At 56.1% G+C, this 55,148-nt stretch carries 63 protein-coding genes, 1 tRNA gene and 1 pseudogene (1 of these 65 running past the window's edge); 41 read left to right on the top strand and 24 right to left on the bottom strand.

Annotated features, from left to right (window positions below; translation table 11 throughout):
* The 19 genes from nuoF to DS906_RS01205 form a co-directional block, all read left to right on the top strand.
* Positions 1-571, top strand: the 3' end of a protein-coding gene (gene nuoF / locus DS906_RS01300) for an NADH-quinone oxidoreductase subunit NuoF (RefSeq protein ID WP_113788486.1). The gene continues 728 nt to the left of window position 1, outside the view; the window shows 571 of its 1,299 coding nt (coding positions 729-1,299); its start codon lies beyond the left edge, outside the window; its stop codon occupies positions 569-571.
* A 57-nt stretch (positions 572-628) separates the two neighbouring features.
* A complete protein-coding gene (locus tag DS906_RS01295) occupies positions 629-1,045 on the top strand; it encodes an MAPEG family protein (RefSeq protein WP_113788457.1) in 417 nt (138 codons plus the stop codon).
* Positions 1,045-1,434 carry a hypothetical protein gene (locus DS906_RS01290; protein ID WP_233494647.1) on the top strand — a complete coding sequence of 130 codons (390 nt, stop codon included), beginning with the start codon at positions 1,045-1,047 and terminating at the stop codon, positions 1,432-1,434. The genes DS906_RS01295 and DS906_RS01290 overlap by 1 nt, the downstream gene beginning before the upstream one ends.
* Positions 1,431-1,937 carry a DUF5333 domain-containing protein gene (locus tag DS906_RS01285; protein WP_369933885.1) on the top strand — a complete coding sequence of 169 codons (507 nt, stop codon included), beginning with the start codon at positions 1,431-1,433 and terminating at the stop codon, positions 1,935-1,937. Before DS906_RS01290 ends, DS906_RS01285 begins: the two co-directional genes overlap by 4 nt.
* A gap of 3 nt (positions 1,938-1,940) precedes the next feature.
* Positions 1,941-3,962, top strand: a complete 2,022-nt coding sequence (gene nuoG, locus DS906_RS01280) for an NADH-quinone oxidoreductase subunit NuoG (protein ID WP_113788455.1) — start codon at positions 1,941-1,943, stop codon at positions 3,960-3,962.
* 68 nt (positions 3,963-4,030) lie between these two features.
* Positions 4,031-4,174, top strand: a complete 144-nt coding sequence (locus DS906_RS22095; protein WP_158541260.1) for a hypothetical protein — start codon at positions 4,031-4,033, stop codon at positions 4,172-4,174.
* Positions 4,167-5,204: an NADH-quinone oxidoreductase subunit NuoH gene (nuoH, locus tag DS906_RS01270; RefSeq protein ID WP_058274400.1), complete on the top strand. Its 1,038-nt coding sequence runs from the start codon at positions 4,167-4,169 to the stop codon at positions 5,202-5,204. Before DS906_RS22095 ends, nuoH begins: the two co-directional genes overlap by 8 nt.
* 101 nt (positions 5,205-5,305) lie before the next feature.
* Positions 5,306-5,857: a hypothetical protein gene (locus DS906_RS01265; protein WP_158541259.1), complete on the top strand. Its 552-nt coding sequence runs from the start codon at positions 5,306-5,308 to the stop codon at positions 5,855-5,857.
* 3 nt (positions 5,858-5,860) lie between these two features.
* Positions 5,861-6,355, top strand: a complete 495-nt coding sequence (gene nuoI / locus DS906_RS01260) for an NADH-quinone oxidoreductase subunit NuoI (protein ID WP_050602762.1) — start codon at positions 5,861-5,863, stop codon at positions 6,353-6,355.
* Positions 6,356-6,599: 244 nt separating this feature from the next.
* Positions 6,600-7,010, top strand: a complete 411-nt coding sequence (locus DS906_RS01250) for a carboxymuconolactone decarboxylase family protein (protein ID WP_113788451.1) — start codon at positions 6,600-6,602, stop codon at positions 7,008-7,010.
* The gene (locus DS906_RS01245; RefSeq protein WP_113788450.1) at positions 7,007-7,609 is read left to right on the top strand and encodes an NADH-quinone oxidoreductase subunit J; all 603 of its coding nucleotides are present in this window, start codon (positions 7,007-7,009) and stop codon (positions 7,607-7,609) included. Before DS906_RS01250 ends, DS906_RS01245 begins: the two co-directional genes overlap by 4 nt.
* A gap of 29 nt (positions 7,610-7,638) precedes the next feature.
* Complete coding sequence (locus DS906_RS01240) at positions 7,639-8,142, top strand: hypothetical protein (protein ID WP_147235135.1); 504 nt, start codon at positions 7,639-7,641, stop codon at positions 8,140-8,142.
* A complete protein-coding gene (nuoK, locus tag DS906_RS01235; RefSeq protein ID WP_005984024.1) occupies positions 8,139-8,444 on the top strand; it encodes an NADH-quinone oxidoreductase subunit NuoK in 306 nt (101 codons plus the stop codon). Before DS906_RS01240 ends, nuoK begins: the two co-directional genes overlap by 4 nt.
* A gap of 6 nt (positions 8,445-8,450) precedes the next feature.
* Positions 8,451-10,589 (top strand): NADH-quinone oxidoreductase subunit L, encoded by a 2,139-nt coding sequence (gene nuoL, locus DS906_RS01230; protein ID WP_113788448.1) that lies wholly within the window; start codon positions 8,451-8,453, stop codon positions 10,587-10,589.
* Complete coding sequence (locus DS906_RS01225) at positions 10,589-12,133, top strand: NADH-quinone oxidoreductase subunit M (protein ID WP_113788447.1); 1,545 nt, start codon at positions 10,589-10,591, stop codon at positions 12,131-12,133. The genes nuoL and DS906_RS01225 overlap by 1 nt, the downstream gene beginning before the upstream one ends.
* A 15-nt stretch (positions 12,134-12,148) precedes the next feature.
* The gene (gene nuoN / locus DS906_RS01220) at positions 12,149-13,591 is read left to right on the top strand and encodes an NADH-quinone oxidoreductase subunit NuoN (RefSeq protein ID WP_058274407.1); all 1,443 of its coding nucleotides are present in this window, start codon (positions 12,149-12,151) and stop codon (positions 13,589-13,591) included.
* Between the two features lie 54 nt (positions 13,592-13,645).
* A complete protein-coding gene (locus tag DS906_RS01215; protein ID WP_113788446.1) occupies positions 13,646-14,395 on the top strand; it encodes a biotin--[acetyl-CoA-carboxylase] ligase in 750 nt (249 codons plus the stop codon).
* Between the two features lie 11 nt (positions 14,396-14,406).
* Positions 14,407-15,186 carry a type III pantothenate kinase gene (locus DS906_RS01210; protein WP_113788445.1) on the top strand — a complete coding sequence of 260 codons (780 nt, stop codon included), beginning with the start codon at positions 14,407-14,409 and terminating at the stop codon, positions 15,184-15,186.
* Positions 15,183-16,850 (top strand): ribonuclease J, encoded by a 1,668-nt coding sequence (locus DS906_RS01205; protein ID WP_113788444.1) that lies wholly within the window; start codon positions 15,183-15,185, stop codon positions 16,848-16,850. Before DS906_RS01210 ends, DS906_RS01205 begins: the two co-directional genes overlap by 4 nt.
* Before the next feature lie 22 nt (positions 16,851-16,872).
* Here the strand turns inward: DS906_RS01205 and DS906_RS01200 are convergent, their stop codons facing one another.
* Together DS906_RS01200 and DS906_RS01195 are read right to left on the bottom strand one after the other, a co-directional pair.
* Positions 16,873-17,574 carry an NUDIX hydrolase gene (locus DS906_RS01200; RefSeq protein ID WP_113788443.1) on the bottom strand — a complete coding sequence of 234 codons (702 nt, stop codon included), beginning with the start codon at positions 17,572-17,574 and terminating at the stop codon, positions 16,873-16,875.
* 25 nt (positions 17,575-17,599) lie between these two features.
* A complete protein-coding gene (locus DS906_RS01195; protein ID WP_113788484.1) occupies positions 17,600-17,998 on the bottom strand; it encodes a DUF983 domain-containing protein in 399 nt (132 codons plus the stop codon).
* A 190-nt stretch (positions 17,999-18,188) separates the two neighbouring features.
* Between DS906_RS01195 and DS906_RS01190 the strand changes: the two genes are divergently transcribed.
* Genes DS906_RS01190 through DS906_RS01175 form a run of 4 tightly spaced genes read left to right on the top strand, consistent with a single transcriptional unit; the run spans position 18,189 to position 20,093 of the window.
* Entirely contained in the window at positions 18,189-18,656 is a 468-nt protein-coding gene (locus tag DS906_RS01190; protein WP_113788442.1) for an EF-hand domain-containing protein, read from the top strand.
* A gap of 6 nt (positions 18,657-18,662) precedes the next feature.
* A complete protein-coding gene (locus DS906_RS01185) occupies positions 18,663-19,277 on the top strand; it encodes an RNA polymerase sigma factor (RefSeq protein ID WP_113788441.1) in 615 nt (204 codons plus the stop codon).
* Positions 19,270-19,623, top strand: coding sequence for a hypothetical protein (locus tag DS906_RS01180; RefSeq protein WP_058274413.1), 354 nt, complete (start codon positions 19,270-19,272; stop codon positions 19,621-19,623). Before DS906_RS01185 ends, DS906_RS01180 begins: the two co-directional genes overlap by 8 nt.
* Complete coding sequence (locus DS906_RS01175; protein ID WP_113788440.1) at positions 19,620-20,093, top strand: periplasmic heavy metal sensor; 474 nt, start codon at positions 19,620-19,622, stop codon at positions 20,091-20,093. Before DS906_RS01180 ends, DS906_RS01175 begins: the two co-directional genes overlap by 4 nt.
* 5 nt (positions 20,094-20,098) lie before the next feature.
* Here the strand turns inward: DS906_RS01175 and DS906_RS01170 are convergent, their stop codons facing one another.
* A complete protein-coding gene (locus tag DS906_RS01170) occupies positions 20,099-21,487 on the bottom strand; it encodes a diguanylate cyclase (RefSeq protein WP_113788483.1) in 1,389 nt (462 codons plus the stop codon).
* 87 nt (positions 21,488-21,574) lie between these two features.
* On the opposite strand from DS906_RS01170, the gene DS906_RS01165 reads away from it, so the two are divergent.
* The 5 genes from DS906_RS01165 (at position 21,575) to DS906_RS01145 (ending at position 25,969) form a co-directional block, all read left to right on the top strand.
* A complete protein-coding gene (locus DS906_RS01165; protein ID WP_058279646.1) occupies positions 21,575-21,856 on the top strand; it encodes a DUF3572 domain-containing protein in 282 nt (93 codons plus the stop codon).
* 25 nt (positions 21,857-21,881) lie between these two features.
* Positions 21,882-22,574 (top strand): HAD family hydrolase, encoded by a 693-nt coding sequence (locus DS906_RS01160; RefSeq protein ID WP_113788439.1) that lies wholly within the window; start codon positions 21,882-21,884, stop codon positions 22,572-22,574.
* 120 nt (positions 22,575-22,694) lie between these two features.
* Entirely contained in the window at positions 22,695-24,254 is a 1,560-nt protein-coding gene (locus tag DS906_RS01155; protein WP_113788438.1) for a trimethylamine methyltransferase family protein, read from the top strand.
* Positions 24,255-24,374: 120 nt separating this feature from the next.
* A complete protein-coding gene (locus tag DS906_RS01150) occupies positions 24,375-24,962 on the top strand; it encodes a heme NO-binding domain-containing protein (protein ID WP_113788437.1) in 588 nt (195 codons plus the stop codon).
* Positions 24,959-25,969, top strand: coding sequence for a GGDEF domain-containing protein (locus tag DS906_RS01145; protein WP_113788436.1), 1,011 nt, complete (start codon positions 24,959-24,961; stop codon positions 25,967-25,969). Before DS906_RS01150 ends, DS906_RS01145 begins: the two co-directional genes overlap by 4 nt.
* A gap of 31 nt (positions 25,970-26,000) precedes the next feature.
* Here DS906_RS01145 and DS906_RS01140 read toward each other — a convergent pair whose 3' ends face one another.
* The 8 genes from DS906_RS01140 to DS906_RS01105 all read right to left on the bottom strand — a co-directional run bounded on the left by DS906_RS01140 (position 26,001) and on the right by DS906_RS01105 (position 33,659).
* The gene (locus tag DS906_RS01140; RefSeq protein WP_113788435.1) at positions 26,001-26,699 is read right to left on the bottom strand and encodes a CbiX/SirB N-terminal domain-containing protein; all 699 of its coding nucleotides are present in this window, start codon (positions 26,697-26,699) and stop codon (positions 26,001-26,003) included.
* Between the two features lie 70 nt (positions 26,700-26,769).
* A complete protein-coding gene (locus DS906_RS01135) occupies positions 26,770-27,702 on the bottom strand; it encodes an AEC family transporter (protein WP_113788434.1) in 933 nt (310 codons plus the stop codon).
* Positions 27,703-27,765: 63 nt separating this feature from the next.
* The gene (locus tag DS906_RS01130; protein WP_113788433.1) at positions 27,766-28,563 is read right to left on the bottom strand and encodes an MBL fold metallo-hydrolase; all 798 of its coding nucleotides are present in this window, start codon (positions 28,561-28,563) and stop codon (positions 27,766-27,768) included.
* Positions 28,560-29,366, bottom strand: a complete 807-nt coding sequence (locus tag DS906_RS01125; protein WP_113788432.1) for a TatD family hydrolase — start codon at positions 29,364-29,366, stop codon at positions 28,560-28,562. Before DS906_RS01125 ends, DS906_RS01130 begins: the two co-directional genes overlap by 4 nt.
* Positions 29,363-30,484 (bottom strand): DNA polymerase III subunit delta', encoded by a 1,122-nt coding sequence (locus DS906_RS01120; protein ID WP_113788431.1) that lies wholly within the window; start codon positions 30,482-30,484, stop codon positions 29,363-29,365. Before DS906_RS01120 ends, DS906_RS01125 begins: the two co-directional genes overlap by 4 nt.
* Positions 30,485-30,491: 7 nt before the next feature.
* Positions 30,492-31,118, bottom strand: coding sequence for a dTMP kinase (tmk, locus tag DS906_RS01115; RefSeq protein WP_113788430.1), 627 nt, complete (start codon positions 31,116-31,118; stop codon positions 30,492-30,494).
* Positions 31,115-32,281, bottom strand: a complete 1,167-nt coding sequence (locus DS906_RS01110) for a D-alanyl-D-alanine carboxypeptidase family protein (RefSeq protein WP_113788429.1) — start codon at positions 32,279-32,281, stop codon at positions 31,115-31,117. The genes tmk and DS906_RS01110 overlap by 4 nt, the downstream gene beginning before the upstream one ends.
* A 16-nt stretch (positions 32,282-32,297) precedes the next feature.
* Entirely contained in the window at positions 32,298-33,659 is a 1,362-nt protein-coding gene (locus DS906_RS01105) for an SPOR domain-containing protein (RefSeq protein ID WP_113788482.1), read from the bottom strand.
* A gap of 202 nt (positions 33,660-33,861) precedes the next feature.
* Here DS906_RS01105 and DS906_RS01100 point away from each other — a divergent pair.
* Positions 33,862-33,951, top strand: a tRNA-Ser gene (locus DS906_RS01100).
* A gap of 81 nt (positions 33,952-34,032) precedes the next feature.
* On the opposite strand, the gene DS906_RS01095 is transcribed toward DS906_RS01100, so the two are convergent.
* From DS906_RS01095 to DS906_RS01060, 7 genes are all read right to left on the bottom strand, one after another.
* Positions 34,033-35,031 (bottom strand): tyrosine-type recombinase/integrase, encoded by a 999-nt coding sequence (locus DS906_RS01095; protein WP_113788428.1) that lies wholly within the window; start codon positions 35,029-35,031, stop codon positions 34,033-34,035.
* 222 nt (positions 35,032-35,253) lie between these two features.
* On the bottom strand, positions 35,254-35,520 hold the full coding sequence (locus DS906_RS01085; protein ID WP_113788426.1) for an HTH domain-containing protein: 267 nt from the start codon (positions 35,518-35,520) through the stop codon (positions 35,254-35,256).
* A complete protein-coding gene (locus DS906_RS01080) occupies positions 35,517-36,176 on the bottom strand; it encodes a hypothetical protein (protein WP_113788425.1) in 660 nt (219 codons plus the stop codon). The genes DS906_RS01085 and DS906_RS01080 overlap by 4 nt, the downstream gene beginning before the upstream one ends.
* Positions 36,173-36,529, bottom strand: a complete 357-nt coding sequence (locus DS906_RS01075) for a hypothetical protein (RefSeq protein ID WP_113788424.1) — start codon at positions 36,527-36,529, stop codon at positions 36,173-36,175. The genes DS906_RS01080 and DS906_RS01075 overlap by 4 nt, the downstream gene beginning before the upstream one ends.
* A 135-nt stretch (positions 36,530-36,664) precedes the next feature.
* Positions 36,665-37,132, bottom strand: a complete 468-nt coding sequence (locus DS906_RS01070; protein ID WP_113788423.1) for a hypothetical protein — start codon at positions 37,130-37,132, stop codon at positions 36,665-36,667.
* The gene (locus DS906_RS01065) at positions 37,129-37,386 is read right to left on the bottom strand and encodes a hypothetical protein (protein WP_113788422.1); all 258 of its coding nucleotides are present in this window, start codon (positions 37,384-37,386) and stop codon (positions 37,129-37,131) included. The genes DS906_RS01070 and DS906_RS01065 overlap by 4 nt, the downstream gene beginning before the upstream one ends.
* Before the next feature lie 92 nt (positions 37,387-37,478).
* Positions 37,479-37,670, bottom strand: coding sequence for a hypothetical protein (locus DS906_RS01060; protein ID WP_113788421.1), 192 nt, complete (start codon positions 37,668-37,670; stop codon positions 37,479-37,481).
* A gap of 138 nt (positions 37,671-37,808) precedes the next feature.
* On the opposite strand from DS906_RS01060, the gene DS906_RS01055 reads away from it, so the two are divergent.
* The 6 genes from DS906_RS01055 (at position 37,809) to DS906_RS01030 (ending at position 42,174) form a co-directional block, all read left to right on the top strand.
* Positions 37,809-38,615: a DUF6694 family lipoprotein gene (locus tag DS906_RS01055; RefSeq protein ID WP_113788420.1), complete on the top strand. Its 807-nt coding sequence runs from the start codon at positions 37,809-37,811 to the stop codon at positions 38,613-38,615.
* A gap of 300 nt (positions 38,616-38,915) precedes the next feature.
* Positions 38,916-39,623: an IS6 family transposase gene (locus DS906_RS01050; RefSeq protein ID WP_113788419.1), complete on the top strand. Its 708-nt coding sequence runs from the start codon at positions 38,916-38,918 to the stop codon at positions 39,621-39,623.
* A 129-nt stretch (positions 39,624-39,752) separates the two neighbouring features.
* Positions 39,753-40,286 (top strand): hypothetical protein, encoded by a 534-nt coding sequence (locus DS906_RS01045; protein ID WP_113788418.1) that lies wholly within the window; start codon positions 39,753-39,755, stop codon positions 40,284-40,286.
* Positions 40,279-40,716, top strand: coding sequence for a phage baseplate assembly protein V (locus tag DS906_RS01040; protein ID WP_233494646.1), 438 nt, complete (start codon positions 40,279-40,281; stop codon positions 40,714-40,716). The genes DS906_RS01045 and DS906_RS01040 overlap by 8 nt, the downstream gene beginning before the upstream one ends.
* 57 nt (positions 40,717-40,773) lie before the next feature.
* Positions 40,774-40,953, top strand: a complete 180-nt coding sequence (locus DS906_RS01035) for a hypothetical protein (RefSeq protein ID WP_113788416.1) — start codon at positions 40,774-40,776, stop codon at positions 40,951-40,953.
* Between the two features lie 129 nt (positions 40,954-41,082).
* On the top strand, positions 41,083-42,174 hold the full coding sequence (locus DS906_RS01030; protein ID WP_158541257.1) for an acyltransferase: 1,092 nt from the start codon (positions 41,083-41,085) through the stop codon (positions 42,172-42,174).
* Between the two features lie 176 nt (positions 42,175-42,350).
* On the opposite strand, the gene DS906_RS01025 is transcribed toward DS906_RS01030, so the two are convergent.
* Complete coding sequence (locus tag DS906_RS01025) at positions 42,351-42,827, bottom strand: DUF2955 domain-containing protein (protein WP_113788414.1); 477 nt, start codon at positions 42,825-42,827, stop codon at positions 42,351-42,353.
* Positions 42,828-42,842: 15 nt separating this feature from the next.
* A complete protein-coding gene (locus DS906_RS01020) occupies positions 42,843-43,937 on the bottom strand; it encodes an HlyD family secretion protein (protein ID WP_113788413.1) in 1,095 nt (364 codons plus the stop codon).
* Positions 43,938-44,215: 278 nt separating this feature from the next.
* Between DS906_RS01020 and DS906_RS01015 the strand changes: the two genes are divergently transcribed.
* From DS906_RS01015 to gltS, 3 genes are all read left to right on the top strand, one after another.
* A complete protein-coding gene (locus DS906_RS01015) occupies positions 44,216-44,641 on the top strand; it encodes an AraC family transcriptional regulator ligand-binding domain-containing protein (RefSeq protein WP_113788412.1) in 426 nt (141 codons plus the stop codon).
* 17 nt (positions 44,642-44,658) lie between these two features.
* Positions 44,659-45,207 (top strand): AraC family transcriptional regulator, encoded by a 549-nt coding sequence (locus DS906_RS01010; protein WP_158541255.1) that lies wholly within the window; start codon positions 44,659-44,661, stop codon positions 45,205-45,207.
* Between the two features lie 89 nt (positions 45,208-45,296).
* Positions 45,297-46,517, top strand: a complete 1,221-nt coding sequence (gltS, locus tag DS906_RS01005) for a sodium/glutamate symporter (RefSeq protein WP_113788410.1) — start codon at positions 45,297-45,299, stop codon at positions 46,515-46,517.
* A gap of 518 nt (positions 46,518-47,035) precedes the next feature.
* On the opposite strand, the gene DS906_RS01000 is transcribed toward gltS, so the two are convergent.
* The 4 genes from DS906_RS01000 to DS906_RS22590 all read right to left on the bottom strand — a co-directional run bounded on the left by DS906_RS01000 (position 47,036) and on the right by DS906_RS22590 (position 52,251).
* Positions 47,036-48,748, bottom strand: a complete 1,713-nt coding sequence (locus tag DS906_RS01000) for an alkaline phosphatase family protein (RefSeq protein WP_158541254.1) — start codon at positions 48,746-48,748, stop codon at positions 47,036-47,038.
* A gap of 78 nt (positions 48,749-48,826) precedes the next feature.
* A complete protein-coding gene (gntH, locus tag DS906_RS00995; protein WP_304576184.1) occupies positions 48,827-50,068 on the bottom strand; it encodes a guanitoxin biosynthesis MBL fold metallo-hydrolase GntH in 1,242 nt (413 codons plus the stop codon).
* Positions 50,069-50,674: 606 nt separating this feature from the next.
* Positions 50,675-51,583, bottom strand: a complete 909-nt coding sequence (locus tag DS906_RS00990; protein WP_113788407.1) for a helix-turn-helix transcriptional regulator — start codon at positions 51,581-51,583, stop codon at positions 50,675-50,677.
* Between the two features lie 539 nt (positions 51,584-52,122).
* Entirely contained in the window at positions 52,123-52,251 is a 129-nt protein-coding gene (locus DS906_RS22590) for a hypothetical protein (protein ID WP_255415355.1), read from the bottom strand.
* A gap of 21 nt (positions 52,252-52,272) precedes the next feature.
* On the opposite strand from DS906_RS22590, the gene DS906_RS22005 reads away from it, so the two are divergent.
* From DS906_RS22005 to DS906_RS00970, 3 genes and pseudogenes are all read left to right on the top strand, one after another.
* Positions 52,273-52,752: a hypothetical protein gene (locus tag DS906_RS22005; protein WP_147235131.1), complete on the top strand. Its 480-nt coding sequence runs from the start codon at positions 52,273-52,275 to the stop codon at positions 52,750-52,752.
* A 65-nt stretch (positions 52,753-52,817) separates the two neighbouring features.
* Positions 52,818-54,560 (top strand): sulfatase-like hydrolase/transferase, encoded by a 1,743-nt coding sequence (locus DS906_RS00975; RefSeq protein WP_113788404.1) that lies wholly within the window; start codon positions 52,818-52,820, stop codon positions 54,558-54,560.
* Positions 54,561-54,773: 213 nt separating this feature from the next.
* Positions 54,774-55,148, top strand: a pseudogene (locus DS906_RS00970) (transposase); the annotation flags it as partial.

The following is a 55,148-nucleotide window of genomic DNA, read 5'->3' as shown; positions in this document are numbered from 1 at the left end:
TGCCATCTCGGGCCACGTCAATAACCCCTGCGTTGTTGAAGAGGCGATGTCTATTCCGTTTGAGCAACTGATCGAAACCCATTGCGGCGGCATTCGTGGCGGTTGGGACAACCTGCTGGCGGTGATCCCCGGTGGTTCTTCGGTGCCTTGTGTGCGCGGTGAAGACATGCGCGACGCCATCATGGATTTCGACCATTTGCGCAATGATCTGGGGTCCGGTCTGGGGACGGCGGCTGTGATCGTAATGGACAAGTCTACCGACATCATCAAAGCGATCTGGCGTCTGTCGAAGTTCTATAAACATGAAAGCTGTGGTCAGTGTACCCCTTGCCGCGAAGGCACCGGCTGGATGATGCGCGTGATGGACCGCCTGGTGCGGGGTGAGGCCGAACTGGAAGAGATCGACATGTTGTTTGATGTGACCAAGCAGGTCGAAGGCCACACGATCTGTGCATTGGGCGATGCGGCAGCCTGGCCGATCCAGGGCCTGATCCGCAACTTCCGAGAGGAAATCGAGGATCGCATCAAGGCCCAGAAATCGGGCCGTATGGGCGCGATGGCCGCGGAGTAATCAAGTTGCGGGATATCGGATCAAACCCAAACCACGTTGAGATCAAGGAGTTGAACTATGGAAACTTTTGCTGAGTATTCACATGCAATCGCATCCCTCGTGGTCTTTACGTTGATCATTCTGGCGCTTGCGCCGTTTTCAGCGCTGGCCAAACAGGGCAAGGGCTTGGCCCCCGGAGCAACGCCGGAACAGGACTATTCCGACAAGGCGTATCGCCTGAACCGGGCTTATCTGAACGGGACCGAGACACTGCCAGCCTATGTCGCGGTCACGGTCGCGGCCATGCTGCTTGGGGTAAACCCGTTCTGGGTGAACCTTTTGGCATCGGTGGCTCTGATTGCGCGCATTGTCATGCTGGTTATTCACATGCGTGGTATTGGACAACCGCACAGCGGCATTCGGTCTGTATCCTACGTTGTCGGATGGGCCTGCATGGTTGTGATGGGCGTCATGGCATTGGTGGCGGCGTTCTGATGCTAAAGAAAGGTACTTATTCGTTGACTGGATCAAATTTCAGGATGGGGCGCGGGGCACTAGTCGCCGCCTTGGGTGCTGCGGTATTTGTCTCGGCCTGCGGCACGTCGTCCAGTGACCGAATTCTCTTTGATGGCAAGGCCTTCCGGGCCAAAGCGAAAGCTGTCGACAAAAGGAACACCCCGACCGAATTCACAGTTGTGGTGAACGGCGCGTCCGCGTCTTTGGATGGCGCGCGCGAAGCGGGACGGCATGAAGGAACCAAATTCTGTATCGACGCCTTTGGGACTTCTAAAATCAACTGGAAAGTCGGACCCGACACCGAACCGCAGAACCTGCGCATCACCGACAATAAACTGACCTTTGAAGGAACCTGCCAGCGACCATGACGCATTTTTTCGCATATCAGGGCGTGACGCAGGGCGTGTTATTGAATAGCGCGCCAGTCCCGGATCGTTTTGGCCTGTCCAAGACGAAAGGATTTGTCATGTCTGGTGTGAAACTGCTTATTGTGTTGTCTGTTCTGGTTATTCCGGCTGCGGTCGAGGCCAAACCGCCCTTGCGCGAAGTCAAAGAAATTGACGACGAACTCTATTACATCGCCATCGCAAACGAGATTTCGGATTACTGCCCGTCGATCAGCGGGCGCAGGTTCAAGGCGATTGGCGTCATGTGGGGGCTCAAGTCCAAAGCGAACAATCTGGGGTATTCGGACGGCGAAATCCGCGCTTACGTGGAATCGGATGCCGAAAAGGACCGGATGCGCGCCAAAGGCGAGGCGTATTTGACCGCGAACGGTGTGTCGTATGACAATCCCAAATCTTTCTGCACGTTGGGGCAGGCAGAGATTGAAAGAAACAGCGCCATTGGCGTGTATTTGAGGGCGAACTAGACCATGTCTGACCTCCGCAAAGTGAATATCGACGGGCAGGAAATCGAAGTCGATGGTGCGATGACGCTGATCCAGGCCTGTGAGCAGGCCGGGGTCGAGGTGCCGCGCTTTTGCTATCACGAGCGTCTGTCGATTGCCGGGAATTGCCGGATGTGTCTGGTCGAAGTTGTTGGCGGCCCGCCCAAGCCTGCAGCGTCGTGTGCGATGCAGGTGCGTGATCTGCGTCCGGGACCGGAAGGCCAGCCGCCTCAGGTCAAGACAAACTCGCCCATGGTCAAGAAGGCCCGTGAAGGGGTGATGGAGTTCCTGCTTATCAACCACCCGCTGGATTGCCCGATTTGTGATCAAGGCGGAGAGTGCGACCTGCAGGATCAGGCGATGGCGTATGGCATGTCGGGTTCGCGCTTTAAGGAAGCCAAACGTGCCGTGGACGATCTGGATCTGGGGCCGCTGGTCGGCACCGCGATGACCCGCTGCATCAGCTGCACCCGCTGCGTGCGGTTCACCACCGAGGTCGCCGGGATCACGCAGATGGGGCAGACCGGGCGTGGCGAAGATGCCGAGATCACGTCCTATCTGAACGAGACGCTGAATTCGAACTTGCAGGGCAATATCATCGACCTGTGCCCGGTTGGGGCGCTGACGTCGAAGCCTTACGCCTTTACCGCCCGCCCGTGGGAGCTGACCAAGACCGAGAGCATCGACGTCATGGATGCGCTGGGGTCCAATATCCGCGTGGACACCAAGGGGCGCGAAGTCATGCGTTTCCTGCCGCGCAATCATGACGACGTGAACGAAGAATGGATCAGTGATAAGACCCGTTTTGTCTGGGATGGCCTGCGTCGTCAGCGTTTGGACAAACCTTACGTGCGCGAAAACGGCAAGCTACGCGCGGCCTCGTGGCCCGAGGCGCTGACCAAAGCTGCCGAGGCACTGAAAGGGGCCGAAAAGCCGGCGGGTATCGTTGGTGATCTCGCTCCGGTCGAGGCCGCGTTCGCGCTGAAGCAATTGATCGAAGGGCAAGGCGGTGTTGTTGAATGCCGAACCGATGGAGCCAAGCTGCCTGCGGGGAATCGCGGCGCCTATGCCGGGACGGCAGCGATCGAGGATATCGACACAGCCGAGCGTATTCTGCTGATCGGAACGAACCCGCGTGACGAAGCTCCGGTTTTGAACGCGCGTATCCGCAAGGCCTGGGCACATGGGACCGAGGTGGCCTTGGTTGGGCCAGCGGTCGATTTGACCTTCGCGTATCACCATATGGGCGACGACCGCGCGGCGTTGCAAAAGGTCGTCGATATGGGCGGCGATGATGAAATCAAGGGCAAAGCCTCGCTGGTCATCGTCGGGCAGGGTGCGCTGCTTGAGGCTGACGGCGCAGCTGTGCTGGCCGCCGCGCAAACGATTGCAGCCAATACCGAAAGTGGATTGCTGATCCTGCACAGCGCTGCGTCTCGCGTGGGGGCGATGGATGTGGACGCCACCAACGAAGGCGGCATGGATGCGGTTAGTGCGGCTGACGTGATCTACAACCTCGGCGCGGATGAGGTTGAAATCGGCGAAGGTGCCTTTGTGATCTATCAGGGCAGCCATGGTGATCGTGGCGCGCACCGTGCCGATGTGATCCTTCCTGGTGCCGCGTATACCGAGGAAAACGGTTTGTTCGTGAACACCGAAGGCCGCCCGCAACTGGCGATGCGCGCCGGGTTCGCACCGGGTGAGGCGAAAGAGAATTGGGCCATCTTGCGGGCGCTTTCGGCAGAGCTGGGCGCTACGTTGCCCTTCGACTCGCTGGCGCAACTGCGCACAGCGTTGATCGAAGCTGTCCCGCATCTGGCCCAGATCGACCACGTGATCGAGAATGAGGTCCAGCCGTTGGATGCTGGCCCTCTGGGGCAGGCCACGTTCCGCAATGTGATCAAGGATTTCTATCTGACCAACCCGATTGCACGGGCGTCGCAGTTGATGGCCGAGCTTTCTGCGCAGGCGCAGTCACGGAATACCGGGAAGATTGCGGCAGAATGAACCAGACTCGTTTCATATCGCTTTCGGAAGCCAACACCGTTTGCGGTGCGGGCATCAGGGAATTGCGCATGAAACGCAATGAAAAAGGTAGCGCGATGGCTGTGGATGCTGTTTACACCTATTCGCCTACCCAAACGCAAGATGCGCAGGCCCTTGGCCTGAACATCGCGCGCCAAAAATTGAATACCCACGGTGTGAGGACCAATGGCTGATTTCTTTAACACCCCAGGCGGAATAGCCATCATCATTCTGGCGCAAGTGCTTGCTGTTGTGGCCTTCGTGATGATTTCGCTGTTGTTCCTCGTTTACGGTGACCGCAAGATCTGGGCCGCCGTCCAAATGCGCCGCGGCCCCAACGTGGTTGGCGTCTATGGCCTGCTGCAATCGGTGGCTGACGCCCTGAAGTACGTGGTGAAAGAGGTGGTCATACCGGCCGGTGCCGACCGCACTGTGTTCATCCTCGCACCGCTGACCTCATTCGTATTGGCGATGATCGCCTGGGCCGTGATCCCGTTCAACGATGGTTGGGTGTTGTCGGATATCAACGTCGCAATCCTGTATGTCTTTGCCGTGTCCTCACTGGAAGTTTATGGCGTGATTATGGGCGGTTGGGCGTCGAACTCAAAGTACCCGTTTCTTGGATCATTGCGCTCTGCGGCTCAGATGATTTCCTATGAAGTCTCCATTGGCCTGATTATCATCGGTGTGATCATTTCGACCGGTTCCATGAACTTCGGCCACATTGTCGAAGCGCAGGATGGCCGGTTCGGTTTCTTCAGCTGGTACTGGTTGCCGCATTTCCCGATGGTCTTCCTGTTCTTCATCTCGGCGCTGGCAGAAACCAACCGGCCGCCGTTCGACTTGCCCGAGGCGGAATCGGAACTGGTCGCCGGTTATCAGGTCGAATACTCGGCCACGCCTTTCCTGTTGTTCATGGCAGGCGAGTACATCGCTATCTTCCTGATGTGTGCGCTGACCACGCTGCTGTTCTTCGGCGGCTGGTTGTCACCGATCCCAGGTTTGCCGGATGGCGTTCTTTGGATGGTCGCCAAGATGGCGTTTTTCTTCTTCCTCTTCGCGATGGTCAAGGCAATCACGCCCCGCTACCGCTATGACCAGTTGATGCGGCTGGGATGGAAAGTATTTCTGCCATTCTCACTGGCCTGGGTGGTATTCGTGGCCTTTGCGGCGAAATTCGACTGGTTCTGGGGTGCGTTTGCCCGTTGGAGCGTTGGGGGATGATCACACGTTTGAGATACTCTCTAACGACCTGCGCTATTCTGGCAGTGAGCGTTTCTGCCCTGCGCGCCGGTGGTGATGAAACCACATGGGAGCCGAACTACTTGGAAACCGCGCGTTTCTATTGCGCTCCGCAGGTTGAGGTTTTGTTTCAGACGTCTGAAACAACGGTCAAGCGTTTGACCGAGGCAGAAATTGAGTGGGATCCCGAGATTCCTGAAGATCAGCACCGGGCTTTCAATAAAATGGGAGCCTTGGCGATTGTGATGGCTGACCAAGTTGCCCACTTGACGGTATATATGAATACAATAGGCGAGGGGCATTCCGACTCAGAAGGATTGGCCAATGCAAACTGGTCGCTTCTGAAACTCGCTCATTGCCTTTGGCTGTCTCAGGAAGATCGGGATTTGATTGATGAGATGGTGCTTTCGACGCCTATGGATGAAACCGGCCAGGGTCCCACGTATTCCTCCTCCGATTTTGCGTTTGGGCCACTGGACCAAGCAGAGTGCTTTCGTTGGAGGGAAGCCAGCCGTCGCATTTTGGAAATACCGCAACAATCCGAAGACGCCCAAACGCAAATGTATGAGGTTTTGCAAGATACTGTCGGGCAGTGCGATGAGCAATTCGGTTTTCAATTCGAGGAGAAGTCCTAGGCCATGACCCAGATCGACTATACCCGCGCTGCAAAATACTTCCTGTTGCAAGATTTCTGGGTCGGCATGAAACTGGGGCTGAAGTATTTCTTCGCCCCCAAGGCCACCATCAACTACCCGCACGAAAAGGGGCCGCTGTCTCCGCGCTTCCGCGGTGAACACGCACTGCGCCGCTATCCGAACGGTGAAGAACGCTGCATCGCCTGCAAGCTGTGTGAAGCGATTTGCCCGGCGCAGGCCATCACAATTGATGCTGAACCGCGCGAAGACGGCAGCCGACGCACCACGCGCTATGACATCGACATGACGAAATGCATCTATTGCGGCTTCTGCCAAGAGGCCTGTCCGGTCGACGCCATCGTCGAGGGTCCGAATTTCGAATTTGCCACGGAAACCCGCGAAGAGCTGTTCTACGACAAGGAAAAACTGCTCGATAACGGCGAACGCTGGGAAGCCGAGATCGCCCGTAATTTGGAAATGGACGCGCCGTACAGATGATGAAAGTGCTCTTGTCCAAGCGAAAATCCTATCTCGTAATACTTGCGGGATTTTCGCTGATCTCTGTTCTTAATTGGTACAAGGGTTTCGATAGGCCCTACGATGCGTTTGTTGGCGGGGTTCTCGCTTGCATTTTGTTCTTTGCCGCCGATCTAGTGCTGTCGAAATACGAAAAGCCTGGACTAGACGTCCTTTTATACATTCTCGTCTTTGCGACGTGGACAGCATACTGGTTGCGCCCCCAATGACTGATACCCCAACAAATCCGTTCGAACTGATGATGAAGCAGGCTAAGGACATGGCCAAGGCGATGAACCCGGCGATGGAGAATTTTTCGCCCAAAGGGTTCGAGGCGCTGTGGCCGACCATGCCGAAAGAGGTCATGGAGATGATGTTTGGCAACACCGTCAACAAGGACGGGCTGGACGCCAAAACCCGCCTGTTGCTGACGTTGGCCGGGCTGACCTGTCAGGGTGCGCAAGCGGATGCAGCGGTGCGCCAGACTGTGCGCCACGCGCTGGAAGCCGGGGCCAAGAAACAAGAGATCGTGGAAGCGATCGGTCAGATGTCGGTCTTTGCCGGCATCCCGGCCATGACCCGCGCGCTGGAACTGGCGCAAGAGGCCATGGGCGACAACAAGGATGAGGATCAATGACCGTCTTTGCCTTCTACCTGTTTGCCATCAGCGCCATCACCGGCGGGCTGTTCACGGTGATCAGCCGCCAGCCGGTGCACTCGGTGCTGTGGCTGATCCTGTCGTTCCTTTCTGCGGCGGGACTGTTCGTTCTGCTGGGGGCCGAGTTCGTGGCGATGCTGCTGATCATCGTCTATGTGGGCGCGGTGGCGGTGCTGTTCCTCTTCGTGGTGATGATGCTGGACGTGGACTTTGCCGAACTGAAGGCCGAGATGGCGCGCTATATGCCGCTGGCCTTGCTGATCGGTCTGATCATTCTGATGCAGTTTGTCATGGCCTTTGGCGCATGGGACAGCGCGCAGGGTGCAGCGGCCAATCTGGCGCAGCCGATCCCGGTGGACCGCCACAACACCGAAGCACTGGGTATCATTCTTTACGATCAATACTTCCTTCTGTTCCAACTGGCGGGTCTGATCCTGCTGGTGGCCATGATCGGTGCCATTGTTCTGACTCTGCGCCACCGCAAGGACATCAAGCGTCAGGACATCGTCGGCCAGATGATGCGCGACCCGGCCAAGGCGATGGAGTTGAAGGACGTGAAACCGGGGCAGGGGTTGTGATGCGCGTAAGCATATGCTCGATCGCCGCCTTGGTCGCGATCGCTTTAACTGCTTCGGAGAGTTTTGCTTGTTCACCAGCATTTAAACCGTGGTGGTGGAACAAAAAGGTAAATATGTCGAGAGACTGCTCTTTTGTCGGGGGTGGCCGTGATGATTTCCTAGGTGGGGAACCAGCTCAGGACTTGGGGGCCGGTAGAATTTCGCAGGTTGTTTCCGATTTCGGCGCAGAAACAGCCGTTGTTTCAGATTGCGAAACGGGCGAGCAAGTGCAGGTGAACGGATTTTGGAGAGAAGCTGAGTCGGCTGCCTGCCAATCTTCAACAAAAGTTGTGCGCTACCTTAAGCCAAACGGCTCGTTAGATTTGAGCTTAGGTGCGAGCATAAAAGAGCTATCCTCGGAGATCGTAAGTTTGGGATACAGCGTTCGGCAGGGTGTAACCTTCGATGACAGACGAGCAAGACCACGTGACTACCCAGACTTCTTTTGCGGCTGCAAACTCTACTACCCCGACTCGCCAGGAGCGAAGCTATGATCGGACTTGAACACTATCTTACGGTCGCGGCGACGCTGTTCGTCATCGGCATCTTCGGTCTCTTCCTGAACCGCAAGAACGTCATCATCCTACTGATGAGCATCGAACTGATGCTGCTGGCGGTGAATATCAACCTTGTGGCGTTCTCCAGCTTTCTCGGTGATCTGGTCGGGCAGGTGTTCACGCTGTTTGTGCTGACCGTTGCGGCGGCCGAGGCGGCGATCGGGCTGGCCATTCTGGTCTGCTTCTTCCGCAACCGTGGCACCATCGCGGTTGAAGACGTCAATATGATGAAGGGGTAAGAGAACATGGAAACCACCATCCTCTTTGCCCCGCTGGTGGGCGCGCTGCTCTGCGGGTTCGGCTGGCGATTCATTGGCGAGAAGGCCGCCATGTGGACGGCGACGGGCCTACTGTTCCTGGCCTGTCTGCTGTCCTGGATCGTATTCTTCTCGTTCGACGGTGTGACCCAGCAGATCGAGATCATGCGTTGGATCGAGAGCGGTTCGCTATCGACAAGTTGGGCGGTGCGTTTGGACCGGCTGACCGCGATCATGCTGATCGTGGTGACGACGGTTTCGGCGCTCGTGCACCTCTATTCCTTCGGCTACATGGATCACGATCCGCAATGGCGTGAGGGCGAGAGCTATAAGCCGCGTTTCTTTGCCTATCTGTCGTTCTTCACCTTCGCCATGCTGATGCTGGTGACAGCGGACAATCTGGTACAGATGTTCTTTGGCTGGGAAGGTGTGGGTGTCGCCTCGTACCTGCTGATCGGGTTCTATTATCGCAAGCCCACGGCCAATGCAGCCGCGATGAAAGCGTTCATCGTAAACCGGATTGGCGACTTTGGCTTTGCTCTGGGCATCTTCGCGTTGTTCTTCCTGACGGACAGCATCAATTTCTCGGACATTTTTGCATCAGCCCCTGCGCTGGCCGAAGAGAAGTTGCACTTCCTGTGGGGTGAGTGGACCGCAATCGAGGTGATCTGCGTCCTGCTGTTCATCGGCGCCATGGGGAAATCGGCGCAGTTGATTCTGCACACATGGTTGCCGGACGCGATGGAAGGCCCGACGCCCGTGTCGGCGCTGATCCACGCCGCGACCATGGTGACGGCGGGTGTGTTCCTGATCTGCCGGATGTCGCCGTTGATGGAGTTTGCGCCGGGTGCCACTGGGTTCATCACCTTCCTTGGGGCCTCGACCGCGTTTTTCGCCGCGACCGTTGGCCTGGTTCAAACCGACATCAAGCGCGTCATTGCCTATTCGACCTGTTCTCAGTTGGGCTATATGTTCGTGGCCGCGGGTGTTGGCATGTATTCGGCAGCGATGTTCCACTTGCTGACGCACGCATTCTTCAAGGCGCTGTTGTTCCTTGGCGCAGGTTCGGTGATCCACGCGATGCATCACGAGCAGGAGATGACCGAATACGGCGGCCTGCGGAAGAAGATTCCCTATACATTCTGGGCGATGATGATCGGCACCCTGGCGATTACAGGCGTCGGCATCCCGCTGACCCAAATTGGGTTCGCCGGGTTCCTGTCCAAGGATGCCATCATCGAAAGCGCTTTTGCCGGCGGCACCGGATATGCCTTCTGGATGCTGGTGATCGCGGCGGCGTTCACGTCATTCTACAGCTGGCGTCTGATTTTCCTGACCTTTTATGGCGAAGAGCGTGGCGATAAGCATACGCATGAGCACGCGCATGAAAGTCCGATGACCATGCTGGTGCCGCTGGGTGTTCTGTCCTTGGGCGCTGTGTTTGCCGGAATGATCTGGTATGGTAACTTCTTTGGTCACACAGACAAGGTCGGCAAGTTCTACGGTATACCGGTGGCTGAGGCGTCTGAGCATGCTGAGACCGGTGATCACGGTACAACTGATGCGACCCAAGGTGACGATACGCACGCGGATGAAAGCCATGGTGATGACGCCGGACACGAAGAAAAAGCGGCTCACGGCGACGACCACCATTATGTCTTCGCGGGTGAGCCGGGCGAGGGCGCTATTTACATCGCGCCGGGCAACCATGTTCTGGACGATGCGCATGCTGCACCCAAGTGGGTCAAGGTTTCGCCTTTTGTCGCCATGGCTTTGGGCTTTATCGTGGCCTATTGGTTCTACATCGTGAACACGTCGCTGCCGGCGCGTTTGGCGCAGAACCAGCGTCCTTTGTACCTGTTCCTTCTGAACAAGTGGTACTTTGACGAAATCTACGATGCGGTCTTCGTCAAACCCACCATCGCGCTCGGCCGGTTCCTGTGGAAACGGGGCGACGGCAACACCATTGACGGTTTCCTCAACGGGGTGGCGATGGGTATTGTGCCCTTCTTTACCCGCCTCGCTGGCAAGGCGCAGACGGGCTACATCTTTACTTACGCCTTCTGGATGGTTCTGGGTATCGCTGCCCTTGTCACCTGGATTTCGATCGGCGGAGGCGCACACTAATGGATAATATCCTCTCCATCGTCACCTTCATCCCCGCCGTGGCAGCAGGCATTCTGGCCCTGTTCCTGCATGGCGAGGACGTGGCGGCACAGCGCAATGCCAAATGGGTTGCACTTGTGGCTACCACGGTGACGTTCCTGGTCTCGATCGGCATTTACACGGGGTTTGATCCGTCCAACACCGGCTTCCAGATGGTGGAAGAAGGCGAATGGCTGATGGGTCTGAAATACAAGATGGGCGTGGACGGTATCAGCGTTCTGTTTGTCCTACTGACCACCTTCATCATGCCCCTGACCATTCTGGCCAGCTGGCATGTCACGGACCGCGTCAAGGAATACATGATCGCCTTCCTGCTTCTGGAGACGCTGATGCTGGGCGTGTTCATGGCGCTGGATCTGGTGCTGTTCTACCTGTTCTTCGAGGCAGGTCTGATCCCGATGTTCCTGATCATCGGCATCTGGGGCGGTGCGAACCGGGTTTATGCCAGCTTCAAGTTCTTCCTCTATACCTTCCTTGGATCAGTTCTGATGCTGGTGGCGATGGTCGCGATGTATGCGGACGCGGGTACAACGGATATCGAAGCGTTGATGAGTCATCATTTCTCGTCCGAAGGGTTCAGCGTGCTTGGCATCTATGTTGTCGGCGGCATGCAGACACTGATGTTCCTTGCATTCTTCGCCTCATTTGCCGTGAAGATGCCGATGTGGCCGGTACACACATGGTTGCCGGACGCCCACGTTCAGGCACCGACCGCTGGTTCCGTCGTTCTGGCGGCGATTCTGTTGAAGATGGGCGGCTATGGTTTTCTGCGGTTCAGCCTGCCGATGTTCCCGGTGGGCTCGGCGGTAATGACGGATCTGGTGTTGTGGATGTCAGCGATTGCCGTTGTCTACACCTCGCTGGTGGCGCTGGTGCAGGAAGACATGAAAAAGCTGATCGCGTATTCTTCGGTCGCGCATATGGGCTTTGTGACCATGGGTATTTTTGCTGCGAACCAGCAGGGCATTGACGGCGCGATCTTCCAGATGCTTAGCCACGGGTTTATCTCAGCCGCGCTCTTCCTGTGTGTTGGCGTGATCTATGACCGTATGCATACTCGCGACATCGAGGCTTATGGCGGTCTGGTCATTCGCATGCCAGCCTATGCGCTGGTCTTCATGTTGTTCACCATGGCGAATGTAGGCCTGCCGGGCACAAGCGGCTTTATCGGCGAATTCCTGACGTTGATGGGCACCTTCCAGGTCAACACCTGGGTGACAGCTGTTGCGGCTTCTGGCGTAATCTTCTCGGCAGCTTATGCGCTATGGCTGTATCGCCGGGTGGTCTTTGGCGATTTGATCAAGGAAAGCCTCAAGGCGATGACGGATATGAGCTCGCGCGAGCGGCTGATCTTTGCGCCGCTGATCGTGATGACCATCTTGCTGGGCGTCTACCCGTCGCTGGTGACCGATGTGATCGGCAACTCGACCGCCGCGCTGATTTCGAACTATGACATGGCTCTGGCCGCGGCTGAGGCCGCGACCCAGTCGGCCGCATCGCATTAAGGGGGCTTTGGAGACATGATCCAAGCTGATCTGACGATAATCCTGCCAGAGATTGTTCTGGCCGTATATGCGATGGCGGCGCTGTTGGCGGCTGTCTACACGACGAAAGACGGGCTGGCACCTTTGCTGGTCTGGACAACCGCTGGGTTGATGGCGCTGCTGGCGATTTGGATCGCGACCAACGGCGATGGTACCAATGTCGCGTTCAATGGCATGTTTGTCGATGACGGGTTCGCAAGGTTCTCGAAGGTGGCGATCCTGCTATCAGCGGCTGCCATTCTGGTGATGAGCCAGGAATACATGGCGCGTCGCGATCTGCTGCGGTTCGAATTTCCGTTGCTGGTCGCGCTGGCCGCTGTCGGTATGATGATGATGGTCAGCGCTGGCGATCTGATGTCGCTCTACATGGGTTTGGAACTGCAATCACTGTCGCTATACGTCGTGGCCGCGCTGCGCCGGGACAGTGCCAAATCGACCGAGGCCGGTTTGAAGTACTTCGTGCTTGGTGCGCTGAGTTCGGGTTTGCTGCTGTACGGCGCCTCGCTGGTCTATGGGTTTACCGGCACCACGCTGTTCTCGGGCATCATCCAGACAGTTCAGGATGGTGAGATTTCAGTTGGCCTGCTGTTTGGTCTGGTGTTCCTGATCTCTGGTCTGGCATTTAAAGTGTCTGCCGTTCCATTCCACATGTGGACACCGGATGTGTACGAAGGCTCGCCCACGCCTATCACCGCCTTCTTTGCCACAGCGCCGAAAGTGGCGGCGATGGCCCTGTTCGCACGCGTGATGCACGACGCTTTTGGTGGTGTGATCAAGGACTGGCAACAGGTGATTGTCCTGCTCTCGGTCCTTTCGATGCTGCTGGGTGCGGTCGCAGCGATTGGCCAGCGTGACATCAAGCGGCTGATGGCGTTCTCGTCTATTGCCCATATGGGCTATGCGCTGATCGGACTGGCTGCGGGGACCGAGTTGGGCATCAAGGCTATGCTGATGTATCTGGCCATCTATGTGACGATGAATATCGGCACTTTCGCTTTCATCCTGATGATGGAGCGGGACGGTAAACCGGTCACGGACATCGACGCCCTACGCCAGTATTCTAAGCGCGAACCAGGCAAGGCGCTGGCGGTACTGATCCTGATGTTCAGCCTTGCAGGCGTCCCACCAATGCTAGGCTTTTTCGCCAAATTCGGGGTCTGGCAAGCCGGTGTAAGCGCTGGCCTGACCGGGCTTGTGATTGCCTCAGCCATCGCCTCGGTCATCGGCGCGTTTTATTATCTGCGGATCGTGTTCTACATGTATTTCGGAGCTGAAAACGAGGACCCGATCGAAACGCATTCTTCACCAGTTCTGTGGGTCGCTTTGATGGGCTCGGCCGCGTTGATGCTGGTGGGCGTATTCTATCAGTTCGGTATTGAAGGCGCGGCTGCAGCAGCGGCGGCTACTCTTGTCAATTGATCTGCGAAACACATCAAACTTGGGGGCTCGGTCAGCGGACCGGGCCTTTTTGACATGACAAACTGGCCACAGGGATACGGCCTGCACGTGCTGCAGGAGGTCGACAGCACCTTGAACGAGGCCGCCCGCATGGCCCCGACCACGACCGGTCCGGTGTGGATCATGGCGCATCACCAAACGGCGGCGCGTGGGCGGCGGGGTCGGGCATGGGCCAACCCCAAAGGAAATCTGGCCGCGACCCTTTTGATGCGGCCACAGGGAAATCCGGAACAAGCCGCACTGCGCAGCTTTGTGGCTGCGCTGGCGCTATTTGACGCCTGCGTTGCAGTGACCGGTCGGGCGACTGGCTTGTCTCTCAAATGGCCCAACGATGTATTGCTGAACGGCGGCAAACTGGCGGGTATCTTGTTGGAAAGTACAGGGCAGGGGCGCGGTGTTTCACACTTGTCCATCGGCATCGGTGTGAACTTGTCTGAGTCACCCGGAGCAGATCAGGTAGAACCCGGCGCCGTCCGACCGGTTTCCCTATTGTCCGAAGCTGGAGCCAACGTAACGCCCGAAGATTTCCTGACCGAACTTGCTGTCGCCTATGCCGGATACGAGAACCAATTCGTGACTTACGGGTTTGAACCGATCCGGACCGCGTGGTTGGCCCGGGCTGCCAAGTTGGGTGAGGTCATCACCGCCCGTACCGCAGCGTCGGATACGGTTGGAACCTTTGAAACGGTGGACGCAGGGGGCAACCTTGTCCTAAACACCGCCAAAGGCCGCGTCAGTATTCCGGCGGCGGATGTGTTTTTCTGAAGGAGGCTCAGATGCTTCTGGCTATCGACTGCGGTAACACGAACACTGTGTTCTCGATCTGGGACGGTGAAAGGTTTCTGTGCACCTTGCGCACCTCGACCCACCATGCGCGCACGGCGGACGCGTATTTCACGTGGTATTCGACACTGGTTAAACACTATGGGATCGAGGCTGAAATCACTGATGTGATCATCGCCTCGACCGTGCCTCGGGTTGTGTTCAACCTGCGGGTCTTTGCGGATCGGTTCTTTGGATGTCGGCCGCTTGTCGTGGGCAAGCCCGATTGTCTGTTGCCGATGAATCCGCGTGTTGACGAGGGTACAGTGCCCGGCCCGGATCGTCTGGCCAACGCGGTGGCTGCGTTTGACCGGCATGGCGGCAATGTGGTTGTCGTGGATTTTGGCACGGCGACGAACTTTGATGTGGTTGCGGCGGATGGGGCCTATGTCGGCGGGATCATTGCGCCGGGCGTGAACCTCAGCCTCGAGGCGTTGCATCAGGGCGCGGCTGCCTTGCCACATATTGATATCACCCGCCCTGATAATGTGATTGGCACGAATACGGTTGGCTGTATCCAATCTGGCGTGTATTGGGGCTATTCCGGATTGATCGAGGGACTGATTTCCCGGATCAAGGCGGAATACGGAATGCCGATGAAAGTCGTTGGAACCGGTGGGCTCGCGCCGCTGTTCGATCAGGCGGACGTGGGGTTTGACGCAATCGAAGATGATCTGACGATGCACGGCCTGACCGTGATACATCGCTATAACAAGGACAATGGCTCGACATGAGCAGCGAAAGATTGATCTACCTACCGCTGGGTGGTGCCGGCGAAATTGGCATGAATGCCTATGTCTACGGCTATGGCAAACCCGGACAGGAACGGCTGATCCTTGTGGATCTGGGCGTGACATTTCCCGACATGGACACCACCCCGGGCGTTGACCTGATCCATGCCGACATCTCGTGGCTGCGCGAACGTGCCGACCAGCTGGAAGCCGTGTTCGTTACCCACGCACACGAGGACCACGTGGGCGCTGTGGCGCATTGTTATAAGGCGCTGGGTGCGCCTGTCTACGCACGGGCCTTCACCGCCAACATCGCGCGCCGCAAGATGGAGGAGCACGGACACCCCGAGGATGCCGTGCATACTGCATCCGCCTGGCCCGAACAGATTTCCGTCGGTCCGTTCAAGGTGGGTTTCCTGCCGGTTTCGCATTCGATCCCCGAAAGCGCTGCTCTGGTGATCGACACGCCCGAGGGGCGGATCGTACATACCGGCGACTTCAAGCTGGATGAAAACCCGATCGTGGGTGAGCCTTTTGACCCCAATCTCTGGGCCGAGGTTGCCAAGTCTGGCGTCAAAGCGCTGGTGTGTGACAGCACGAACGTGTTTTCCCCCCATGCAGGTCGCTCGGAATCCGAGGTAGGTCCCGAGATCACCAAGCTGGTTGAGGAAGCCAGCGGTATGGTTGTCGCCACCACATTTGCGTCGAATGTCGCACGGGTGAAGACGCTGGCCGAAGCAGGTGAACGGGCGGGGCGCTCGGTCGTTCTGCTGGGTCGCGCGATGCGTCGGATGATCGAAGCCGCGACCGAAACGGGCATTCTGACCAGCTTTCCACGCGTCGTCAGCGCCGAAGAGGCTGTCGACATGCCGCGCCAGAACCTGATGCTGATCGTCACCGGCAGCCAGGGTGAACGCCGCGCGGCCAGCGCACAACTTGCGCGAGGCAAATACCGCGGGTTGGAACTGAAAGAGGGCGATCTGTTTCTCTTCTCGTCCAAAACCATCCCCGGCAACGAGCGCGGCGTGATTTTCATCATGAACCAGCTCAGCGAAAAGGGCGTGGATGTGGTCGATGACAGTGCGGGCCTGTATCACGTGTCCGGCCACGCCAACCGTCCGGATCTTGAGAAAGTACATGGGCTGATCGATCCGCAGATGATCATTCCGATGCACGGTGAACATCGCCACCTGCGTGAGCATGCCAAACTGGCCGAAGCTGGTGGGCGTACCGGTATTCTGGCCGTAAACGGCACGATGCTGGATCTGACAGGGAATGCGCCGCGGGTTGTTGACTATGTCGAAACCGGACGGACCTATCTGGACGGCACGGTCAAAGTTGGCGCCCTGGATGGGGTGGTGCGTGACCGGATTCGTATGGCGCTGAACGGGCACGTCACTGTCACGGTCATTCTGGACGAAGAGGACGAACCACTTGGCGAGCCGTGGTGCGATACGATGGGTCTGTCTGAGATTGGATCGTCCCGCGCCGCATTGGTTGAAGTTCTGGAAGAAGACCTGAATCAGTTCCTGATGCGGGCAGACGCCAAAACCCTGCGCGATGATGACAAACTGGAAGAGGCAATTCGCCGGATCGTTCGCCAAACAGCAAAGACCGAGATTGGCAAAAAGCCCGAAGTCACCGCAGTAATCAGCCGAATGAAATAACGTATCTGGGGGCCTCTGGCCCTCAGTCTGCTTCTGGCATGGGATAACCGCGAAGCTTGAGGAAAAGGCTTTCTTCCTCACTGTTCAGAAAGAACGGAACGGTTTCTGGTGGCGTTGGGTCTGTTACCCGAGCAGCGATTTCGGCCAGCACCACTTCGGTAATGAATGGCAGGTCGAATTCGCGTGCCCGGTCCAGCGCCACCCATTGCAGATGCGACAGCTCGTCCGAGGCGTGGCTGAAATCATCCAGATCGCCCTGGATTGCAGTGGCGTCTACCAAGAAAAAGCGTGCATCGAACCGGCGGGGTCGCCCAGGGGGGGTGACGGCACGAAAGACGAACTGAAGTGCTTGTGCCGATGGGCGGCATCCCATCTGCGCAAAAGTTGCCCAATCTTCGGTCAGCGGGCCTGCCCAATCGCCAGGTTGGCCCAAAATCAGTCCGGTTTCTTCCCAAAGTTCTCGGATCGCAGCCGCCGCCAAGGCATTCTGCAGCCCGGTTTGTGACCGTTCCGCTAGGCGATCACAGCACACAGCAGGCAGATCCGTTGACAGTGCAACATCCGCATCAGACGCATCGACAGCGCCGCCTGGGAAGACAAATTTGTTGGGCATGAACGCGGCTTTTGCGCCGCGTTGCCCCATCAGGATGGATGGATTGGTCAGACGATCCCGCAAAACAATGACTGTCGCCGCGTCGCGTATGGCTGTTTTGTCCACCGTCATCCGTTGCTCAACTTGTGGTCCAAGATCACGCGGACTGGCCAAAGCCGTGCATGCGACGTGCCCATTGATAGGCGACAACTGCCCCTTTCAATCGTGGCAGCAGGAATAATGACAGGGCGGTACAGCCAAATGCCAAAACCAGGAACATCGTCAGGGGCTCAGGGCGCCAATGGACATAAGATAAGTGCAGCGCCGGTGCCAGCAGGTGACCCACCAGAAGAATCGTCAGATAGGCCGGCCCGTCATCGGCGCGATGGTGAAACAGCTCTTGTCCGCAATTCGAACATTCGTTGTTAACCTTGAGGTAGCTGTGCAGCAGTTTGCCTTCGCCGCAATTTGGGCAACGGCAACGGAACCCTTTGACCAGTGCTGGCTTTGTCGGGCGGTCTTCTACATCGTGGGTTTCGATCGTCTGATCTGTCATGTTGATACTCGCGCGTTCCAATGATGAGGATATAACGCTTGTTTGCAGCTTCGGGAAAGGGGGTGCGTCGCTTTGCATCGCCATGACGTTTTTAAAAAAGTTTCACTTCCTGCGACGGAATGGGATGCCTGCGCCGTTTGAACCTATGTAAGCAGCGGCAATGGCGCCGCGAAAACAAGGGAAAAACGTTATGAAAAGCGCCAAATTCATTCCGGCAATCATTGTGTCAGCACTGGCAATCACTGGCACATCCGTTTTCGCCGCAGGCGGTAAAGATCGCGAACCGGTGACCTTTCAACAGCTCGATGCTAACGGTGACGGGCAGGTGACCAAGGAAGAAATGCAGGCTCATCGGAATCAGCGTTTCACCAATGCCGACACCGACGGTGACGGCCAGCTGAGCGTCGAAGAGATGCAGGCAGCAGGTCAAAAGAAGGCCAACGACCGTGTTACGAAGATGTTTGAACGCAACGATGCCAACAAGGACGGTCTTCTGAGCGAGGACGAGTTGCCCAAGCCGCGCCGGGCTGACAAGATGTTTGACCGGATCGACGCGAACGAGGACGGCGCCATCTCGGAAGAGGAATTCGCCGATGCAAAAGACAGAATGGGGAAGCGCCACAAGAAACATGGGAATGCGGACTCTGACGACAGCTGATGCGGGATGGAGGATCTGACCTCTGCTCCACAAGACGTTCGCGGCGTGGATTGCGCCGCGGACGAATTGGGCGACGATGTGTTGCTCAGGCAGTTTGCCGATGGCGATGCTGTGGCGGCGCGCGTTCTCACCGATCGGCTTGCACCGCGCAGCTTATCAGTGGCCCTGCGATTTCTGGGCAACCGCGCCGAGGCTGAAGATGTCACGCAAGATGCGATGATGCGCCTGTGGCAGATGGCACCTGATTGGGTGCCCGGTCAGGCCAAAGTATCGACGTGGCTTTATCGAGTGACACTAAATCTGTGCGTTGATCTGCGCCGCAAAAAGACGCCGGACCGACTGGCGGATGTGCCAGAGCCAGCAGATGAAAAGGCCAGTGCAGCCGACCGTCTGCAGGACGCAGCCCGAAAGGATGCGCTGCAAATGGCACTATCACAACTGCCGGAACGTCAGCGACAAGCTGTTGTTTTGCGGCATATTGAGGAATTGCCCAACCCTGAAATCGCTGGGATCATGGGCATTTCGGTGGAAGCGGTGGAAAGCCTTACGGCACGAGGAAAACGGTCGTTAGCGGCGATTCTGGCTGGGCGACGTGATGAATTGGGGTACGACGATGACTGACGACAAAGACAATCTGGATCTGTTGTTCGCCCAAGCCCGGCAGGATCGGCACGAGTTGTCGGATGATCTGGCTGTGCGCATTCTCACCGACGCGGAATCTGTTCGGCTGGGTCGCCTGAAGCCAGATGAGCCAAAGACAAACTCTCTGTGGGCGCGTCTGCTGGCCGGGTTTGGCGGCTGGCAGGGAATGGGCGGTTTGGTTGCGGCCAGTATGGCGGGCGTCTGGATCGGCTTTTCTGCACCGGCGTTTTTGCCTGATCCCGCCAATTACATTTACGCGCAGGATGTTAGTTTCGTGGTCGCTGACCTAAGTCTGGATACGAGTTTTCTGGAGGACGCCGAATGAGCGATAGCCCCAAACCCAAAAACCGCTGGATGTCGGTTCTGTTGGTCATTTCACTGGCACTGAACCTGTTGATTGTTGGTGTCGCCCTGGGAACTGCGCTCCGGGTCAAAGGAGGTGATCACGCGAAGGCTCCGCCCGGGTTCGGCTCGGCACTTTACCGCGCTTTGCCAAAGGAAGAACGCAAAGCGATGCGCGGCGAGCTATTCGACCGTCACAAAAAGGGTGCAAGCAACCGGTCCCAAGATTTTGCGCAACTCAGCACCGCCTTGCGCGCAGACCCCTTTGACGCTGCGGCGGTTCAAGCCCTGCTAGACCAGCAAGCGCAGTCCATGGCGGACCTGCAGAATGCCCTGCAGCAAGAGTGGTTGGCTCGGGTTGAAACCATGAGCGATGAAGATCGTCTGGTCTATGCCGACCGGTTGGAAGAGGTCGTTAAACGCGGCCCGCGTGGTCACAAGAAAAAGGACTGAGGGTTTCAGGTAGCACTCTGCCTGATCCTTACTTGATTGCGACCTGCCTTCTTGGCTGCATAAAGTGCAGTATCGGCGGATTTCAGCAACCGATCCACCGGGTCACCAAGGGGCAGAGGTGGGTTTGGTGCAGTCAGGCCGATGCTGATGGTGACAGGCACAGGGGCTGTGGTATCGGACAGAGAAAACGGTGTCTTGCTGATACAGTCGCGCAGGGTTTTCGCCAGACCCATCGCCCCCGCCTGAGAGCTGTCAGGCAGGCCTATCATAAACTCCTCCCCCCCGATGCGCGCGACAAAACCCGCAGCGCCAACTGTGCGCTTCATGCGCTTTGCGGCCTCGGTCAAAACCTGGTCGCCGCTGACATGCCCAAAACGGTCGTTGATGGTTTTGAAATGATCCAGGTCTGCCAGCATGACGACAAAACCCTGACCGGTTTGCGATGGTTGTCGTGCCATCTGATTCATGGCTTGCATAGCATAACGGCGGTTGTGCAACCCAGTCAGCGGATCGAACCATGACTCGGCAAGCCCGCGCTTTAATGAGGCGCGCATCTGGTCCATTCCGGCCTTTCGCGCGATCTGGTTATCCAGATGCAGTTGAACCTCTTCGACGTGAAATCCCCCCATGCACACGGCGTCAGCGCCACGATCCAGCGCCTCGCTCGCCATTGTCGCATTTTCATCTGCCAAGACAGCGATCAATACGGTATGCCGAGTTGCCCCCCGTGACTTCAGATCCGCCAACGTATTCAGGCCCGCGGCCGTCGTATCTATTTCGATTAGGATCGCGTCTGGCATTGGCCCTGACAGCAAGGCACGCATGTTCGAAGCTGCATGTGTGCTTAGGCTGTGATGCGATCTCTCGGACAACGCGGTTTTCCACAATGTCCCGATCCGGGCGCTCTGGGTCAGTATGACCACATGGGCCGATTTCGGCGGCGTAATCAGCACGGTAGCGGGTTCTGCAAATCCGACTGGATGTGATCCTTCGCCCAATTGAAGCTCTTGCGTATCAGCGCGCGCGCGCAGCAGGCTGCGAATTCGCGCCAGAAGCAGGGTGTCCTTGAACGAGGCCGCCAACACATCGTCCAACCCATCCGACAATGCCTGCAATCTTGCCGCCTTGTCGTTCTGCGGCGCGATTGCAACGACCGGTACATAGGCCAGTTCCGGGTTGGCCATCACCAGTCTTTTGACGTCCGCAGCTGAGCCATCGGGCAGCGTTTGCGCCACCAGCACCAGATCGGGGCGTGTGCGACTTAGCAGCCCGGCCAGCCCCTGCAGCTTTTCAGCCTGAACCACGTGATACCACGCCGCTGTCAGCTGAACTTTTAGCATAATGCGATTGGTCGAAGTCCCGTCGAGGACAAGGATGGTTCCCTGCACGGACATATCTGTCACCGTTGATTGCATGCGTTGCCAAAGTGTTTATGAGTCTGGTTAACAAACCCTTTCCAAGTGCATTTCCGAGGCCTCTTTATGCCGATCACCGCCCAATCTGCTGAAACGCTTGCCCTGAACGTCCTTGGCTGGCTGGTCGGGAATGACGAGTTGCTGCCGATTTTTCTGGGCTCGACGGGCGCATCCACCGAGGATCTGCGGGTTCGCGCATCAGAGTCGGAGTTCCTGAGTTCGGTTCTTGAATTCTTGATGCTTGACGATTCGTGGGTGATCGCCTTTTGTGACGCCAATTCCGTGCCCTATGACTTGCCGGGTCAGGCGCGGGCTGTTTTGTCTGGTGGCGACGTTCACTGGACCTGATTCAATTCACTGACAGGAGCATGTAATGCCCATTGATGCGATCTTGTTCGACAAGGACGGAACATTGTTTGACTTTGCGGACACATGGGGTGGTTTCGGGCGCAGCGTGTTGGAAAAGCTGTCAGATGGCGACCAAAAGCGCGCCGCCGAACTGGGCCAGGCCATCGGGTTTGATCCGGTTTCGGAAGAATATGCCGACGACAGCATCGTGATTGCGGGGACCGTCGAGGAGATCGCTGAGGCCCTTGCACCCTATTTCCCGGATATGCCCAGCGATGAGCTGATTGACATTCTGAATACGGAATCGGCGACGGCGACACAGGCCCCGGCTGTTCCTCTGGTTCCCTTCCTGGATGCTTTGCGGCAGGCGGGCCTAAAACTGGGCGTGGCCACGAACGACGGGGAAATGCCTGCGCTGCAACATCTCGCCTCAGTCGGGATTCGCGACCACTTTGATTTTGTTGCTGGCTACGACAGCGGCCATGGGTTCAAACCGGGACCCGGGCAATTGATTGCCTTTGCAACCCATGTTGGTGTCGACCCGTCGCGTGTGGCGATGGTGGGGGACAGCCTGCATGACCTGCAGGCCGGGCGAGCTGCCGGAATGACCACAATCGGTGTGCTAACGGGGATGGCCCCGGCCGAGGCACTTGCGCCGATGGCGGATGTGGTACTGCCGGACATCGGTCACATTCCCGCCTGGTTGGCAGAAAACTGATCCAGCTTCGGCTGAATTCGACTGTCCAAGTAATAAAACCGACAAACCTTGTCGCAGACAGAGCGGCCACTGGGCCGACTTCCGGGCTTGCTTGATGAAAGCAAGTTCCGGAGGGATCCAATGGCTGACACACAGACTCGCAAACGGCGCGGAGGGGGACGGGCAGGTGCGGCGGCGCGCAGGGGCAGCGCGGTGATCGACCAAATGCCGTGGAACCCGCCGATCAATACCGACAAACCCACCGAACCGCTGGACCAAGCTGGAATCGAAGCGATCCACGAGGGGGCCATGCGCATCCTCGAAGAGATCGGAATCGAGTTCTACAACGAAGAAGCCCTCGGTATCTTGAAAGAGGCCGGCTGTACGATCAATGGCGACAACGTTCGTATGGGTCGTGACTTTGTAATGGAAATGGTGGCCAAAGCGCCGTCAAAGTTCACGATCACTCCGCGAAATCCTGACAAGACGATTGAGGTTGGTGGCAAAACCCTGCTGTTCGGGAACGTGTCCTCTCCGCCGAATTACTGGGATCTTGAGATCGGCACCAAGGTAGCCGGCAATCGCGAGATGTGCCGGAATCTGCTGAAGCTGACTCAGTATTTCAACTGTATCCACTTTGCGGGGGGCTATCCGGTCGAACCGGTCGACATCCACGCCAGCGTCCGACATCTGGACGTGCTCTATGACAAGCTGACGCTGACCGACAAGGCGATGCATGCCTATTCGCTGGGCAAGGAACGCGTCGAGGACGTGATGGAAATGGTGCGGATCGCTGGGGGTCACAGCCATGAAGAGTTCGAAGCGACCCCGCGGATGTATACCAACATCAACTCGACCTCACCGTTGAAACACGATCACCCGATGATTGACGGTTGCCTACGCCTTGCGCGGCGCGGGCAAGCAATTGTCGTGACGCCGTTCACATTGGCCGGTGCGATGGCGCCCGTTACGATGGCCGGTGCGGTTGCGCAATCCTTGGCCGAGGCGCTGTGCGCAATTGCGCTGTTCCAATATGTCCGGCCGGGAATTCCCTGTGTTATCGGGACGTTCACGTCCAACGTTGACATGAAATCTGGCGCACCTGCGTTTGGAACGCCCGAATATATGCGCTCAACCCAGATGACCGGCCAAATGGCAAGATACTATGGTTTGCCGATGCGGTCTTCGGGCGTGTGTGCGGCGAACGTACCGGATGGGCAAGCTGTGTGGGAGACGTCGAACTCACTTTGGGCTGCTGTGCAGTCGGGTACCAACATGGTGTATCACGCGGCCGGATGGCTTGAGGGCGGGCTGATTGCGAGCCCCGAAAAATTCATTATGGATTGTGAAATTCTGCAGCAAATCCAGCGATACATGCAGCCCGAGATCACAGCGACAGGCCCGGACGAAATCGCGCTGGATGCGATCAAGGCCGTTGGGAACGATGGCCATTTCTTTGGTATTCAGCACACCCAGGACCGCTACACGACCGCGTTCTATCAGCCGTTCCTGAGCGATTGGAAAAACTATGAAGGTTGGGACGTGGCTGGTGGCATCTGGACAGCCGAGCGCGCCCACCACATGTTCAAGGAAATCGTAACCAGCTTTGAGCCCCCGCCGATAGATGACGGGATTCGCGAAGAGTTGGAGGATTTTGTTGCCCGCCGAAAGGCCGAAGGTGGCGCGCCGACGGATTTCTAATGTAACAACAATGACTTCCAGATTGAGTCTCTGTCGAATTGCCATCAACGCATCGTGTTTTTTGGCTATTTGTTAAGGATTATCTGAGCAGATTGGGGTGTAACCAATTTGGGGCATCTCATGCATGGTCTGATCAATCGGGCAATACAGTCATTTGTTTGCGCGACTTATGGACAACCCTGCTGGCTGCGCGTGACCGAGGCTGCGGGCCTGGGTTTTGCCGAGTTTGAGGCAATGCTGCTTTATGACGACGCCATGACCGCGAAGGTTTTGGACGCGCTATGTGCTGACCTGAATCGCCCACGGGCCGAGATACTGGAGGATCTCGGAACCTATCTGGTGTCGCACCCCAATATGGAAGATTTGCGCCGACTGCTTCGGTTCGGCGGTGTGACATATGTCGAGTTTCTGCACTCACTGGATGACTTGTCAGATCGCGCCCGACTTGCGGTTTCCGATCTGCGCCTGCCGATTCTGGAACTGCGCGAGGTGTCACCAGCAGAATATCATCTGCACTGCTATCCTGGCCTGCCGGGATATTCCAGCGTGATGGTGGGCGTATTGCGGGCAATAGCGGATGACTATGGTGCATTGGCTATGCTGTCGCATGAAGGGTCGCAGGGCGACGCTGAGGTCATCACGATCGTTCTGATCGAAAGCGCGTTCGCCGAAGGGCGTCATTTCGATCTGGGGGCACGCAAATCATGATGCAAACCTCTGAACTCTCGGCTCTTTTGGACACGCTATGCCCCATGTTCGTGATGGTGGATGATCAGGGCAGGATCGTGAATGCCGGGCCGACGTTACAAAAGCTTCGCCCGGGTCACCCGATGCGGGGGCGAGGCTTTTTGGATGTCTTTGAACTGGTTCGGCCACGAACAGTTACAACGATTGCTGGGCTGCTGTCTCTGGCCGGTGGCAAAGTGCATCTGAAATTTCACGATGAACCCCGGACCGCGCTGACCGGGCTAATCGCGCCCTTGCCAAAGGGGAACGGGGCCATCATCAACCTGTCCTTCGGGATTTCGATACTGGATGCAGTTCGTGACTACGCCCTGACCAGCGCGGATTTCTCTGGCACGGATCTGGCGATTGAACTGCTGTATCTGGTTGAGGCGAAAACAGCCGCGATGGAGGCATCTCGCTCACTGAACCTGCGACTGCAGGGAGCTATGCTGGCCGCTGAAGAACAGGCGGTGACAGACATGTTGACGGGGTTGAAAAACCGCCGCGCGATGGATGTGGTTCTTGGCCACCTGATCTCGGGTAATTCCGTCTTCGCGCTTATGCATTTGGACCTGGATTTCTTCAAAAGTGTCAACGACCGCCTTGGCCATGCGGCGGGGGACTTTGTGTTGCAACAGGCCGCGCGCATTATGGAGGAAGAGACACGAAATGAGGACACGGTCGCCCGGATCGGTGGTGATGAGTTTGTCATCATTTTTAAAGGTCTGGTCGACGAAAGTGTCCTGACTGACATAGCTGGGCGCCTGATCAGCAGGCTATGCCAACCCATGATGTTTCAGGGTGCCCCGTGCAAGATTTCAGCCAGCATCGGAACGGCCTTGTCCACGCAGTTCGGCACGCCGGACGCGGCAGAACTGCTGAATGCAGCCGATCAGGCACTATACGAGGCAAAGCGGCAGGGGCGGTCGCGGCATTGTCTGTACTCGGCACTTGCGGCCTCTGGACTGAAACCGGCTAGTTCGCAATGACTTCTAAATCCGCGCGGGGCGGGTATTTAAGTTAACCCAGCGCAAAAGCCCGTGTCAGAGTCCCCGCAATATGGCGTTTGATCGGGGAAAGTTCTCCGACAACCGGCATCAAGCGGCCTTTGAACCGCGCTCGCTCCAGTTTCTGCGGCACGTCCTCCAAAACATGCCCGCCGGTGCAGGCAAAGAAGGGCAAGCACAGAGATTGATCGCCAGCCCCGGTCGCGGCCTCGGCAATGGATGGGGCCTCTTCCACAAAACCGACGCGGATGGATTGGAAGGTCACGCACGCGGCCAATTCCATAGAAAACTCAATGGCGACAGCTGATGGATTGCGGCTGCGGCCCGATCCGTGAGCCGCCAAAACCAGATCCGTTTTGTCCGCGTCCCACCCCTTGCCCAACAGCGTATCCTGCAACGCGCCCGCAGCCAAAGCGGGGAGTTTAGGGTCAACGCCCAGCGGGTCCAGAATTTGGATATTTCTATCATCCAGACGCTTGGGCAGCGCACTCGTCACGAACCACCCGTTGGCCATGAAAAGGGGATAGATGACAGTGTCGTCGGGCAGTTCATCCAATCGAGCCTCCAGCATTCCTGGTGCTGCAAGAGTAACTGATTGAACGCTGACGCCATCGCAATATGCATCGACCTCTGCCGCATAGGAAGCTAGCGCCGCTTCGGCAGGGGCCGGGTCCGAGGGTTGGCCGTGGGCGACGATCAGGGCGTGCGGCATATAAGAGTATCCTATGGCTCTTCAGTTAGGTGTGTCCGGCTGGTGCAAAGTCAATCCGTGGGACGTCACGCTATCCCAATAATGTCAGCCAAAGCCAGACTGTCAGGATCGAAACGCCGGTTCCGACCAGAACGGACGAGGCCGCGACCCGTTTTGCCCGTCCGTACATATTGGCAAAGATGTAAGCATTGAAGCCGGGTGCCATCGCTGCCGTCAGCACGCCCGAGCGGAACAGGTCCTGCGGCAGACCAACTGTTGAGCCGAATAACCAGACAAGACTGGGATGCAGCATCAGTGATATCGCGCAGACAAAGGCGATGGCGCGCAGGTCACCTTCGGGCTTGTATTTCACAAGCACTCCGCCAAGCGCGAACAGCGCCCCGGGCAGGGCGGCGCGTGTCACAAGGCCCAGAGCTTCGTCCACGACCGCAGGTATGCCAATACCTGACAGGTTCACGGCAAAACCCAGCGCGATGCCAAGGATCAGTGCGTTGCGGAACATGGCCGACAAGATGGATTTGACCATGCGATGCCCACCTTGGCCGCGATTTCGAATAACCTCCATCACCGTGATTCCAACGCCGTAGCAAAAGGGCGAATGGAAGGCGATGATCGCATAGTTGCCGGTCAGGTTTTCGGGGCCATAGGCGCGTTCGGTAATCGGCAGTCCCAAAAGAACAGAGTTCGAGAACAGACAGCAAAACCCGATGGCGACGCAATCTTCCCAATCCCGGCCAAAGATAAACCGCGCACCGAATAGACCAGCAGTGAAACACAGGCCAGCTGCTGAGTAGAAGCTGACCAGAAGCCGGGGATCAAAACTGGCGCTTAGATCCAGATGCGAGATTGCAAGGAATAGAAGGCATGGGATTGCAAAGCCCTGGGTGAACTTCATCAACCCATCGATGTGAATTTCCTTGAAATACCCCAACCGGGTCGAGGCATAACCTGCTCCGATCACGAGGAAAACCGGTAGAATGACGTCGATCAGACTTTGAAGCATGGCACCGCTTTGCAGGCTGGGCCGACACAAGATTGCTGCGTCCCAGATCGGTTGCGTGGGGTCTTAGAGCGCCTGATGGATCACCATTCCGTCATAGGCAGGAGTGATGTAGTCGGCGGTTTCCGCCTCGACCGTGGCATAGTCCAGGTCGATATGCATGTTGGTCAGGACCGCGCGCTTGGGGTTCAGTTGTTCGATCCAGCCCAGCGTCCTTTCCAGATGCGCATGGGTCGGGTGAGGTTTCCGACGCAGCGCGTCGATCACCAGGCAATCCAACCCTTCCATCATCGACCAGGCGTCGTCGTAGATTTCCGCCACGTCCGGCAGGTACGCTAGATTACCCATCCGGAAACCAAGCGAGTCGATCGAGCCGTGATTGACCTTGAATGGATGGAACGGGATCGGGCCGCCGGGGCCGTCCACCTCGAACGGACCGTCGATGGACTTCAGGTCAAGGATCGGCGGGTAGGGTGATCCTTCGGGCTGGACAAAGGCGTAGCCGAACCGTCCCAGCAAGGCGTTCTGCGTGTCGCCATCGGCCCACACGGGCACCCGCTCGCGCATATTGAACACGATCATGCGCAGGTCATCGATACCGTGGACGTGATCGGCGTGCGAATGGGTGTAGATCACCCCATCCAGACGCCCGGTCCCGCTGTCGAGCAATTGGCTGCGCATGTCAGGGGAGGTGTCGATCAGCACCGAAGTTGTACCGTCCGGGCCGTCACGTTCCACCAGCATCGAACAGCGGCGGCGGATATTCTTGGGGTTCTTGGGGTCGCAATCGCCCCAATGCCCGCCCAGCCGGGGGACGCCGCCGGAAGATCCGCAGCCCAGAATCGTGCATCGCAACTCGGTCATGCAGCCGCCTTGTAGGTCGCGGCCTTGGTGAACAACCGGTCAAAATTTGCCTGCGTCTGCGCCGCGAATTCGGCGTAGCCCATCTCAAACACCTCGGCACCTTTGCGGGCGGTGTGGGCGGTGTAGGCGGGCTCGTTCCGCTTGCCGCGATACGGGGGTGGGGCCAGGTATGGCGCGTCGGTTTCAACAAGGATGCGGTCGACCGGGACGCTGGCAAAGATATCGCGTAACTCCTGGCTTTTGGGGAAGGCCGCGATGCCGGACATCGACAAATAGAACCCCTGTTCAAGGGCAGCTTTGGCTAGTTCGGCAGAGGATGAAAAGCAGTGCATCACGCAGGAATAAGGCGCGTTGCGGTGTTCCTCGGCCAGAATGCGCGCCATGTCGTCATCGGCGGCACGGGCGTGAATGATCAAAGGCAGGCCAGTGCGTTGGGCGGCCTCAATATGCACCCGCAAGGATTGCTTCTGCACCGCCGCGCTGTCGGCGGTATAGTGATAATCCAGTCCGGTTTCGCCGATGCCTACAAATTTGGGATGCCGGGACAAGGCGACGAGTTCGTCGACCGATGCCATCGGCTCATCAGCCGCGCTCATCGGGTGGGTGCCGGCAGCGTAGAAGACGGGCGCGTGGGCCTCGGCGATGGCGCGGACGGTTGGTTCATTCCGCAAGCGCGTGCAGATGGTCACCATGCGGGTCACACCGGCTTCGGTTGCGTTGGTGATAATTTGATCCAGCTGACCTTCGAAATCGGGGAAGTCCAGATGGCAATGGCTGTCGGTGATTTCGGGCGTATTGCTCATCTGCTCTGACCGGCGGTTTCCTGTATCTTGAACACCGTATCTAGGACCAGAGCGGCAGGGTCAAGGTTCACCGCCTGCCCATGACGCGCACGTGCGGTGATCACCGCGGCGACCTCCGCCCATTTGCGGGCCTGCTGCGGTGAGGCCGACAGGCGGGCAAGTGTCTCTGCCTCGTTCGGAGCGGCTTCGGGCATCGGGGCCGCGCCGGTTGCACCGGTCAGCGCAAGCCGAGACAGGGCGACATCGATCAACGTCAGTAACAGTTCAAACCGCTCGGCCGCGCCACGTTGGGCAGCAGCCTCGGCCAGAGCCAACGCGCGCTGACGGTCCATTCGGGGCAGGGTGCCCAGAATGCCGATCAGCTCGGCGTAAATCTCAAGCCCGCCCAGATTGATCAGGCGCACCGCATCACCCACGGACCCGGCAGCCAGTGCAGCCAAATGATCCGCCTGTCCCGGCATTTCTGTGCCGGTCTGCATCAGCGCGGCTTCCATATCCTCAGATCCTAGCGGAGACAGGCGCAGCGTCCGGCACCGCGACCGGATTGTCGGCAGTAGACGCGACGGTTGGTGCGAGATCAGCAGCAAGGTGGTGCGGGCCGGGGGCTCCTCAAGCATTTTCAACAGCGCGTTGGCGGCGCTGACATTCATCTCGTCCGCGGCATCCACAATCACAACGCGACGGCCACCGTCAGTCGAGGAAAGGCCGAAGAACTTGCCAAGCTTGCGGATATCATCAACCACAATCTCATTACGCAACCGCCCCTGATCGTTCAGAGATCGGGTGATTGCCGCCAAGCCGGGCTCGGCCCCGGCCTGAATACGGTGCGCGACGGGGTGTTCAGGATCGATCTCAAGGCTATCGGGCGGTGGCGGTGCACCAAATAGCCCGTCATCCTCGGTCGGAGGTGTTGCCAGTAGAAACCGCGCGATCCGCCAGGCCAGCGTCGCCTTGCCGACGCCACGTGGACCGGTAATCAACCAGCCGTGGTGCAGACGTTCCGAGGTATAGGCGCTCAGAAAAGCCTGTTCTGCTGCGTCCTGACCAAACAGGCGCAGTGTCTCGCGCGGGTGTGGGGCACCGGGTGCCTGATCCGGGGTTGGGGCGTCGTCGCTCATCTATCGTCTATCGCAAAGCTTGCAGAACGATATCTGTCACATCCTGTGCAACACTGTCCATGTCCCGGTTGCCATCAACCACGCGGAAACGGTCGGAATACTCATCCGCAAGGGCCAGAAACCCTGCACGCATCTGTTGTTGCAGAGCCAGCCCGAAATCTTCGAACCGTTCTTCTGTTCCCTGTCGCCCCTTGGCGCGGGACAGCCCTGTTTCGGGGTCCATGTCGATCAAAACGGTCATGTCGGGTTCGCGCCCGATCATCAGGTCGTGCAATTGATCGACCAATCCCCGCAGATCGCCGCGCGACAAGCCCTGATACATGCGGGTGCTGTCGGCAAAGCGGTCGCAGATCACGACTTTACCCTCGGCCAGCGCCGGTCTGATCGTGCGTTCCAGATGATCCCGGCGCGCAGCCGTAAACAACAAGATTTCTGTCTCTGCAGACCAGCGATCCGGGTCACCTTCCAAAACGAGGCTTCGGATTTCTTCCGCGCCAGCGGACCCTCCAGGTTCGCGGGTCAGAACCACATCGTGACCGAGGCCGCGCAAATGTTCGGCAAGCATGCGCGCTTGTGATGACTTTCCAGACCCGTCAATGCCCTCGAAGGTCAGAAACAACCCTGCCTTCGTCACATCGCCTCCAGCGGATTGCCGATCACGTCTTCCAGAACAATACCGCCAACGGTTTTCATGCGCACGACGAAGCCACCAACAGGCACGTCTTTGGCCGCGAACAGTGGGCGGCGGATTTCCGGCAACCCTTCGGGGGTGATCACCAGCTCAGCCAGTTTTTGCCCCTTTTCCACAGGCGCGTTGATTGGGCCTTCGTAGACGACCTCAGCTTTGACATCCTTGTCATTGAGAACTGGGAACAACAAGGTCAGATCCCCTTCGGGCACCAGCCCAACAGTTTTTTCGGCGCCCATCCAAATCTGGGCTTCGGCTATCGGCGTTTCGGCGTCGGCAATTGTCCTCTCGACAAAATTGCGAAACGACCAGTTAACCACGGCCTCAGCCTCCTCTGCGCGACGGGCGGTGCTATCGAGGCCAGTCAGGACAAAGACAACCCGACGGTCGCCTTGCTTGGCCGAGCCGACAAGGCCGTAACCCGCCTCTTGCGTATGCCCGGTTTTCAGGCCGTCGGCCCCGATACCCAGTTTCAGCAGCGGATTGCGGTTGCGTTTGTTCGACGGCGCACGGCCATCAAACTCAAACTCTTCTTCTGCGAACAAAGGGTAGTATTCGGGAAAGTCGCTGATCAGGCGGTTGGCCAATACGGCAAGGTCATGGACCGACATCATGTGGCCCGCCGCCGGCCAGCCGTTCGAGTTGGCGAAGTTCGAGTTGTCCATGCCCATCTGCTTGGCGCGCTGTGTCATGTAGCGGGCAAACCCGGCCTCGGTCCCGTCGGGGCTGAGCGCCTCGGCAATCACCACGCATGCGTCGTTGCCCGACAATACGATGATGCCACGCAGCAGATCCTCGACCCGAACACGATCCTGCGTGTTCAGGAACATGGTCGAGCCACCATAGCTCATGGCGTGTTCTGACACGGGCAGGGTTTCACCCAGGGTCAGGCGGCCATCGCGCAACGCCTCAAACGCGACATAGAGCGTCATCAGTTTGGACATCGACGCAGGCGGCAGCGGCTGGTCTGCTTCTTTCGACAGAAGAACCGTTCCGGTCGTCTGATCTATCACATAGGCCGCTCGGGCGGTTGTGTCGAAAGCGTGCGCGGGCAGGGCAAACAGCGCCAGCCCGAGGGTCAAAACAGATGATCGCAGTGAGGACAGCATGGGGGCCTCCTTTGTTTCAGTTTTTGACGGTGAACGCGTCGTTAAAGCCCAGGTCTTTGACGTCGCGCTGCATGGCATTGCGTTCCGAGCGCGACGTGGCTGGGCCGACCAGGACCCTCCAGACCGTTTTGCCGTCCGAGCTTAGTTCTCGCACCTCGGCAGGCATTCCGTTGCGGCGGATCTTGTTGGCAGCGCTATTGGCGTTGGTTTCAACCCCGAAAGTGCCGACCTGGACGAACGGTTTTGACAAGGACGATACCGAAGCCGCCGTGGCTGCCGATGCGTCGGCGGTTGTGGCAGAGGGGGTGCTGGCCGGTGTGGGTTCTGCCGCGTCAATCGCCGCAGCCGCGCCCGCGATCGGGTCCAGCGGCGTTTCGGTGATTTCATCGGGCTTTTTCTTTTGCCACCATTTACGCTTGGCTGGTTGTTCAGTCGGGGGGGTAACCTCAGGGTCCACCAGTGAAGCCGATGATGCTGCTTCTGCCGTCGTTTCGACTACCTCAGTCGCTGTGTCGGTCGCAGTATCGGTCGCGCCATCAGCGGCCACGGCCGCTGCAGTCGCGGTACCGGCCGCCGTGGCGGGTTCTTTGCGCTGCCACCATTTTAGCTTGGCCGGTTTTTCAGTCTCTGTGACGGTTTCGATCGTCTCGGTGGCTGTTTCCTCCGCTGTGTCGGTTGCCGTGTCGGTCACGGCATCTGCGGCTACAGCAGCCGCAGTCGCGGCACCGGCCGCCGCAGCAGGTTTTTTGCGTTGCCACCATTTGAGCTTGGCTGGCTGTTCAGCATCTGCGGCCTCATTTTCGGCGATGTCGGTCTTGGACTCATCCGCTGCTGCGGTTTGCGTTTCTTCGACAGGGGTCTCTTCGGCTGCGGGCTTTTCTTCAACCGGCTCAGGTTTCGGCTCGGGCGCTTTGCGACGCAGGGCGACGACATCAACATTTGTAGGTGCACCAGCCAGAATACCAAGCTTTTCGGCCGCAGCAGAGGAAAGCTGCAGTTCGGGGCCCGGTAGGTTTCTTTCGCGATGGAACAACGCGGCGGTGATCGTTTTGTTGTTCTTGGGGTTTTTGACGCGTACACGCTCGGGTTGTGTCACATCCGGATGGGCAACCCATATGCCGCCCAATGACGGACGGCCGTCCCATAGTCCGGGCTCAGACAATTGAAACACCTCGGGTGCTTCGACATCATCTTTCGGGCTACCGGCGGGTACGGGGAAAAGGTCCGTCCGACCGTCTGATGCGGTTTCAGAGCTTTGGGCATCTGCCGAGACATCGTCGGGGGAAAGCACCTCATCGCAACCAGCCAAAACCACGGACATAACGGCCAAAGCCGCTAACGCTCGCGGATGTGCGCGTGTCTCTGTCGCTCGCTTCATCTTGTCATCCCTTGCCTGATTGGGCCTCGTTTCCCGAGACCCGCCGCCGATTGCTGGTTCTGTAATGCCAGCCTGCTTCGGTCTTTCCTGCGGATCATAACGCGGCCAAAGTGTCATGGAAAGACCGCAGCAGGCGCTTCGGCAAGAATTCCCTATTTGGTCTTGCCACCGGTTCGCGATGGCCTTAGACCCGGCCCCACGCGGGGAGGTGGCAGAGTGGTCGAATGCGGCGGTCTTGAAAACCGTTGAACGTGAGAGCGTTCCCAGGGTTCGAATCCCTGTCTCCCCGCCATAAAAATATGGCGAATTCGACCACCAACCGAACACGCTCCGAAACCGCCGATTTTGTGGTTTCCCAAAAAGTTTCCCACGTTCATGTTCGGTTCTTGTTCTGGTCCCGCTTGGTCTGAGCCTGCTTTGCGAGTCGCTTTTGACTGGCGCCCTTCGAGTATTTTTGAACCATGGACAGGCTTTTGTGTCCGGTGATCGCGGCGATCTGCTGGTCAGTGCATCCCGCCTCCGCCAGTTCGCTCGCTGCGCTGTATCGCAGGCCGTGCAAGCTGTAAGCGTCGAGGCCCAGCTTCTTGCGTTCTGCGATCGTTGCCTTCTGGATTTGGTCGTAGTTCAGTTGCCGACCGTGTTCGTCACACATGATGTAGCGCAGACTACATCGTGGCGTTGCTGCCAACACGTCCCGAAGTCGATTGGTGAAGGGAATCCATGGACGGGCCTCTGTTTTTCCCTGAGTGACCCAAATGCCGTCATCCTCGATGTGATCCCATTCCATGAGCGTTAGATCCGTCGCGCGCTGGCCTGTACCAATGGCCAATTCGAAGACCAGCAACGGCAGGCCCGAAACCTTACTGCGATACATGTCCACCGCAGATGTTGGCCAAGGTTTGTGACCATCACCCGTTTTCAGCTTCTCAATACCCTTGGCTGGATTGTCCCGCTGCCAGTCCAGGTCGATCGCGTGTTCGAACAGGATTGAAAGCATGTGGGGGATGTAGTTAGCAAACCGGGCGCGATGGCGGTTTGCCATTTGGGCCTCGATTATGGTTGAGCGGCGCATTTTCGTCGGATCTTTCTTGCCGACTGTATCGGACAAGTACTCCAACACTTTCGAATAGTCCGACTTGGTACGCGGTGCGAGTTTCTGCCACTTGGGGCTTTGCTTGTAACTGGCAATCAGCTTTTCAAAAGTCAGTCGGTTGGAGATCGCTCCGTCGCCTCGCATGAGCCGCCAATACTCTCGATCGTATTCTTCGCTTTGAGGATCGTCAGGCAAACGCACATAGCGGCTATCTTTGCGAAAATACTGATACGTCCGGCCTTTGATAATCTTGGTCGTGGTAAACTTTTTCTTCACCATTTTACGTCCTCGTACCCGTCAATCATTTGGCCTCTTAGTATCGCCCTAAGCTCATCCGCATCCCAGCGTTCAAGAGGTCCAATCTTTCGGGGTCTGGGCAAAATACCATTGGACACAAGATCCCGAAAGCTACCGACAGGCATGTCGAGTAGTTTGGCGGCATTCCGTTCACTAACGGCTATCGGTGTTATGCTGCTCATCGCGATCTCGGTTCTTGTTCAGTTAAGCTGAAATCTTGCGTTTCGGGCCCGGTGATTTCGCGCCAGTCAGGTTCATTTTTAGCTTGGCGGCGTCCTTGTAGACGATGCTGTCGGAACACCCGAGGCGCTGGGCGATCTCAGGCGCGGTCAGTTGCATGTTGATCAGTTTCGCAACTTTCTTACGGCGCAGATCCAGTTCGTTCAGGCGGGTTTCGGGTTCGTCCTTGTCAGCGCGCGGCGCGCATCGGATAAGGTGTTCACCGCGCGAGTCATGCTCGTTCGGTGTCATGCTGCAATCGCCTCCGTTGCATGGCTACCCCACTGGCAAGCCATGGCGGCAGCTAAACCGGGGAAGAATTTTGATCGGGTTTTCCACCGATTGGGGCCGGGGCTGGCTTTAAATACACTGTCGCGGGCAGTAGTGCCGTCTAGTGTGCCTGTAGGTGTCAGGGTCGGCAGGCCGCGAAGCCAAAAGCATGTGCGCTTTTTCTCGTTATCCGGGCCATCTTCATCGCGCCCGAATTGCCAGGGCTGCACACTCTGCGCAAATGGTTGGTAGTTTTCGATCCGCTCCTTGGCGTGGCGGTGCATGACGAGATTTTCGATAGCCACGCGCGGGACAGGGGCGTTCCAGCACGCCGAGAACAGTTCAGCGCCATTATCCAGTTCCGACCACATGTCATTCAGCGTCCGGCCTTCTGGCGGTTTGCTCAGCCAGCGCACGCCGCTGTTGCAAAGCCGAGTGCATGGCGGGTGCATTACTGCCAGCAAGTCCCAACTCATATCCAGCACATCGCGAACGTCGCACTGCATGTGTCGGTTCGATCGGTCATCTGCGGGGAGTAGATCGCATGACCAAGCATCGTGGCCTTGATCTAGGAACGCCCGACGGACAATTCCCGAGGTTTCACATCCAACCAGGACCTTTAATGGCCTGCTGCTCATTGTGTCACCTCTGCATAGGCCTTGCCCAAACCGATGTTGTTGGCGAAGTTGCACAGCAGAGCGCGCAGTTTTGTTTTATGCTCGGCACCATCCTCAGATTTTTCGGCCTCTTTTGCGACCTGAATCCGGCGCAAGATGTTCCCGGCATCGCGGACAACGGTTTTTGGATACCCCTTGTCCCATGCGTCCCATGCGATCGCGTCCTGCATTGCGCTGGGCTTGCCAAGCCCAACTTCGTGGTGGTCCGCGTATGCCTTGCCAAAGCGCATCAGCTCGGCCTCGGTGGCCTTCCATGCTTTGACTTTCACGGCGAGATCTTCCGGGGTTTCAACCAGATGGCTAGAAACACTCATTCTAAATCACTCCTTAAAGGCGGGTAGACGGTGACGAAACCGTCGTCTTCGATCTGATGCGCCGGGCGGTCTGCGTTGTCCCTGTCGCGCTCGGGATGGTCTTGAGCGGACAGGGGCCGGTCGCCGTGAGTGGCGTCAGGGGATTGCATGGCCGATGGCCTCGTATTGATCGGGGTTCAGGCGCACTTGTTCGGCGTTCCGGTCTTCGACCTCGATAATGCCGGTGCCGAACTGACGGCCGCGCACAATGCCCGTTTCGGGGTGGTGGGTAGCGGAACGCTGGAACCTCACCTCGTCGCCCAGCTTTGGCGTTCCCGTGGGCGGTGTGGTCGCTTCCTCGGCCTCGTTTGCCATCAGGATGTTGTACGCGGCCTTTAGCCAGTTCTGGGGCAGTTCCTCGACGTCCTCAGCCATCGCATAGACGCCGAACAGTTCGATCGACTTGATAAGCGGTTCATAGTCGCCGTTTGCGCTGGGCAGGTCCCAACGACCGCCGTTGTGCATAGCCAGGTACTTGAGGACCGGCAGCTTGCGCGCGGGTGCGGTCAATTCCAGTTGCTCGACCGCGACGACGATGCGCTTGATATCCAGACGCCCGCTCATGCCGCCGCCCGCTGATCTTGAGCCGCGTCAATCCAATTGGTGATCATGTCGGCCTCATCAGTACCCGTGGCACGAATGCCGTGCAGATCCAGAACGCAAATGAATTGACGCCCAGGCATAGCCTCGTTTGGGATCATATAAACGCCGCTGGATTCCAGAACCTCGTTCACGATCCGGTCACGGCGACCCATGTAGGGCAGGTTATCCAGATCCGTCAGCAGGCGCGCGAGCTTATCGTTGATCAAATCATTCATCGTTAGACCTTTGGGGAAAGGGGCCGGGGCATTGGGAGGAGAGCCCCGGCCAGTTGTCCGCACGCCCCGGGAGGGAAGGCGGCACGAGGTAGTCAGGCTATGTCGGGGCAGATCAGGGGCTCGGGGCCGTCATAGCCGCGCTGGGCGGCATGCTTGCGGGCCCGGTCGTGGACGCGTTGCTCGCGCGCGGCCCGCTCGATCGTAGAGCGGTCAATACGGTCGACCTGAACGCCCAAACGCTCAAGGCGCTGGTCACGTAGGTCGAGCAAGCTCTTTCTACACATGGAAGTTCTTTGCCCTAATCCAGCCTTATTCAGCTCTTACAGGTCGAGATCCGAGTCGCGCTTTCCGCCATTCCAACCGCCGAAGCACAACTCTAAGTGGTCACCCATTTTGAGAGATATGATCAGCCGGAGATTCTAATGAAATTTGTTGCACTCACGCTTGTTGCATCTTTGACCCTCGTCAGCCCCGCCATCGCTTGGCCTTGGGGTAACGATAACGAGCTAGATTTTTCCTCGGTTGAAACGATGCAGAAATCACTCGAAGAAGTGACTGAGAGCATGCCGCCCGACGACAAGAAGGCATTTGGGCAAGCGCTGATTGCGATACTAATGGAGAACAATCCAGTTACGAGTGCAGCCGAACCCGGCCTGCCTCAACTCATGGCGATGGGACAGCTTGGCGACAAATTCTACGATGGCATGGGCGTCTGGATGTCCGGAGTTACGGCCAACGACGTGAAAGTGAAAGGCGCTGAAATTGCTACGCGAAAAGCAGATCAGGCGGGCGCTGCTGCGGAAGCCGAAGCTGAGGAACAAAAGAGTGCAGAGGCGCTTTTTGCCCAACAGAAGTGTTTGGATGAGCGGATTGTTATTTCGAACATTCGTGTAGAAGAAGGCGACTTCTCCAAAAATTTAGCCTTCGATATAACAAACAACCTGCCATTTGCAATCAGCGGGGTTCAGTTCGAATACGTTGTGAAGCAAGAAGGCAGGTCAGTGCCAATTAACAAAGATGGTAGCTCCTTTTCTGTTTCTGGCGGCGTCGAACCGAAGGAGACCAAGTCCCTAACCTACTACTATCACGGTCCTATGGGAGATGCCGGAAAGACGTTTGTAGAAACCAAAATGATAAACGCCTTCGACGCAGTCGAACTTCCGTTGTTGAATACAAAGACCCGCTATATTGGTAGACCAGAGGGATTTTCCGATCAGAAGTGCGAGTGATCGCACCGACAGCGCTCAAATTATTCACTCTGCCATTCACGCCCGTAGCGACACAACGTTCTCGCCTGCAGCGATCCGGCCTTTTTGCAGGATTCATTCACCCAAGGTCTCAATGACGGGGTGAAGGAACGTCAGGTCGGATAGGTCGGTTTAATTTCGCGCCGTCACGTCGTTCGCATCGGGCTGGTGGCCGACCAGCAGTTTGATGCGAAACCTCTCAATATCAAACTCCCGCTGCGCGACGGTCTTGTCAGAAGAACTTGGGTTGAGACGGGCTGGGGGCTTTCGTAGCTTTTGCCCATGACCAGACCTGCCTCTTTTAAGTACTTCAAAACCAGTCCCGAGATCATCCGTCTAGCGGTGATGCTGTACATCCGATTCCCGCTCTCGCTTCGGAATGTTGAAGATCTGCTGCACGAGCGAGGCATCGACGTGAGCCACGAAACTGTCCGTTATTGGTGGAACAGGTTTGGCCCGATATTTGCTGCTGAGATCAGACGAAAGCGCGTTCAGCAGCTGCGTGCGTTCTCTAAATGGAAGTGGCACGTGGACGAGGTTTTTGTGAAGGTGAATGGCAAGCGGCATTATCTTTGGCGGGCTGTGGATCATGAAGGCGAGGTGCTAGAAGCCGTTGTCACCAAACGCCGAAACAAAGCTGCAGCACTGAAATTCCTTAAGAAATTGATGAAGCGACCCGGCACGGCGGTCGAGATCGTGACCGACCGTTTTGCATCCTACAAGGCGGCACTCAAAGAAATGGGAGCGCTAGAAAAACAACAGACGGGAAGGTGGCTCAACAATCGAGTTGAGAACTCCCACCTCCCATTCCGACGACGAGAACGCGCGATGCAGCGGTTCAGGCGGATGCGAAGTCTGCAGAAGTTCGCCGCTGTTCATTCTTCCGTCCACAACCACTTCAATCAGGAGCGATCTCTCACCAGCCGAGACACCTTCAAGCTGACACGCACCGCCGCTCTTGCCGAGTGGCGCGAACTTGGTGCGGCTTAAAGGGCAGTTCTATTGGCCTAGCTGAGGCTGGTTCGAATTTGTCTGACAGCACCTTCGTGGATATCGGCTCGATCTACTTCAAGCACTTTCAATCCGAGATACGCGCGCGCACAATTTTGGGGGTAGGGGATGGCAGACGAAATTGATTTGGGCACGGCGCTGGATACCATCGTCGCCACCATTGCCGGTGAGTTTCAGGCGTTCAAAACCGTTGCGTCTGAGGATCAGGCACCACGTGACCTGCCGGTTCCGGCCATCTTGTTGCAGCTATCAGAGTTAGAGCCAGAAGCGGAGAAAGACCCTCATACAGGTCAGTTCCCCTGCCTGGTTCACGTCGAGGCGCGCCTCATTATGGGTAACAGAACGCCGCGTGTGCGGCGAGACAGCATCAAAGCGGCCGGCGCGCTGGCTGCGTTCGTTCACAACAACCGACTTGGAGTGAAATGGGGCGCGGCCGAAGTTCTGGCCGTTGAACCAGACGAGTTCGCGCCGCAAGCCGACAATTTCAACATTTGGCGTTTGGAGTGGGTGCATTTTGCCTGTGTCGGGTCGAGCTATTTCATCGATTCAGGCGTGACGCCCACGCAGGTTCTGGCGTCGTGGGCACCCGATATTGGGTCCGACAATGAAGCCGATTACAAGGATGTTCGCAACGATGTCTGACTATGCGACCGCCCAGCTCATGCAAATTGTTGAGCGCCTGATAATGGTCTCGACCGTGGTCGAAGTTGATCGAGGCAATGCCCGGGCCAAGGTGGATTGGGGTAACGGTGCAGCAAGCGCCTGGCTGCCGATCGCCCAACTTGGCTCTGAGGCGCTTAAGTTCTGGATACCGCCAACGGTTGGCACTCAAGTCATTGTGCTGTCACCCGGGGGAGACACGACACGAGGGATTATCTTGGCAGGCCCGTTCGCGAGCGCGCCGCCGGCGGGTAATTTTGAGGGCGATATTTCGGGCAAAGGAAACGTTGCTGTGTCTGATGGCGACGTCACGGTCTCTGGTGGTGATGTGATCGCCGAAGGAGTTAGTTTGGTGACCCATATCCACGGCGAGGTAGCACCGGGACCATCTGACACAGGCAATCCGAAATAGAATGCCAGCCGAGACGGTAGTTGCGGCGGCTGTGACCCAACGATCACTGACGGTCGGATGCCTGATGGTGCCGATTTGGAACAGGCTGCGATTTGGCAGGCAGAAATCGCCTCTGCTGAACCTGATTTTGACGCAGACGGCAATCAAACACCCCGGTCAGTGCCATCACTCCTGAAAATCGCCGCTTATGCCGGCGATGTTCCGTTGTATGTGCTGGCACATTGGGCCTTGCAGTAGTGGAAGGTGATTGAGATAGCGTCTTTAGGATGTTAGCGACCCCAAACACCCTTCTTCTTGAAGGCAAATGACGACGAGTCATGCTGTTGTTGGGGAAGTTGAAGGTCAACAATTGGGAGCGCCTCCACAGTGCGTGAAAAGTCAGTTTATTATTCGCCGCAGATTGATGGCCTTCGATTTGTGGCGGCACTATTAGTGTTCATACATCATTCGCCGGATGTTCCATTCTTATCTGGTATCAAAGAATACGGATGGATCGGCGTTGATCTTTTCCTTGCAATTAGCGCTTTCCTGCTGACGAAAATTCTTCTTTTGGAGTGGAAGGCCACCGAGGCCATTTCAATCAGAAGATTCTACATCCGACGCGCGCTCAGGATTTTCCCACTGTACATCTTCTATCTGACTGCAGTGTGCGCATGGGCGTTGATAGAGGGTCACCTAGTAGCAAGCACAGTTGTCGGATGGTGGTTGGGCTTCATGTCTTTCACTGGGAATCTGATGACCGCCATTGGGGGCTATTCTCCGGTGCCTTTCACCGCGCATCTTTGGACGATCTCGTTAGAGGAGCAGGTTTACGCTGTGTTGCCGATGCTTCTTTTGCTTTATCTTTTGTCCGGGGCTGGTCGCCGTTCATTTGTTGCAATCGCTTTGTCGCTGATTGCCGTCCTTATTGTCGCACGCCTTGGGTTCACACTGCTGGGCACCCAGCACCCCTTTATTTGGGTGCTCCCACTAAGGGCGGACTCCTTTGTTCTGGGTGCGATCGCGGCTGTTTTGATGACTGGAGCCCAGATGAAACATTCGAGTTTGCTAACTGTGATCGGAATAGCTCTCATGGCTAGCGTTGTCTTGTTTCCGCCGGTGGATGTACCCGGGCTGTATCAGGTGATCGGGTACACGGTCATAGCATTAGGCTGTGTATTAGTTGTCGTAGGTGTTCAAACAGATGGTCTCCTGGCGCGCGTGCTGTCATGGAGCCCGGTGCGCTACTTCGGCAAGATTTCCTATGGCGTTTATGTATACCACGTACTTTGCATATCGATGGCAGGAAAGTTGGTTGCGAGTCTGTCATCCAACGACGGTCCGGGAGAGGGGATTTTGATATTTGCTCTGGGTCTTGCGATGACACTCGCCTTATCATCACTGTCCTATGAGCTTTTTGAGAAGAGTTTCCTCAAAATAAAAAACAGGTATTCAACGGTGATCTCGCGACCAGTTTAGGTTTTAGAAACAGGAGGCAATCGGTGTCAGAAACCACCTTTTTATTGTTACTGATTGTAGTCGTACTTTTGTTCGCCAAAGTGGCGACTATGGCTAATCGACGTGGGCTGAGCATATTGGCATGGTGGCTGCTTTCACTGTTTATTACTCCTCTCTGCTCAATATTTCTATTGGCACTACTTTTTCGTCCACTGGATAAAAACTAGCGAGCCGAAGTACGCGACTGATCTTGACCCTCCGCGGAGGGGAAACCGCCAGAGGATTGCAGGGCGTTGGCTGGCCATGATGGCCGCATGTACGGGATCAATGCGGCCAACGGCCGGAAACTCAGCGGAATCGACCATCTGCGTCAGTCCATTCGGGACATTTTGACCACGCCCATAGGTAAGCACCATGACTGCCGGGTAGCCCGACAGGAGCAGTGCCGTCAGAAAGCCACCCGCAAGGGCCGTCATTGCGATCAAGGTGGTTCGCAGCCCGAACCAGAAAGGCATCGCCTTGGGATCCTGCAAAAATGCGACCGCACCCGCAGATGCGAGCAGCGCGACGGGCCATTGGTAAATCTGACCAAGCGTGAAAACGACAGTGACACCCAAAGCCAGCCGAAACGCCCTTCGATTACGCGGTTCATATGATGGAGGCGCTGCGGACATACTGAATGAGCCGACTTAATACAGGTAAGACAGGTAACTCACGAACCTGATCCACCCTTTGGCCAAGGTATTCCAAAACGGGTTGTCACCCGTATAAACCACCACAGTCGCCTGTGAGTTATATCGGAGCCCAGGCTGATCAAGACTGTCTGCCGGTGTGTAGTTCGTAGTTTCGATAATCACTGAAAACCGTTGAGGATCGCGCAGCCATCCCTTTGGTTTCGAGGCTGTTGGAAGGTCGCCGAGGTTAACGACCTTACCCGACGAAACACCCCAGGCGGTACTTTTGACCTTCCCTTCGAAAACCCGTCCGGGAAATGCATCAAAGGCAATTTCAGCTTTGTTGCCCGGCGCAAGTCGCGTCAGGTTGTTTTCGGTCATGAAAGCTTCGACCCACTGATCCTCGATAGAAATCAATGTCATCAAAGGTGCGCCTGCATTGGCGAACGCCCCTTCATCGATCTTTAGCCCGCCGACAATGACATCAGCCGGTGCGAAAAGGTCCGTCTTTTCAAGATCAAGTCGCGCATCGGCTAGTTTCGCAACTGCTAATCGGAGGCGTGGATTATCGTCACCTGCCGCGCCAAGCTGCTCTCGCGCGCGTTCCAACTCGGACTCAGCAGCGGACACTGCCGCTTCTGCCGTCGACACAGCTGCCCGCGCTTCATCACCGCGAGCCTCGGCGTATATTCCCTTTTCTTCCAGGGTGAAGATGCGAGCCGATTGCGCTCTGGTTTCTTCCAGAAGCGCTTGAGCCTTTGCCAATGCTGCGGTCGCTGTGGCGACGGAAGCAGTAGAGGCACCTACGGTTTGTCCAGCGGCTTCAAGCTCTGCTTCAGCAGCTTCTACGGCATTTTCAAAGCGCGTTTTTTCCAAAGACGCCAGCGTTGTGCCAGTTGGAACCAGCGTGTTCTTTTTTATGGCAATGTCAGCGATATACCCGGAGACCGCCGGAACGACCGCAATGGTGTAACCCTGAACAGACGCGTTGTTGGTTGTCGGAGTGATCCTGTCGCTAAAAACATACCAGATAAATATCAGCAGTATGATTATTGCTACGATTGGAACTGTCCATCCCGGTCGTTGAAGCTCGTGGTCAGAGTCCGCCATTTCACCTCCCTCATCGTTGGCTAGCTCATCAAGGTTGGCAATTTTAGCCTTTGGCAGAACCAGTTCTGAGAAGCCGTCATCTAACGGACTTGGTTCAAATGCCCTTCAACGAGCGTATTGCTGAAAAATTTAGACATCTGAATATCTACAATACATGATAGTTTTGGTCACCAGGTTGCGATTTTTAATTAAAATTATCAGGTCGCCGAAACTCTTTTTTGGATTCATGCCATAGCCACGAGGTGGAAAATGAGCCTTGCACATTCCGAGGGTCGAACATGAATGGCCCGGCACAGCCCTTGATCCGGTTATCCACTGCGAAACCGATCTTGAGCACGCTGGATGCTGTTTATGAAGACACCGATGAAATACTGACGCGCTTGGGTATTTCTCGCGCCGCTTTCGACGACCCCGATGCATACATCCACGCAATTGTCATGTATCAGTTTTTTGAAGAAGCAGCCGCCGCAACAAAAGACCTTCATTTGCTTAGCAAAATTGGCGCTAAAATGGCGGTTTCAAACTGGCCGCCTTTGGTCGACGCGACCAAAGATGCAAAAACGCTCGGCTCATTTTTGACGTCGGTCGTTATCGTCGCGACTGAGCATTCAAGTTCAACAGAACACCACCTGGATATTCATGGTAAGTCTGCGGTAATATCAGGAAAAGGTATTTTGAGACGCCTTTTATTCCCGCGCAGATAGACGCTTTTTTTACCTGCTTGTTTACCGAGATTGTCGCAAAATGTGCCGGAACAAGTTGGTCATCCAAAGAAACACTGATCACCGTAAGCGATCCCAAAGCACTGCCCGGCGATTTCAAAGGTTCTAAACCAATCAAAGGGGACAAATTTGGACATCGTATTGCGTTTCCCGCTGCATGGTTGAACTTGGAGTTCTCAAAGGAGGGGTACTTCCAGATCCCTGCGGATGAAAGTGGTGAACGCAAGCCCCCTCGGTCCCTTACAGAGAGTGTCAGCGAAGCCCTCAGACCACACGTGGATGCGGGCTTTCTAAGCAACAAAAAGGCGGCTGAAATCTTTGGACTCTCTGAGCAGCAACTAGCTCGAAAACTCAGGAAAGAGGGCACGACTCTTGGCAAGCTGCTCGCGGATCTGAAGCGCAATCGCGCGGAAGAATTGTTGAAGGAAGGCGATCACAGTGTGACGCGAGTGGCAGAAATGCTCGGCTACTCTGACGCAACAAGCTTCGCGCACGCATTTAAGGGGTGGACTGGAATACCTCCGAGTAAAATCAAAAAGGACATCTGATCTAACTCTCCAGACTCAGAAACTTAGACAAAACCAATCCTAATAGAACCAACAGAAATTCACTTACTTGGGCGGGGGCACAAAACACTATGGAATTGCTTGATCCGATAGAAATTGACAGCTTTGGCGCCGTAACAATTGGGATATTGGTCTATTTTCTCGGCGCGCGGTTGACCCGTCGATACGCAGTCTTGTCCAAGTACAGCATTCCGGAGCCAGTCAGCGGAGGCCTTTTGGCGGCCATTCTGGCTTTGCTTGTGGTTTTAGCCACTGGCCGTGCAATCAGCTACGAACTAAGCGCCAGAGACTTTTTGTTGGTCTACTTTTTCACGACAGTTGGTCTAAACGCCCGTTTCGCTGATCTGATAAAGGGTGGACCACTTCTTGTGCTCATGCTTGGGCTCACGATTGCCTTTATGCTCGTGCAGAACGTGGTGGGCATGATTGGTGCGCTTTTGTTCGGCTTGCCGTCACAAGCAGGAGTACTGTTGGGAACCGCATCCTTGATCGGAGGTCACGGCACAGCCATTGCTTGGGGCCCAACCATAGAAAATAGCTATCAAGTCGTCGGTGCTTCCGAACTGGGAATAGCTACGGCGACCGTTGGTCTGATCCTGGCCAGCGTTCTGGGTGGACCCATTGCCCGTTTTCTTATCCAAAAGAACGACCTCAAGAGTGTCGACGACGCAGAAGAAGAAGTTGCGACGGTTGCGGAGCCAACTACCGACCAACCATCGACAGTTACTCATGTAGACCTGATGAATTGTGTGCTCTGGATTCACATCGCAATCGCGATTGGGTATTCCGTATTTGAAGCACTTGAGGCAGCAGGAGTTAAACTGCCCCTGTTCGTGCCTTGCCTCTTAAGCGGCATTTTGCTGTCGAACTTGCTGCCCCCCTTGTTTTCTAAGCTCAAATGGCCCGCGGGCACTCCTGCGATGAACGTGATTTCCGAATTCAGCCTTTCCGTGTTTCTTGCAATGTCGCTGATGAGCATGGAGTTGTGGACCCTGGCCAGCAGTGCGGGAGTTTTAATCACAACCATGCTTTTGCAATCAATCGCGGCCGTCGCGTTTATTATTTTCATCGTGTTCCGCCTGATGGGGAAAAACTACTTCGCAGCCGTCATATCAGCTGGTTTTGCTGGGTTCTCGTTGGGTGCGACACCGACAGCCATCGCGAATATGACAGCGGTCACACAACGCTATGGCCCTTCGCCAGTGGCGTTTATTGTTCTGCCGTTAGTTTCGGCTTTCTTTGTCGATTTAGCGAACGCGTTCATAATTCAGTGGTTCCTGGGGTTTGGTTGAAGCACTGTGTTTCGGGTCGAAGCCAAAGAACTGCTTCCGCAATTCTATGTCGGCTTAGCCCCTGCCTTGGAACCTGCGTAGTCTAGTTGTGAACGTCTGCTTTGGGCTGAAACCGGGCATCCAGAGGCCTAAGTGCAACGGTGGCTTTGTCCGCGTCTTGCCAGTTCGTGCGCCACGCCGCGAAAGGCGCTCCATCCCGAAACGGTCGTTCATGGATCTCGCGGCGAATGTGCCGGGAGAGCCCAAAGGCGACCTCGAAAAAGGTCGCTGCGTCCTATGATCAGGGCGGATTCCGAACCTTCGCCGCAGTTGCAAATATTGAGTGCGATTTTGGCGAAGCAGCCAACGGGCCAGCGGAACGCCCGTAGGCCGAATTTCTTATCTGGCACCGAGAACATTGTTTCAGGTAGTAGCTGCCAATTGCGGTTGAGGTGGATGGCTCCGGTTCCAGTGGCCTAAGACTGCGTTGTATTGGCGTCTTCGAAAAACACTTGCACCTATGGGGCTCCTCTAAAGTATTAATCCAAAACCTCAACAAGGGCGATGCCAGCTGCACCGCTGGGGATAGTCGTTCCGAACATCCTGCTGAGAGTGACCGCTACATCCACGGTTCCTACACGCCGGGCAACTTGACCTGCCTCGATTCCAGGGCCAGCGAACAAAATTGGTACATGTGTATCATATCGCCAAGGCGACCCGTGCATCACAGCTACGGCGCCTGGATCAAGCAGGAAGGAATAGGGGGATTGCACAACATAAATGTCACCTGATCGGGCAGGATGGTAGTTGTTGCGGATTGGCGATTCCAAAAATCCTCCGCGTTGCTCAGGAAACGGCTCCTTCGGCATTGCCAGCGCAACCCCAGGCCGAGAGGCAAGACTATCGACAATCAACCGTTCAACGTCCCGCTTGTTGACATTGGCAGTCTCAATCGCATCCTCGTCCAAATAGATATAAGGGCGAAAGAATGCCTTAATAGCCTTATCGACGCCAAGCGTTTCGCGAATTTCTACGTTCAACTGATCCGCTAGAACCGTCTGTCCCGCGCGTGCCGTCGTATGCCCGTGGTCTGCCATGTGCTCGGGCATTTCTGGCATCCCGTGATCAGCTGACAACAGATACAGCACATTCTCGCGCCCCACGTTTTCGTCAATAAAGGCGAACAGATCCGCAAGTGTTCGATCAAGCATGCGAACCATTTCCTCGTTTTCCAGGCTTGATGGGCCAAAGAAGTGATTTGTAGCGTCGACTCCGGAGAAGCTGAGGCTGAGGTAATCGACATCATCATCCAGCCCAAGCCCTTCGCCCAAAATTGCTGCTTTTCCAAACGAAGCGGTCAGTTGATCGCCAAGTGGGCCAATAACCACTTGCGTATAATAGAGGCCGTCGGCTGGATCACCGTATGAATGTGGGAAAGTGCGCCCGAACCCTTTAAGGTCAGCCTCGTAAGGACGGTCATCGTTGTTAGCCAAGAGGTATGTATCAATTGGATCGTGAAGAACCCATTTGGACCCGATTGCGGCATCAGCTGGGCGTTTGGCGTTCCATTTGAGCACCCAGTCCGGATAGGTATCAAAGTAGTATGAGCTGGTTTCATACGCGCCGGTTTCAACCGACATCCAATAGGCGTCACCGACATGGCCTGCCATTGCCACAGCCGACCGATCTTTACTCGAAATCCCAATGACTTTCGAACGACCATTGTTCGATTTGTAAAGTTCATCTCCGAAGGTTGATGCAAGAAGGTTTCGTGGCGACCTGCCAGACGATTCTGCAACAGTCTGGCTCGGATCAAGCTGGTCACCCTGTCCTTTGAAACCGGGAACAGGAAGCATCAAATAATCCGGGTCTTCAATATTGTAGCCAAGTCGACCATCTGCGCGGTTAAACCAGATGTTGCCTATCATCCCATGCTCTGAGGGATGCGCACCGGTCGCAAGCGTCGCATGACCAACCACTGTTTCTGTATTTGCATGGAGATGGTGAGCATCAGTGTACCAAACACCAACTTCTGTTAGGCGGCGGAATCCGTTGGGACCAAAGCTGGGTTCGTAGCGACTTAGGAGATCCCCGCGCAGACCATCGACTGTAATCTGCACGATTAGACGAATATCAGAGTTATCAGCTGCGCTCGCAATGGAAGCTGCAATGGAAAGCACGCTGGCCAGTGACAACAGAGCGGAAGATTTAGAAGTCATTTTCAATCCAATAGTAAGTTTTTCATTTGGCAAAGGCCGCATTCACAGGAAATGGCTTTCTTTTCGGTTTCCCTGATGGCGGGCCAGCCCGCTGCAACAGAAAAGCTATCATTACTTGAAAGGAATATTACTAAGAATGGGTTCGATATCTGTCCCCTGCTGCTCATTGAATTCCTTGACGACTTCATTTGTCACAGCGCTTGTATGCGGCTCAAACCCCGAAAAACTGAATGGGTCCCATTGATAAGTGTTCTCATCAACGATAGGCGGTTCTGCGGCAACCTGCGCAGGAGGCGGATAGCTCTCAGGGTTTGGAACCGTCATCCGCGTTGTGATATTCTCTTTTGTAATATTCCAGACCATGAAGTCCGTCGCCAAACTCAACGGGCCGTCATAATGAACGCGGATCTCTTTTTCCATCAGCGAAGCTGTGTCAAAGTCGTTTTGGAAATGTGAAGCGACCGCCATTCGTGGTCTCGCGATGTCCATAATCTTGCCAAAGGCTCTTGGTGTTGTGTGCCCTTGTGTCCCAGACATGACCGCAGCCTGAGGACTCATACTATACTTTTCGAGCCACAATTCTGGCGGAAGCATGGATTCGTGAATGGCAAAATCCGCACCGGAAGCGTGCTCCAGAAACCATTTGTTTGGTGCCGTATCCCCTGAATAGGCAAATTTGAGACCATTCCATTCGAGAATATACCCAATTGACTGGTCGATGTGGATTGTTGGAATCGAGTAAATCTTAACTCCATTCTCTTCATAAAAGAGGTTGTTGACCTTTTTCCAATCAAGCTCTGTGACTGTAAGCTGGGTAGAACGCGGATCGCCTGACGATTCACGCGTTGCGACGTCCCAAGCCCATGCCTGCTTGATGGTTTCTGTCCAGCCCCGAATTCCCCATTTAGGGTTTTGCCCACCCCCTGGTCCCCACAGGAACAAGGGTTGGCGCGCCGCATTCACACCGCGTGTAAGCCAGAAGGCCGGAAAATCCCCGGCGTGGTCAAAGTGCAGGTGGCTGATAAACACTTTGTTGAGTTGGTCGGTTGGAATTCCCAAAGCCGCTATATGATCAGAAGAGCCCTTGCCCAAATCGAAAATGAACTTGTCGCCATTGCCCAGCTCGACCAGAAAACACGAGCCAGCCTGTTTCATTCTTGGTTGGGGCATTCCTGTGCCACAAGCTACAACGCGCATTTCGTCTGGATGGAGCGTCTCGGTTCCGGGAAAGTAGACAGTTTGGGAAGGAAAGGGTTCAGTGGCGGACCAATTCGATGCATCTTCGGCTTCAGCGAACAATGTCGATGGAAGTATTGCGGCGCATACAATTGCCGCAAGTCGCTTTCTTTCCATTTTTTCTCGCTCCGTATTTGGGTGATGCCTGCGGTTCCCACTTGACCCAGCTGGCGTTTGTGCGCGCATCGTCAGAACTTCTATTATTCAGCTCGTTGCGCAAAAGATCGTGGCAGGTGGACGATGTTGATCAATTAGCTTCCTCCGCCAGCAGCGCAGGAGCGTCGTGCTCCGCTCTTGTTAGGAAAGTGAAAACCCGCTCAGTTCGAGCTTTGGCCCCTAGCAACAACGTACTCCCCAAACTCTTCCTGATCTCGTCTTTCATTTTTGCATGACCCATCCTGAGTTACCGATTCTAACTTTACCGGTAAAATACTGGAGAATTCAGATCGACCACATCAGAAATTCGCCAATACCATCAGATCCCGGGTCGATGTCGGATAAAATGGAAGTGACACTGCGTGACCCAAACCAGGTAGAAGAAATCACGCCATGGCAGACGAGTTTTCACCAAATTGCTCCGGGTGATCTGCTTCCACTATGGCACATCGCGATGCCGTCGAGAGATGGCGGCAACCACCCCATCTAATGCATTTCCCCTGTTGATATGCGATTGACTACATGACCAATTCCAACCGCTCTTCACTTTGCGGTTGGCGGCACTGTTCAAGCGAGTTGACTAGCCAATGTTGATGAGGGCAGCTCACCGTACATCTTCTTGTAGTCTCGAGCGAATTGTCCCATATGCCAAAACCCCCAGAAGTTGGCGACATCAACAACGCTCTTATTGTCTTTCGCGCTTAGCAAGTCGGCACGGGCACGTCCGAGACGAAGCCGCATGTAATAAGCCTTCGGGCCTATACCAAATTCTTCTTTGAATACACGATCCAGTGTGCGCCAAGAGCAGCGTGCAAGCCTGCAGATTTCTCCGATAGCAAGTGGCTCATCTGCGTAGGTTTCCATCAGGCCCATTGATAACTTCAATGTTGCAAGACGATGCCGCAGCCTGCTTTTGTCCTCATGAATTGTGGCGTTCGTCGCAAGCAAAAGAACAAGCAGCGCAAGCGTGTCTCTTGCATCATCGCCTTGCAGGATCTTTGGATCACGTTTAATCGCAACCAGTAGCTGGTCTACCTTTATCAAGTCAGAGACGGAGCCACCGGCTTCGAATTGACCAGCTGAGCGCATGGCTTCGGGCAACTCAAGGCGCAGTTCATCGGACATCTTTTCGAGGTAACAATCATCAAAAGACAACACGTTGCCGATGAAACCGGCGTGACTGACGCTGTCAAAACCGTTGATTGTCCCAAATGATAAGAGTTGAGAGCGCTGCGACTTTCGCCCCTGCCAACGATGTAGTCTGTCTTCTGTCGCACGCCCAAAGGTCAATGTGCCTGCAGGAGGAATACCCTGCTGGTGGACAGCAAGCGAAAGCGCAATTTCAGTTACTGAAAACGTCTCATCTCCCACAACTGTCAATCGGGTTTGTAACTCACCTGGCTCAATCTGACGAAAATTCATCTGCCATGGCGTGATTTCCTCTGCCTGGTTTGGGTCACGCAATGTCACTTCCATTTTGCCTGACGTCGACTCCGGTTCTACTGGAATTGGCGAATTTCTGATGTGGTCGATCTGAATTCTCCGGCATTTTACCGGTAAAGTAAGAACCGGCGCCTCAGGATGGGTCAAGTGAAAACACGAGAAAAGGTCAGGAAGAGTTTGGGCCGTCCGCTGCTGCCAAAGGCCAAAGCGCGGACTGAGCGGGTTGTCACTTTCTTGACCCGAGAGGAACGCGACGCCCTTGCGCAGCTGGCAAATGAAACCAATCGATCAATATCGGCAACCTGCCATGACCTTTTGCGCAACGAGCTGAATATTGGAAATTCTGCCGATCCACACACAGATTTGGCGAGATCTTCCGGCAACATCTAAAGACGGAGCGAGAAAAAATGAAAAGCAAGCGATATGCGGCAATTGTATGCGCCGCATTACTTCCGACAACGGTATATGCAGAATCTGCAGTACTAAGTTTCAGCGAAGACTGGAGTCATGATCTAACGTTTTATTTGTTCCTGCCGACTTCGACTGACGGCACGTCAACAGTCGCTGGTCAGTCAGTCCCAATCGACCTTGATTTCAGCGACGCACTCGATCTGCTCGATTTTGGCATATCCGGTCGGTATGAGGCATGGCAGGGCGATTTCGGAATAATCGTTGATGCCAACTATCTTGATCTTGGTCATACACAGACCATCCCAATCGGAATGGGCAACGCCACAGCAGATGTAGATGTAACGCAATACTGGATCGGGTTGCTTGGCGCATACCGCGTGTTAGGCGGCACCGACGCTGCTGGTCGCAAACGTTCTTTCGATCTTTCTGCTGGTGTCCGGTATAACAGCCTGAAGCAGACTGTCGCCATAAGCGGTGGACCTGGACCGGGTGCCAATCTAGGGGGCACCGAAGCATGGTGGGAACCAGTGATAGGCGCACGATATGCGTGGCAGATCAATGACCGCTGGACGGGCGGTGCTTCGATTGATGCAGGTGGTTTCGGAGTGAATGGCGATGATTTGCAGTGGAGTGCGACTCTTGGGGCAGATTACTCCCTAGGCGATCGTGGGTCGATCAAGCTCGGCTTGCGCTATTACAGCATCGATTATTCGACAACACGCTCTGACGGTGAGTTTGCATATGACGTAGATCAGTTCGGTCCATTCATTGGTTACACGTTATCGTTTTAGTAAATTGCGTCGCATTGGCGGCGCTCCAACCAAGTCACCAACGGACCAGTTTCAGGAGCCAACATATGCCCCCCCCTTTTCACCGCGCATTGCGCGCAGACTTATTATTGAGTGGTATCGTGTGCATTTGTGCCCCGGCGACTTCCTATGCTCAAGAAAATCAAATCATCCATGATGCGGAATACTACATTCTGGAGGCGCAAAACGGCAATGTCTGGGCCGTAGAAGACGGCGAAATCGATGCAAAGCTTGCCGAGCTTAAAGCGCAATATGGCACGCCTCCAAATCTTATCCACCTAATGTGGGACGACCAACCTTTTGGAGCTGTCGGCATTCCCGCAATGCAGCAAATCAGAGGTTATGAGACACCGAATTTGAACGAACTAGCAGCAGAAGGCATGCTCTTCACGCGGATGTACACCGAACCATCATGTACACCAACACGCGCTGCCGCGTGGACAGGACAATATGCTGTCCGCTCCGGCATGGAGGCCGTTGGATTCCCAGTAGAATACGAGGGCATCGCCGCTGAAAATGTGACCATTGCCGAGGTCTTAAGTGATGCGGGCTACGCAACCGGTTTCTTTGGAAAAACGCATTTGGGTGACCTCGAAGAATCCTTCCCCCACAAGCAAGGCTATGACGAGGCATTCTTTTCGCTCTACAATCAATCAGTTAGTCTTTGGAACGTGCAGGCCGAAGCGGCAAACGCTGTCGTAGGTCTGAAGCGTGAAATGCTAGCGGAGGACCGCTATGTCAAAGACAACACCTTCGTTCAGGAGGGTTATGTCTTTTATGCAGAAGGCGAAAAAGGCGGCGCTACACGCGAGTGGTGCGGCATCGAGGCCGAGTGCTACCGCAAATTTGATGATGAGGCGCGTGACAGAACTTTCGCATTTATTCGTAAGAACGCCGAAGCTGGCAAACCTTTCTATGCTGCCTGGTGGCCTTTGTGGGTGAGCTTTTTGCCCGAACCTCAGAAAGTATCCTTGCAACGCGGTTTGGTCGGTGAATCTTATGAAAAGTATCTTGATCCCGATGCTGGGCAATTGGTTGCGCTCCTGAAGGAACTCGGCATCGCGGAAAATACTCTCCTCATCGCCATGTCTGACAATGGCCCGATGACGCACAACCCGCCCGCTGGTGCTGGTCTGGGCGAAGGCCCCTTCCGCGGTGGCAAGGGCGACTTCCTTGAGGGTGGTGTTCGGGTTTCAGCGCAAGCCTGGTGGCCCGGTGTCATTGAACCTGGTCAAATCGCCGGCGATATCGTTCATGTGAGCGATCTGTTCACGACCTTTGCGCGCCTCGCAGGTGCATTGGAAAACGTGCCGACTGACCGTGTCATTGATGGGGTAGATCAGACGTCGCTGCTGCTGAACGGTGACGGGTACAGCCGACGAGATAATGTGATGATCTATTCCGGTCCGAACCTAGGTGCCAGCGTAAAGGATCAGTACAAAACTCACTGGATCGGAGACTCTCAAGCTGAGACAGGTCTCACCTCGGTGTATGATCTTTACAATGATCACCGTGAGGTAAATCCAATTGTCGTCGGAGGATTTCACTTCAAGGAACCCTTCCGCAGGATGCGTGCACGCCATGAACTGTGGATCGAAAAATACCCACATATGCCACGTGCACATGGTCCAGCTTATGGCGGTATCGAAAATGCACGACCCGAAACCATTGCTCTGACCGAACCGCCTGAAGCACTCAAGAGCCTTCCTTTTGAGATGCTGGGTTTCATCGATCAGCTGCCAGACCTGCCATACGACAGTAGCGGTGATGTGGGCGTAGGGGATGATTGATGTTCGGCACGTGTTGACCTAAGTCGACATGAGTTAACTTCCACACTCTAACCATCGGAAGAGAAAATATGACGAAATTGACCAAACTGACAATTCTATTGATTTGCGGGTCACTCGCTCTGACAGCCTGTCTGACGTCAGCGCTTATGGGTCCAAATAGGTCGATTTGATAAGAGAGGGTTTCTGGCTCATCGTAACCGCCAAGGAGTGGAGATGAGAAAGAAACCCGGAACCAAGCAGAGCCACGGCGAGAAAGTTGTCAAAGACATCCGCCGCGCGACGCGCAAGCAATATACAGCTGAAGAGAAGATCAGGATCGTGCTGGACGGTCTGAAGGGCGAGGACAGCATTGCGGAGCTGTGCCGCCGCGAGGGGATTTCCCAGGGCGTTTACTACAAATGGTCCAAGGATTTCATGGAAGCCGGTAAGCGGCGCTTGGCTGGCGACACGGCCCGTGCCGCCACGACCGATGAGGTCAAAGATCTGCGCCGCGAAGCCCGTGATCTGAAGGAGGTCGTCGCGGAACAAACGCTTGAACTCCGCTTGCTTAAAAAAAGCATGATCGACGGTGGGGGCGACCAAGAATGA

This window comes from Ruegeria sp. A3M17 (assembly GCF_003318255.1).
Classification (GTDB): Bacteria; Pseudomonadota; Alphaproteobacteria; order Rhodobacterales; family Rhodobacteraceae; genus Ruegeria.
The sequence above is the reverse complement of the archived record's forward strand: the minus strand, read 5'-3'. Positions and strand labels throughout refer to the sequence as shown.

Excerpts from the sequence above, each read along its gene's own strand:
- DS906_RS01295 (WP_113788457.1), top strand. The coding sequence starts at position 629 with ATGGAAACTTTTGCTGAGTATTCACATGCAATCGCATCCCTCGTGGTC.
- DS906_RS01290 (WP_233494647.1), top strand. The coding sequence starts at position 1,045 with ATGCTAAAGAAAGGTACTTATTCGTTGACTGGATCAAATTTCAGGATG.
- DS906_RS01285 (WP_369933885.1), top strand. The coding sequence starts at position 1,431 with ATGACGCATTTTTTCGCATATCAGGGCGTGACGCAGGGCGTGTTATTG.
- nuoG (WP_113788455.1), top strand. The coding sequence starts at position 1,941 with ATGTCTGACCTCCGCAAAGTGAATATCGACGGGCAGGAAATCGAAGTC.
- DS906_RS22095 (WP_158541260.1), top strand. The coding sequence starts at position 4,031 with ATGAAACGCAATGAAAAAGGTAGCGCGATGGCTGTGGATGCTGTTTAC.
- nuoH (WP_058274400.1), top strand. The coding sequence starts at position 4,167 with ATGGCTGATTTCTTTAACACCCCAGGCGGAATAGCCATCATCATTCTG.
- nuoI (WP_050602762.1), top strand. The coding sequence starts at position 5,861 with ATGACCCAGATCGACTATACCCGCGCTGCAAAATACTTCCTGTTGCAA.
- DS906_RS01250 (WP_113788451.1), top strand. The coding sequence starts at position 6,600 with ATGACTGATACCCCAACAAATCCGTTCGAACTGATGATGAAGCAGGCT.
- DS906_RS01245 (WP_113788450.1), top strand. The coding sequence starts at position 7,007 with ATGACCGTCTTTGCCTTCTACCTGTTTGCCATCAGCGCCATCACCGGC.
- nuoK (WP_005984024.1), top strand. The coding sequence starts at position 8,139 with ATGATCGGACTTGAACACTATCTTACGGTCGCGGCGACGCTGTTCGTC.
- nuoL (WP_113788448.1), top strand. The coding sequence starts at position 8,451 with ATGGAAACCACCATCCTCTTTGCCCCGCTGGTGGGCGCGCTGCTCTGC.
- DS906_RS01225 (WP_113788447.1), top strand. The coding sequence starts at position 10,589 with ATGGATAATATCCTCTCCATCGTCACCTTCATCCCCGCCGTGGCAGCA.
- nuoN (WP_058274407.1), top strand. The coding sequence starts at position 12,149 with ATGATCCAAGCTGATCTGACGATAATCCTGCCAGAGATTGTTCTGGCC.
- DS906_RS01215 (WP_113788446.1), top strand. The coding sequence starts at position 13,646 with ATGACAAACTGGCCACAGGGATACGGCCTGCACGTGCTGCAGGAGGTC.
- DS906_RS01210 (WP_113788445.1), top strand. The coding sequence starts at position 14,407 with ATGCTTCTGGCTATCGACTGCGGTAACACGAACACTGTGTTCTCGATC.
- DS906_RS01205 (WP_113788444.1), top strand. The coding sequence starts at position 15,183 with ATGAGCAGCGAAAGATTGATCTACCTACCGCTGGGTGGTGCCGGCGAA.
- DS906_RS01200 (WP_113788443.1), bottom strand. The coding sequence starts at position 17,574 with ATGACGGTGGACAAAACAGCCATACGCGACGCGGCGACAGTCATTGTT.
- DS906_RS01195 (WP_113788484.1), bottom strand. The coding sequence starts at position 17,998 with ATGACAGATCAGACGATCGAAACCCACGATGTAGAAGACCGCCCGACA.
- DS906_RS01190 (WP_113788442.1), top strand. The coding sequence starts at position 18,189 with ATGAAAAGCGCCAAATTCATTCCGGCAATCATTGTGTCAGCACTGGCA.
- DS906_RS01185 (WP_113788441.1), top strand. The coding sequence starts at position 18,663 with ATGGAGGATCTGACCTCTGCTCCACAAGACGTTCGCGGCGTGGATTGC.
- DS906_RS01180 (WP_058274413.1), top strand. The coding sequence starts at position 19,270 with ATGACTGACGACAAAGACAATCTGGATCTGTTGTTCGCCCAAGCCCGG.
- DS906_RS01175 (WP_113788440.1), top strand. The coding sequence starts at position 19,620 with ATGAGCGATAGCCCCAAACCCAAAAACCGCTGGATGTCGGTTCTGTTG.
- DS906_RS01170 (WP_113788483.1), bottom strand. The coding sequence starts at position 21,487 with ATGTCCGTGCAGGGAACCATCCTTGTCCTCGACGGGACTTCGACCAAT.
- DS906_RS01165 (WP_058279646.1), top strand. The coding sequence starts at position 21,575 with ATGCCGATCACCGCCCAATCTGCTGAAACGCTTGCCCTGAACGTCCTT.
- DS906_RS01160 (WP_113788439.1), top strand. The coding sequence starts at position 21,882 with ATGCCCATTGATGCGATCTTGTTCGACAAGGACGGAACATTGTTTGAC.
- DS906_RS01155 (WP_113788438.1), top strand. The coding sequence starts at position 22,695 with ATGGCTGACACACAGACTCGCAAACGGCGCGGAGGGGGACGGGCAGGT.
- DS906_RS01150 (WP_113788437.1), top strand. The coding sequence starts at position 24,375 with ATGCATGGTCTGATCAATCGGGCAATACAGTCATTTGTTTGCGCGACT.
- DS906_RS01145 (WP_113788436.1), top strand. The coding sequence starts at position 24,959 with ATGATGCAAACCTCTGAACTCTCGGCTCTTTTGGACACGCTATGCCCC.
- DS906_RS01140 (WP_113788435.1), bottom strand. The coding sequence starts at position 26,699 with ATGCCGCACGCCCTGATCGTCGCCCACGGCCAACCCTCGGACCCGGCC.
- DS906_RS01135 (WP_113788434.1), bottom strand. The coding sequence starts at position 27,702 with ATGCTTCAAAGTCTGATCGACGTCATTCTACCGGTTTTCCTCGTGATC.
- DS906_RS01130 (WP_113788433.1), bottom strand. The coding sequence starts at position 28,563 with ATGACCGAGTTGCGATGCACGATTCTGGGCTGCGGATCTTCCGGCGGC.
- DS906_RS01125 (WP_113788432.1), bottom strand. The coding sequence starts at position 29,366 with ATGAGCAATACGCCCGAAATCACCGACAGCCATTGCCATCTGGACTTC.
- DS906_RS01120 (WP_113788431.1), bottom strand. The coding sequence starts at position 30,484 with ATGAGCGACGACGCCCCAACCCCGGATCAGGCACCCGGTGCCCCACAC.
- DS906_RS01110 (WP_113788429.1), bottom strand. The coding sequence starts at position 32,281 with ATGCTGTCCTCACTGCGATCATCTGTTTTGACCCTCGGGCTGGCGCTG.
- DS906_RS01105 (WP_113788482.1), bottom strand. The coding sequence starts at position 33,659 with ATGAAGCGAGCGACAGAGACACGCGCACATCCGCGAGCGTTAGCGGCT.
- DS906_RS01095 (WP_113788428.1), bottom strand. The coding sequence starts at position 35,031 with ATGGTGAAGAAAAAGTTTACCACGACCAAGATTATCAAAGGCCGGACG.
- DS906_RS01085 (WP_113788426.1), bottom strand. The coding sequence starts at position 35,520 with ATGACACCGAACGAGCATGACTCGCGCGGTGAACACCTTATCCGATGC.
- DS906_RS01080 (WP_113788425.1), bottom strand. The coding sequence starts at position 36,176 with ATGAGCAGCAGGCCATTAAAGGTCCTGGTTGGATGTGAAACCTCGGGA.
- DS906_RS01075 (WP_113788424.1), bottom strand. The coding sequence starts at position 36,529 with ATGAGTGTTTCTAGCCATCTGGTTGAAACCCCGGAAGATCTCGCCGTG.
- DS906_RS01070 (WP_113788423.1), bottom strand. The coding sequence starts at position 37,132 with ATGAGCGGGCGTCTGGATATCAAGCGCATCGTCGTCGCGGTCGAGCAA.
- DS906_RS01065 (WP_113788422.1), bottom strand. The coding sequence starts at position 37,386 with ATGAATGATTTGATCAACGATAAGCTCGCGCGCCTGCTGACGGATCTG.
- DS906_RS01060 (WP_113788421.1), bottom strand. The coding sequence starts at position 37,670 with ATGTGTAGAAAGAGCTTGCTCGACCTACGTGACCAGCGCCTTGAGCGT.
- DS906_RS01055 (WP_113788420.1), top strand. The coding sequence starts at position 37,809 with ATGAAATTTGTTGCACTCACGCTTGTTGCATCTTTGACCCTCGTCAGC.
- DS906_RS01050 (WP_113788419.1), top strand. The coding sequence starts at position 38,916 with ATGACCAGACCTGCCTCTTTTAAGTACTTCAAAACCAGTCCCGAGATC.
- DS906_RS01045 (WP_113788418.1), top strand. The coding sequence starts at position 39,753 with ATGGCAGACGAAATTGATTTGGGCACGGCGCTGGATACCATCGTCGCC.
- DS906_RS01040 (WP_233494646.1), top strand. The coding sequence starts at position 40,279 with ATGTCTGACTATGCGACCGCCCAGCTCATGCAAATTGTTGAGCGCCTG.
- DS906_RS01035 (WP_113788416.1), top strand. The coding sequence starts at position 40,774 with ATGCCTGATGGTGCCGATTTGGAACAGGCTGCGATTTGGCAGGCAGAA.
- DS906_RS01025 (WP_113788414.1), bottom strand. The coding sequence starts at position 42,827 with ATGTCCGCAGCGCCTCCATCATATGAACCGCGTAATCGAAGGGCGTTT.
- DS906_RS01020 (WP_113788413.1), bottom strand. The coding sequence starts at position 43,937 with ATGGCGGACTCTGACCACGAGCTTCAACGACCGGGATGGACAGTTCCA.
- DS906_RS01015 (WP_113788412.1), top strand. The coding sequence starts at position 44,216 with ATGAATGGCCCGGCACAGCCCTTGATCCGGTTATCCACTGCGAAACCG.
- gltS (WP_113788410.1), top strand. The coding sequence starts at position 45,297 with ATGGAATTGCTTGATCCGATAGAAATTGACAGCTTTGGCGCCGTAACA.
- gntH (WP_304576184.1), bottom strand. The coding sequence starts at position 50,068 with ATGGAAAGAAAGCGACTTGCGGCAATTGTATGCGCCGCAATACTTCCA.
- DS906_RS00990 (WP_113788407.1), bottom strand. The coding sequence starts at position 51,583 with ATGGAAGTGACATTGCGTGACCCAAACCAGGCAGAGGAAATCACGCCA.
- DS906_RS22590 (WP_255415355.1), bottom strand. The coding sequence starts at position 52,251 with ATGACCAAGATCAAGATAGTTGGCATCAACGATTATTCCGAAATCGCC.
- DS906_RS22005 (WP_147235131.1), top strand. The coding sequence starts at position 52,273 with ATGGGCAACGCCACAGCAGATGTAGATGTAACGCAATACTGGATCGGG.
- DS906_RS00975 (WP_113788404.1), top strand. The coding sequence starts at position 52,818 with ATGCCCCCCCCTTTTCACCGCGCATTGCGCGCAGACTTATTATTGAGT.